49 protein-coding genes (2 of these 49 only partly in view) are annotated in these 57318 nt (G+C 72.3%); 32 read left to right on the top strand and 17 right to left on the bottom strand.

Translation table 11 applies throughout. The features are described 5' to 3' along the window. Together ACGFIB_RS12535 and ACGFIB_RS12540 are read left to right on the top strand one after the other, a co-directional pair. Positions 1–41 carry the 3' portion of a solute symporter family protein gene (locus tag ACGFIB_RS12535; protein ID WP_142570325.1) on the top strand. 1570 nt of this gene lie to the left of the window's left edge, so only the last 41 of its 1611 coding nucleotides appear in the window; its start codon lies beyond the left edge, outside the window; the stop codon is at positions 39–41. A 187-nt stretch (positions 42–228) separates the two neighbouring features. After that, the gene (locus ACGFIB_RS12540; RefSeq protein ID WP_357244152.1) at positions 229–840 is read left to right on the top strand and encodes a TetR/AcrR family transcriptional regulator; all 612 of its coding nucleotides are present in this window, start codon (positions 229–231) and stop codon (positions 838–840) included. 125 nt (positions 841–965) lie between these two features. On the opposite strand, the gene ACGFIB_RS12545 is transcribed toward ACGFIB_RS12540, so the two are convergent. From ACGFIB_RS12545 to ACGFIB_RS12560, 4 genes are all read right to left on the bottom strand, one after another. Next, a complete protein-coding gene (locus ACGFIB_RS12545) occupies positions 966–2657 on the bottom strand; it encodes a wax ester/triacylglycerol synthase family O-acyltransferase (RefSeq protein ID WP_393371146.1) in 1692 nt (563 codons plus the stop codon). Between the two features lie 350 nt (positions 2658–3007). After that, the gene (locus ACGFIB_RS12550; RefSeq protein ID WP_142570332.1) at positions 3008–3823 is read right to left on the bottom strand and encodes an SAM-dependent methyltransferase; all 816 of its coding nucleotides are present in this window, start codon (positions 3821–3823) and stop codon (positions 3008–3010) included. A 264-nt stretch (positions 3824–4087) separates the two neighbouring features. After that, positions 4088–5773 (bottom strand): DNA polymerase/3'-5' exonuclease PolX, encoded by a 1686-nt coding sequence (gene polX / locus ACGFIB_RS12555; RefSeq protein WP_191052191.1) that lies wholly within the window; start codon positions 5771–5773, stop codon positions 4088–4090. A gap of 5 nt (positions 5774–5778) precedes the next feature. Continuing rightward, on the bottom strand, positions 5779–6708 hold the full coding sequence (locus tag ACGFIB_RS12560; RefSeq protein WP_393371151.1) for an alpha/beta hydrolase: 930 nt from the start codon (positions 6706–6708) through the stop codon (positions 5779–5781). A gap of 288 nt (positions 6709–6996) precedes the next feature. Here ACGFIB_RS12560 and ACGFIB_RS12565 point away from each other — a divergent pair, with 288 nt between their 5' ends. Next, positions 6997–7836: an SAM-dependent methyltransferase gene (locus tag ACGFIB_RS12565; RefSeq protein WP_142570339.1), complete on the top strand. Its 840-nt coding sequence runs from the start codon at positions 6997–6999 to the stop codon at positions 7834–7836. A gap of 132 nt (positions 7837–7968) precedes the next feature. On the opposite strand, the gene ACGFIB_RS12570 is transcribed toward ACGFIB_RS12565, so the two are convergent. Further along, complete coding sequence (locus ACGFIB_RS12570) at positions 7969–9471, bottom strand: endo-1,4-beta-xylanase (RefSeq protein ID WP_357244137.1); 1503 nt, start codon at positions 9469–9471, stop codon at positions 7969–7971. A gap of 920 nt (positions 9472–10391) precedes the next feature. On the opposite strand from ACGFIB_RS12570, the gene ACGFIB_RS12575 reads away from it, so the two are divergent. Together ACGFIB_RS12575 and ACGFIB_RS12580 are read left to right on the top strand one after the other, a co-directional pair. Further along, the gene (locus tag ACGFIB_RS12575; protein WP_393371155.1) at positions 10392–10652 is read left to right on the top strand and encodes a hypothetical protein; all 261 of its coding nucleotides are present in this window, start codon (positions 10392–10394) and stop codon (positions 10650–10652) included. Positions 10653–10722: 70 nt separating this feature from the next. Beyond that, positions 10723–11121, top strand: coding sequence for a hypothetical protein (locus ACGFIB_RS12580; RefSeq protein WP_393371158.1), 399 nt, complete (start codon positions 10723–10725; stop codon positions 11119–11121). Positions 11122–11254: 133 nt separating this feature from the next. Here ACGFIB_RS12580 and ACGFIB_RS12585 read toward each other — a convergent pair whose 3' ends face one another. Next, entirely contained in the window at positions 11255–12229 is a 975-nt protein-coding gene (locus ACGFIB_RS12585) for an aldo/keto reductase (protein WP_142570343.1), read from the bottom strand. A gap of 158 nt (positions 12230–12387) precedes the next feature. Further along, positions 12388–13815 (bottom strand): hypothetical protein, encoded by a 1428-nt coding sequence (locus ACGFIB_RS12590; RefSeq protein WP_393371161.1) that lies wholly within the window; start codon positions 13813–13815, stop codon positions 12388–12390. A 244-nt stretch (positions 13816–14059) separates the two neighbouring features. Here ACGFIB_RS12590 and ACGFIB_RS12595 point away from each other — a divergent pair, with 244 nt between their 5' ends. Together ACGFIB_RS12595 and ACGFIB_RS12600 are read left to right on the top strand one after the other, a co-directional pair. Continuing rightward, positions 14060–14437: a cupin domain-containing protein gene (locus ACGFIB_RS12595; protein WP_191052183.1), complete on the top strand. Its 378-nt coding sequence runs from the start codon at positions 14060–14062 to the stop codon at positions 14435–14437. Between the two features lie 93 nt (positions 14438–14530). Further along, positions 14531–15304, top strand: coding sequence for a thioesterase family protein (locus ACGFIB_RS12600; protein ID WP_393371164.1), 774 nt, complete (start codon positions 14531–14533; stop codon positions 15302–15304). Between the two features lie 12 nt (positions 15305–15316). On the opposite strand, the gene ACGFIB_RS12605 is transcribed toward ACGFIB_RS12600, so the two are convergent. Both ACGFIB_RS12605 and ACGFIB_RS12610 read right to left on the bottom strand, forming a co-directional pair. After that, positions 15317–16843 carry a PQQ-dependent sugar dehydrogenase gene (locus ACGFIB_RS12605; RefSeq protein ID WP_393371167.1) on the bottom strand — a complete coding sequence of 509 codons (1527 nt, stop codon included), beginning with the start codon at positions 16841–16843 and terminating at the stop codon, positions 15317–15319. Positions 16844–17183: 340 nt separating this feature from the next. Continuing rightward, positions 17184–19001 (bottom strand): PQQ-dependent sugar dehydrogenase, encoded by a 1818-nt coding sequence (locus ACGFIB_RS12610; protein ID WP_393371170.1) that lies wholly within the window; start codon positions 18999–19001, stop codon positions 17184–17186. A 387-nt stretch (positions 19002–19388) separates the two neighbouring features. Between ACGFIB_RS12610 and ACGFIB_RS12615 the strand changes: the two genes are divergently transcribed. Together ACGFIB_RS12615 and gdhA are read left to right on the top strand one after the other, a co-directional pair. Then, positions 19389–20321: a GNAT family N-acetyltransferase gene (locus ACGFIB_RS12615; RefSeq protein ID WP_393371173.1), complete on the top strand. Its 933-nt coding sequence runs from the start codon at positions 19389–19391 to the stop codon at positions 20319–20321. A gap of 70 nt (positions 20322–20391) precedes the next feature. Continuing rightward, a complete protein-coding gene (gene gdhA, locus ACGFIB_RS12620) occupies positions 20392–21735 on the top strand; it encodes an NADP-specific glutamate dehydrogenase (protein WP_357256618.1) in 1344 nt (447 codons plus the stop codon). 93 nt (positions 21736–21828) lie between these two features. Here the strand turns inward: gdhA and ACGFIB_RS12625 are convergent, their stop codons facing one another. Further along, complete coding sequence (locus ACGFIB_RS12625) at positions 21829–23226, bottom strand: MFS transporter (protein ID WP_393371177.1); 1398 nt, start codon at positions 23224–23226, stop codon at positions 21829–21831. 108 nt (positions 23227–23334) lie between these two features. Between ACGFIB_RS12625 and ACGFIB_RS12630 the strand changes: the two genes are divergently transcribed. From ACGFIB_RS12630 to ACGFIB_RS12650, 5 genes are all read left to right on the top strand, one after another. Further along, positions 23335–24216: a helix-turn-helix transcriptional regulator gene (locus ACGFIB_RS12630; protein ID WP_393371473.1), complete on the top strand. Its 882-nt coding sequence runs from the start codon at positions 23335–23337 to the stop codon at positions 24214–24216. 10 nt (positions 24217–24226) lie between these two features. Beyond that, complete coding sequence (locus ACGFIB_RS12635) at positions 24227–24598, top strand: VOC family protein (protein ID WP_030505192.1); 372 nt, start codon at positions 24227–24229, stop codon at positions 24596–24598. A 34-nt stretch (positions 24599–24632) separates the two neighbouring features. Next, complete coding sequence (locus ACGFIB_RS12640; RefSeq protein WP_357244106.1) at positions 24633–24995, top strand: DUF2203 domain-containing protein; 363 nt, start codon at positions 24633–24635, stop codon at positions 24993–24995. Positions 24996–25347: 352 nt separating this feature from the next. Next, positions 25348–25737, top strand: coding sequence for a hypothetical protein (locus tag ACGFIB_RS12645; RefSeq protein WP_393371180.1), 390 nt, complete (start codon positions 25348–25350; stop codon positions 25735–25737). Position 25738: 1 nt separating this feature from the next. Beyond that, positions 25739–26350: a TetR/AcrR family transcriptional regulator gene (locus ACGFIB_RS12650; protein ID WP_393371183.1), complete on the top strand. Its 612-nt coding sequence runs from the start codon at positions 25739–25741 to the stop codon at positions 26348–26350. Here the strand turns inward: ACGFIB_RS12650 and ACGFIB_RS12655 are convergent. After that, the gene (locus ACGFIB_RS12655; protein WP_357033155.1) at positions 26347–27225 is read right to left on the bottom strand and encodes a sirohydrochlorin chelatase; all 879 of its coding nucleotides are present in this window, start codon (positions 27223–27225) and stop codon (positions 26347–26349) included. The two genes, ACGFIB_RS12650 and ACGFIB_RS12655, sit on opposite strands and share 4 nt — an antisense overlap. A gap of 212 nt (positions 27226–27437) precedes the next feature. Here ACGFIB_RS12655 and ACGFIB_RS12660 point away from each other — a divergent pair, with 212 nt between their 5' ends. From ACGFIB_RS12660 to ACGFIB_RS12710, 11 genes are all read left to right on the top strand, one after another. Further along, positions 27438–28481: a LacI family DNA-binding transcriptional regulator gene (locus tag ACGFIB_RS12660; protein WP_357244100.1), complete on the top strand. Its 1044-nt coding sequence runs from the start codon at positions 27438–27440 to the stop codon at positions 28479–28481. Positions 28482–28579: 98 nt separating this feature from the next. Next, complete coding sequence (locus tag ACGFIB_RS12665) at positions 28580–29407, top strand: carbohydrate ABC transporter permease (RefSeq protein ID WP_229689677.1); 828 nt, start codon at positions 28580–28582, stop codon at positions 29405–29407. Position 29408: 1 nt separating this feature from the next. Beyond that, positions 29409–30227: a carbohydrate ABC transporter permease gene (locus tag ACGFIB_RS12670; protein WP_191052167.1), complete on the top strand. Its 819-nt coding sequence runs from the start codon at positions 29409–29411 to the stop codon at positions 30225–30227. A gap of 108 nt (positions 30228–30335) precedes the next feature. Continuing rightward, positions 30336–31643, top strand: a complete 1308-nt coding sequence (locus tag ACGFIB_RS12675; protein ID WP_142570378.1) for an ABC transporter substrate-binding protein — start codon at positions 30336–30338, stop codon at positions 31641–31643. Continuing rightward, a complete protein-coding gene (locus ACGFIB_RS12680) occupies positions 31640–32650 on the top strand; it encodes an ADP-ribosylglycohydrolase family protein (protein ID WP_393371188.1) in 1011 nt (336 codons plus the stop codon). The genes ACGFIB_RS12675 and ACGFIB_RS12680 overlap by 4 nt, the downstream gene beginning before the upstream one ends. Positions 32651–32701: 51 nt before the next feature. After that, positions 32702–33757, top strand: a complete 1056-nt coding sequence (locus ACGFIB_RS12685; RefSeq protein WP_393371191.1) for an ADP-ribosylglycohydrolase family protein — start codon at positions 32702–32704, stop codon at positions 33755–33757. A gap of 35 nt (positions 33758–33792) precedes the next feature. Next, positions 33793–35013, top strand: coding sequence for an ADP-ribosylglycohydrolase family protein (locus tag ACGFIB_RS12690; protein ID WP_393371194.1), 1221 nt, complete (start codon positions 33793–33795; stop codon positions 35011–35013). 31 nt (positions 35014–35044) lie between these two features. Next, entirely contained in the window at positions 35045–36409 is a 1365-nt protein-coding gene (locus ACGFIB_RS12695) for an ADP-ribosylglycohydrolase family protein (RefSeq protein WP_393371197.1), read from the top strand. Continuing rightward, positions 36406–37302, top strand: coding sequence for a ribokinase (locus ACGFIB_RS12700; protein WP_393371200.1), 897 nt, complete (start codon positions 36406–36408; stop codon positions 37300–37302). The genes ACGFIB_RS12695 and ACGFIB_RS12700 overlap by 4 nt, the downstream gene beginning before the upstream one ends. A gap of 2 nt (positions 37303–37304) precedes the next feature. Beyond that, the gene (locus tag ACGFIB_RS12705; protein WP_393371475.1) at positions 37305–38480 is read left to right on the top strand and encodes a CaiB/BaiF CoA transferase family protein; all 1176 of its coding nucleotides are present in this window, start codon (positions 37305–37307) and stop codon (positions 38478–38480) included. Between the two features lie 168 nt (positions 38481–38648). Next, entirely contained in the window at positions 38649–39428 is a 780-nt protein-coding gene (locus ACGFIB_RS12710; protein ID WP_393371203.1) for an HpcH/HpaI aldolase/citrate lyase family protein, read from the top strand. A 54-nt stretch (positions 39429–39482) separates the two neighbouring features. Here ACGFIB_RS12710 and ACGFIB_RS12715 read toward each other — a convergent pair whose 3' ends face one another. Both ACGFIB_RS12715 and ACGFIB_RS12720 read right to left on the bottom strand, forming a co-directional pair. After that, positions 39483–39818 carry a hypothetical protein gene (locus ACGFIB_RS12715; RefSeq protein WP_393371206.1) on the bottom strand — a complete coding sequence of 112 codons (336 nt, stop codon included), beginning with the start codon at positions 39816–39818 and terminating at the stop codon, positions 39483–39485. A gap of 29 nt (positions 39819–39847) precedes the next feature. Further along, complete coding sequence (locus tag ACGFIB_RS12720; RefSeq protein ID WP_393371209.1) at positions 39848–42700, bottom strand: helix-turn-helix transcriptional regulator; 2853 nt, start codon at positions 42698–42700, stop codon at positions 39848–39850. Between the two features lie 576 nt (positions 42701–43276). On the opposite strand from ACGFIB_RS12720, the gene ACGFIB_RS12725 reads away from it, so the two are divergent. Further along, entirely contained in the window at positions 43277–44857 is a 1581-nt protein-coding gene (locus ACGFIB_RS12725) for a sensor histidine kinase (protein WP_393371212.1), read from the top strand. After that, positions 44854–46239 (top strand): sensor histidine kinase, encoded by a 1386-nt coding sequence (locus ACGFIB_RS12730; protein WP_393371214.1) that lies wholly within the window; start codon positions 44854–44856, stop codon positions 46237–46239. The genes ACGFIB_RS12725 and ACGFIB_RS12730 overlap by 4 nt, the downstream gene beginning before the upstream one ends. 74 nt (positions 46240–46313) lie before the next feature. On the opposite strand, the gene ACGFIB_RS12735 is transcribed toward ACGFIB_RS12730, so the two are convergent. Further along, on the bottom strand, positions 46314–47033 hold the full coding sequence (locus ACGFIB_RS12735; RefSeq protein ID WP_393371217.1) for a TetR/AcrR family transcriptional regulator: 720 nt from the start codon (positions 47031–47033) through the stop codon (positions 46314–46316). 113 nt (positions 47034–47146) lie between these two features. On the opposite strand from ACGFIB_RS12735, the gene ACGFIB_RS12740 reads away from it, so the two are divergent. Continuing rightward, positions 47147–48370, top strand: coding sequence for a saccharopine dehydrogenase family protein (locus ACGFIB_RS12740; protein WP_357244062.1), 1224 nt, complete (start codon positions 47147–47149; stop codon positions 48368–48370). 114 nt (positions 48371–48484) lie between these two features. Here the strand turns inward: ACGFIB_RS12740 and fusA are convergent, their stop codons facing one another. Continuing rightward, positions 48485–50554, bottom strand: coding sequence for an elongation factor G (gene fusA / locus ACGFIB_RS12745; RefSeq protein ID WP_393371221.1), 2070 nt, complete (start codon positions 50552–50554; stop codon positions 48485–48487). A 690-nt stretch (positions 50555–51244) separates the two neighbouring features. Between fusA and ACGFIB_RS12750 the strand changes: the two genes are divergently transcribed. From ACGFIB_RS12750 to ACGFIB_RS12760, 3 genes are all read left to right on the top strand, one after another. Continuing rightward, complete coding sequence (locus ACGFIB_RS12750) at positions 51245–52246, top strand: phosphotransferase enzyme family protein (RefSeq protein ID WP_357244056.1); 1002 nt, start codon at positions 51245–51247, stop codon at positions 52244–52246. A gap of 238 nt (positions 52247–52484) precedes the next feature. Next, positions 52485–53447, top strand: a complete 963-nt coding sequence (locus ACGFIB_RS12755) for a sugar phosphate isomerase/epimerase family protein (protein ID WP_393371225.1) — start codon at positions 52485–52487, stop codon at positions 53445–53447. Positions 53448–53493: 46 nt separating this feature from the next. Beyond that, complete coding sequence (locus ACGFIB_RS12760) at positions 53494–54429, top strand: DUF2332 domain-containing protein (protein ID WP_393371228.1); 936 nt, start codon at positions 53494–53496, stop codon at positions 54427–54429. Between the two features lie 34 nt (positions 54430–54463). Here the strand turns inward: ACGFIB_RS12760 and ACGFIB_RS12765 are convergent, their stop codons facing one another. Further along, positions 54464–55804: a cytochrome P450 gene (locus ACGFIB_RS12765; protein WP_393371231.1), complete on the bottom strand. Its 1341-nt coding sequence runs from the start codon at positions 55802–55804 to the stop codon at positions 54464–54466. Positions 55805–55982: 178 nt separating this feature from the next. Between ACGFIB_RS12765 and ligD the strand changes: the two genes are divergently transcribed. Continuing rightward, positions 55983–57182: a non-homologous end-joining DNA ligase gene (gene ligD, locus ACGFIB_RS12770; protein ID WP_142570413.1), complete on the top strand. Its 1200-nt coding sequence runs from the start codon at positions 55983–55985 to the stop codon at positions 57180–57182. Here the strand turns inward: ligD and ACGFIB_RS12775 are convergent. Continuing rightward, positions 57167–57318 carry the final stretch of a GMC oxidoreductase gene (locus tag ACGFIB_RS12775; protein WP_393371235.1) on the bottom strand. The gene runs 2362 nt beyond the window's last position, so only the last 152 of its 2514 coding nucleotides appear in the window; the start codon falls outside the window, past its right edge; its stop codon occupies positions 57167–57169. The two genes, ligD and ACGFIB_RS12775, sit on opposite strands and share 16 nt — an antisense overlap.

The raw sequence follows: 57318 nt of genomic DNA on the forward strand, positions 1-57318 counted from the left end.
CGCTCACCGGTATCGGCGCCGAGCAGGCCACGGGCCACTGACGCCGGCTCCCGGCCACACGTCGCCGGCCCCCGGCGGTGCCTCCCACCACCGCCGGGGGCCGGCGCACTCTTACGCCCGGCCTCCCGGCACTGCGCCACCCGGCGCGGGGGCTCACGGCGGGGCGTATGCCTGCCCTGTCCCTCGCGTCATGGTGTTGGGGCGCCCACTCTGGTTATGGTTCGGTCCGTGGACAGCCCCCTCCAGACCGCCAAGGCGTGGTCGCGCTCGCGGAGAGGGAAGCAGCCGTCCGACGGCGACGCCCGCACCCGCATCCTGGACGCCGCCGAGGAACTGTTCGCGGGCGGCGGCTACGAGGCCACGCCGACCGCGCGCATCGCCGAACTCGCCGGTGTTCCCAAGGGCCTGGTCTTCCACTACTTCCCCCGCAAGATCGACGTACTGATCTCGCTGGTGGACGAGCGCACCGTGGTGGTCGAAGAGGAGGTCGAGGAGGAGGCCGAGGCGGTCCCCGGCGACGCGGCCGGCGCGCTGTCGCGGCTCGCCCGCAGGCTGCCGCTGCGCGCGTCCCCCGCGATGCGGCGGATCCTGTTCCGGGAGGCCGACACCCACCTGTCCGTGCGTGAGCGCCTGAGCCGCCTCAACGCCGAGATCATCCGCCGGGCCAGGTTCGCCCTGGAGCTCGCCCTGCCGGGCGGGCGCGGTGACGCCGCCCGGCTGGAGGCCGCCGCCGCGACCTTCGCCGCGGTCCTGCTGTATCAGGAGAGCATCTGCCTGCTCACCGGCCATCACATCGACCCCGACGCGGTCGCGGAACTGATCGCCCACGCCCTGCACTGACGAGGGCCGTGCTCCTTCCCGGCGCTTCCCGGCATGACCTTCCGGTGAGCCCAGGCATGACCTCCCGGGGTGCCCCGGCGCGGCCCGCCGCTGCCCGGCACAGCCCGAGCGGCGGCCTGAGGCGGTCAGGCGGACACCATCGTCTCCCGCTCCTCCCGCGGCTGTGCGGGAGGAGCGTCACCCGGCGAGTCCGGGTCATGGGAGTCCGGGGCACGGGAGTCCGGGGCACGGGAGTCCGGGTCGTGAGGGGCCGGCTCAAGCGAGGCAGGGTCGCCGGGGGTCGAGTCGTGAGGGGTCGAGTCGCCGGGGGCCGAGTCGTGCGAGGCCGGGGCGTCCGGGGAGTCGTCGAGCAGGGCCAGGAGTTCGTCCATCGCCTCACGCAGGTGGCCGATCATGCTCCAGACGTCGGGCAACCGGGTCGGGCAGGCGACGACGCCGAAGTCCAGCCGCCCGTCGTACGACGCGCAGGTGATGCTGATCCCCCCGGTGGCGTCGGTGACCACGGACAGCGGGTGGTAGGCGAGCATCCGGGCGCCGCACAGGTACAACGGCACGCGGGGGCCCGGCACGTTCGACACGATGAGGTTGACGCCCGCGCCCGTGACCCCCGCGAGGCGGAACACCATCGGCGTGGCCAGTGCCGCGAAGGCACTCGGCACCATCGCGCACACGTCGTCCAGCCAGGTGCGGTGGGAGACGGCGAAGCGCCGCTTCGCGGCGGCCAGCGCCGAGCGGACGGCGGCCAGGCGCTCCCCGGGGGAAGCGACGTCCGTGGCCAGCGGTGTGATCATCGCCGAGATCCGGTTGCCCACCCGCCCGCCCGCGATGTCCCGGGAGGCCCCGCCCACGTCCGGCGACCGCTGGGAGCGCAGGGCCACCGGCACGGCCGCCACCAGCGGCCGGTCGGGCAGCGCGTCGTGGGCGAGCAGCCAGCGCCGCAGCGCCGAGGCGCACAGCGTCATCACCACGTCGTTCGGGCCCATGCCGAAGGCCCTGGCCACCCTCCTGACCTCCGACAGCGGCACGGAGCCGAGGGCGACCTCCCGCTTTCCGGAGATCGGGCCGTTGAACGGCGTGCGCGGCGCGACCAGCGGCGGCGTCTCGGGCAGCGGCCGCGCGTCTCCCGCGAGCGCGCGGGCGGCCTGGGCCACAAGCCGGGCGTCGGGCAGCGCCGCCATGACCGGGATCGCGTCCAGGTCGGCGGCGGCGCGGGCGAGCGAGCACAGCGTCTCCACCGGTTGGACGATCGTCCGGGTGATCGCTCCGGCGAGCATCGTGAGCAGCCCGGGCGGCTGCGGCGACGCCGGGGCCGGGGGCGCCTCGACCCGGCGCGGCTGCGGCGACGGGTCGAGCAACGCGGTCAGGATCTCCGAGCCCGACACGCCGTCGATCGCACAGTGGTGCACCTTGATGTAGAGGGCGCAGCGGCCGCCGTCCAGTCCGTGCACGAGGTGTGCCTCCCACAGCGGCCGCCCGCGGTCGAGCCGCCGCGCGTGGACGTCCGCCACGTACGCCGCCAGTTCCCGTTCCCCGCCGGGCGCCGGGAGAGTGGTCTCGTGCACGTGCGCGTCGAGGTCGACGTCCGGGTCGTCCAGCCAGTACGGCCGGTCGAGCCCGAAGGGCACGTCGGCCAGCCGCATCCGCAGCGGCGGGGCGAGGTGGAGCCGCTCGCGCAGCAGGGCGAGCAGCGCCTCCTTGGTCAGGTCGCCGGAGGGCGAGGCCGAGGGGTCGAGTATGGCGACACCCGCCACGTGGGTCGCGGTCGTCGCCGACTCCACGCTCAGGAACTGCGCGTCGAGTGCCGTCAACTGGCGCATCTCGTCATCCTCCCGCTCACGCCGCCCGGTCATGCCACCCGGTCATGCCACCCGGTCATGCCACCCGGTCATGCCCCCCGGACATGCCGTTGGTCCGCGGCCGGCCCCGCCGTCCGAGATCCGCAGCCCCGGCGCAGGGCGCCGCACGCCGGGGGCCGTTCACCCGCAGCGATCCCCTGGCGCACGATAGTCACCCGCCTGCGCACCGTGACCATCATCGACGCATCGCGTTACCGCCGCATTTCTCCCACGTGCCGCCGGGGGATGTTCAGGCGCGCCCGTGACCCAGGCGAGACGAACGCGGTCGCGGCCGGCGCCGGGGGGAGCCGGCGTCGCCCGCAGGATGCGGGTCAGGGCTTGCGCGCCACGCCGCCGAAGCAGGCCACCTCGCGGGGCTCGCCCCACGGGTTGTCCTCCGCCCGCCATCGCGACACCGAGACGATGCCGGGGTCGAGCAGCTCCAGGCCGGTGAAGTAGCCCCCGATCTGCTCGGGGCTTCGCGGGGTGTAGGGGGTGGCGCCGCTGGCGGTGTTGTAGCGGCCCAGCGCCTCGACGTACGCCGGGTCGGTGTCGGAGCCGTCGTAGAGCGCGAGATAGCTGCCGGAGGGCAGGGCCGCCAGCAGCCGGCGCACGATCTCCCGGGCCTCGTCGTAGTCCGCCACCAGGCCGAGGATGCCCATCAGCATGAGTGCGGTCGGCCGCGTGAAGTCCAGCGTGCCGGCCGCCTCCCGCAGGATGCGGCCGGGGTCGCGCACGTCGGCCTCGATGTAGTCGGTGGCCCCCTCGGGGGTGCTGGTCAGCAGCGCCTGGGCGTGCACCAGCACCAGGGGGTCGTTGTCGACGTAGACGATCCGGGACGCCGGGGCCAGCCGCTGGGCGACCTCGTGGGTGTTGCCGACGGTGGGCAGGCCCGTGCCGATGTCCAGGAACTGGCGGATTCCGGCCTCGCCGGCGAGATAGCCGACGGTGCGCACGAGCATCTGCCGGGACTGGCGGGCGATGTCCACCATCCCGGGGAAGACGGCGCGGATCCGTTCCCCCGCCTCCCTGTCGACGGGGTAGTGGTCCTTGCCCCCGAGGAAGTAGTTCCAGACGCGAGCCGAGTGCGGCACGCTGCTGTCGATCCTGCGGACGCCGGGGTCGTCGGCGGGAGAAGTGTCGCTCATGGGGGCCCTCGGAGTGGTCGGAACGGAGAGACGACCGCACCCGCGTCAGTGATCTCCGCTCGTTGCCGGGGGATCGCGCGTCGCGGCCCATCCTTTCCGATCAAGCTACGGCACGCAACCACAGGGCGGCGCTTCCCCGGCCGACCGGCCGGGTCGGCCGGGGTGGGCCGGCAGGGGTGGGCCAGGGGTGGGCCGGCAGGGGCGGGCCGACGGCGGTGGGCCGACGGCGGCGCGCCCGATGATCCGCCGGCGGGAGCCGTGCGGTCAGTCCCTGCCCAGATGGGCCAGCAGGCGGTCGAGGGGCCAGGTGTTGACCACGTCGTCCGGGGTGAGCCAGGCCCGCTGCGCGATGCCCACGCCGAACCTCTGGTGGGCCAGATGCGGGACGGCGTGGGAGTCGCTGTCGATGGAGAACTTCACGCCGTGGTGGCGCGCGAGCCGTACGAGGTCGGAGGGCAGGTCGGCCCGATCGGGGTAGGAGTCGATCTCCATGATCGTGCCGGTCCTGGCGGCGGCGCGGAAGACCGCGTCCCAGTCCGCGTCCACCGGCGGCCGCTTGCCGATCTTCCGCGTCGTGGGGTGGCCGATGACGTGGACGTGCGGATTCTCGCAGGCCGTGATGAAACGGCGGGTCATCTCCTCCCGCGACTGGCCGAAGTGCGAGTGCACCGACGCGACGCAGACGTCGAATCCGGCCAGCACCTCGGCCGGCCAGTCCACCGAGCCGTCCGGGGCGATGTTCAGCTCGCTGCCGTGCAGCAGCCGCATATCCGGATATTTCGCCTGCAGTTCGGCGATGCGGGCGCGCTGGGCGAGGGCCTTGTCGAGGGTCATGCGCTGCATGACCAGGTCGGGCGCGTGGTCGGTCACCGCGTAGTAGGAGTAGCCGCGCATCGCGGCGGCGGCCGTCATGTCCTCCAGCGACGCGATGCCGTCGGTGAGGTCGGTGTGGGTGTGCAGGTCGCCCCGCAGGTCGTGCAGCTCGACCAGGCGCGGCAGCTCGCCCCGCAGCGCGGCCGCCACCTCGCCGCCGTCCTCTCGCAGCGCTGGGTGCACCCACGCCATGCCGAGCGCCTGGTAGACCTCCTCCTCGGTCTCCGACGCGATGAGGCGGTCGCCGTCGAACAGGCCGTACTCCGACAGCTTCCAGCCCTTCTTGACCGCCATCTCCCGGATGCGGACGTTGTGCTCCTTGCTGCCGGTGAAGTAGACCATGGCCGCGCCCCACGACTCGGCGGGGATGAGCCGCAGGTCGACCTGCAGGCCGCGGTCGGTCCTGATCGAGGTCTTCCGCTCGCCCTTCGCGACGATCTCGGTGACGTACGGCTGCCGCGCGAACAGCTCCATCAGGCCGGGGTCGCCGACGGCGAGGACGTCGATGTCGCCGATCGTCTCGCTCATGCGGCGCAGCGACCCGGCGACGGCGATCCGGTCGGCGGGCAGCGAGGCGATGACCCGCTCGGCGAGATCCGCCGCGACGCCGAGGTGGACCCGGCCGCCCGACCGCTCCATGTGCTCGATGCCCTTGAGCAGGTTCTCCTCGGTCTTGGCGCCGAAGCCGCGCAGGCCCTTCAAACGGCCGTCCCGGATCGCGCCGGCCAGCGCGGCGGGGGAGTCGATGCCGAGCTCCTGGAACAGGAACAGTGCCTTCTTCGGGCCGAGCGAGGGGATCCGGGTCAGCCTGCGCACCCCCTCGGGCACCTTGCCCCGCAGGTCGTCGAGCTGGCGGAAGCTGCCGCGCTCCAGGAACTCCTCGACCTTCTTGGCGATCGCCTCGCCCACGCCCGGGATCGACCGCACGTCGGTCTCCGCGAGGTCCCCGGGGAAGCCCGCGATCGACTTGGCCGCCTTCTGGTAGCTGCGCACGCGGAAGGCGTCCCCGCCGTTCAGCGCGAAAAGCTCGGCGTACTCCTGCAGCGCCGCGGCTGCCTCGTCATTGGCCCGTCCCATGTCTCTCAGGGTAGGAGAAGCGGCAGCGCGCGTTCGAACGAACGGATCCAGTACGGCCAGGTATGGGTGCCGTTTCCATAGAAATCCGTCGTCACCTTCACCCCCGCCTTCTCCGCGGCCCTGGCGAAGTTCAGGTTCTGCCGGATGATCGAGGCTTCGGTGCGATCGACCGGCCCGTCCCCGTGGTCCAGCGGCCCGGGCTCGCCGTCACCCGCGGACGCGTAGAGGCGCACGCCCTTCAGCCGCCCGGCCAGGTCGGCGGGGTTGTGCTCCGCCCAGGCATCCGGGTCGCCCCACAGATCCTCGGTGTCCACGCCGTTGTCCGCCATGAACGCCCGATATCCGGAGACGTCGTCGCGGGTGTCGAGCACTCCCGAGAACGACGCCGCGGCCTCGAACACACCCGGATGCCGGGCCGCGTAGACGAACGCGCCGAGGCCGCCCATGGAGAAGCCGGCGATCGCGCGGCGCGTGCCGACGCCGTATCGCGGCTCGACCAGGTGCGGCACCTCGGTCAGGTGGAAGGTCTCCCAGGCGGGGCCGTCGCGCCAGTCGGCGTACCAGCCCATCGAACCGCCCTCGGGGACGATGACGACGGCGTCGAGGCCGGCGGTCAGCCGGGCCACCTCGCCCGTCCTGAGCCAGTCCCAGCCGCCGCCGGCGCAGCAGCCGTGCAGCAGGTACAGCGCGCGCCAGCCGGTGGAACCCGGCTTCCAGGCCGCCGGCTTCAGCACCCACACCGAGCGCCTCTCGCCCGTGGCCGGCGAGTCGATGACAAGTTTGTCCGTCCGCCCGTCCACGGCCTCCCGCGAGACGATCGCGGCCGAAGCCGTGGGGCGGACGGGCGACGGCGCCGCGGACTCGGCGGTGCTCTGGCAGCCGCTCGCCATGACGACGAGGACGACGAGGACGAGCCGCGGCAGAATCTTCTTCACGAAAAGGTGGATGTCATATCGATACGCCGCCGTCAATGGCGGAGAGAGTGAATTGCGGCGTTTTAGGCGAATTGGTGCGCGATTCGAGGACGCAGGCCTTGACCGGCCGCAAGCCGGGCCGCGACCGGCCGGTGAGCGAGCCGGATGGCTTGACCGGCTCCCGGCGGGACGAATACCGTCTCCCGAAAAATCACTTAATCGGCCGCGAAAGTTTCCGCGGCGGTGAGACGGGGCGATCGGGTGCCGTTGTCTCCCCTGTCGATCGAGAGACAGCAGTAAGGAGCACTGATGTCAGAGCCGACGGACCGCGAACCGGTCGCCAGGCCCGTTCCGCGAATCAATACCGCGGTTCCGCATCCGGCCCGGATATACGACTACCTGCTGGGCGGCAAGGACAACTTCGCGCCCGACCGTGAGGCGGCCGAACACCTTCTCAGGGTTTCACCGGGCACCCGCGAAGGCGTTCGCGCCCACCGGGCCTTCCTCCGCCGGGCGGTACGTCATCTCGCCGGAGAGGCGGGAATGACGCAGTTCCTCGACATCGGCACGGGCATTCCCACCCAGGGCAACACCCATGAGGTCGCTCAGCAGGTCAACCCCGCGGCCCGGGTGGCCTATGTGGACAACGACCCCATCGTCCTGGTGCACGGCCGAGCTCTGCTGACCGGCAGTGCCGCGGGGATGACCTCGGTGATCGAGGCCGACCTGCGGAAGCCGGAGACGATCCTGTCCCACCCGGAGGTCCGGGCCGTGATCGACTTCGACCGCCCGGTGGCCGTCATCCTGGCGGGCGTCCTGCACTTCATCACCGACGAGGAGGACCCGCACGGCCTGGTCGAGACCTTCAAGGCCGCCGTGCCCTCGGGCAGCCACCTGCTGCTGTCGCATATCACGCTCGACTTCGCTCCCCAGGTGAGCGAGGAGGACTTCACCAAGCCCTACGACAACAGCACCGCGCCCATGGTGCCCCGCACCCTCGACCAGGTGCTGCGGTTCTTCGAGGGCTGGCAGGTGATCGATCCGGGCGTGGTCGAGGTGGTGCGCTGGCGGCCTGACGAGTACAAGGACCGGGAGCGCATTCCGGGAGGTCACGCCTGGGCCTACGGCGCCCTTGCGGAGAAGCCCTGACCCGGGAACGGGAAGAGGGCGTACGGCCCAACGCAAGGCCTCCGGTGCGACGTGCGCACCGGAGGCCTTGCTCGCGACTAGAGCGAGAGGTTCAGCAGGTGGGGCCGGACCGAGTCGCCGGCCCCGCCGGCCTTACTGCGTGAAGGTCCACTTCTGGTTGTTGCCGCCCCAGCAGGAGTACAGCTGGAGCTGGGTGCCGTTGCCGGTGCCCTGTCCGACGGCGTCCAGGCACAGGCCGGACTGGACACCGGTGATGGTGCCGTCGGAGTTGAGGCGCCACTTCTGGTTGTCGCCACCCCAGCAGGAGTAGATCTGGACCTTGGCGCCGTTACCGGTGCCCGCGGCGTCCAGACACTTGTTGCCGTACACCCGGAACTCCTGCGAGGAGGTGTAGCTCCACTGCTGGTTGGTGCCACTGTGGCAGTCCCAGATCTGCAACTGGGTGCCGTCGGTGGTGCTGGAGTTGGGCACGTCCACGCAGCGGCCGGAGGCGACGCTCTTGATCGTCCCGTTGCCGCCGCCACCGGGGGTGGGCGAGGTGCCGGGGCTGGGCGAGGTGCCCGGGCTCGGCGAGGTGCCGGGGCTGGGCGACGTCGTCGGCGTGGCCGCGTTGAGGGCGTTCAGGACCGAGTTGTACGCGGCCTTCTTGTTGCCGTTGCTGTCGAACAGCAGCGGGCTGGTGTTCGCACCGAGCCAGGAGTCGCTGTCACGCACGCCCCACACGGTGATGCCGACGCAGCGCGAGACGGCAAGGCAGTCGTTGACGACGCTGGCGTAGGTCGAGGACGACCCGCCCTGGATGTCCAGCTCGGTGATGGCGACGTCCACGCCGAGGGCGGCGAACTGCGAGATGGTGGTGCGGTAGTTGCTGGGGTAGGGGCTGTTGCCGTTGAAGTGGGACTGAAGGCCGACACAGTCGATGGGCACGCCGCGGGACTTGAAGTCCCGGACCATGTTGTAGACGCCCTGCGTCTTGGCCTGGCTCCAGTTGTCGATGTTGTAGTCGTTGTAGCAGAGCTTGGCGGCCGGGTCGGCGGCCCGCGCGGTGCGGAAGGCGACCTCGATCCAGTCGTTGCCGGTGCGCTGCAGGTTGGAGTCGCGGCGGCCGCCGGAGTTGCCGTCGGCGTACGCCTCGTTGACCACGTCCCAGTAGGGGATCTTGCCCTTGTAGTGGGCCATGACGCCGTTGATGTGGTTGATCATCGCCTGGCGCAGCGAGTTGCCGCTGAGGGACTGCATCCAGCCCGGCTGCTGGGAGTGCCAGGCCAGGGTGTGGCCGCGCATCCGCTTGCCGTTCTGCGTCGCCCAGTTGTAGATCCGGTCGGCGTTGTTGAAGTTGAACTGGCCCTGGTTCGGCTCAGTCGCGTCGATCTTCATCTCGTTCTCGGCCGTGATCATGTTGAACTCACGGTTCGCGATGCCGGTGTAGTTCCCGTCGCCGAGTTTGCCGCTGGCGATGGCGGTGCCGAAGTAGCGGCCGCTTTGCGCGGCGGCCGCGCCGAGCGTGCTCGCTGCGGCGTCGGCGGGGGCCGTCACCGACACCACCGCCGTTGCCGCGGTGAGCACGCCGAGAGCGCCGGCGACCAGAACCCGGCGCAGCCGGGTTCCGGGCGGGGACATGACGTTTTCGCCCATGTCTGAGCCTCCATAACTGAATCACCGAGGGAACACGGAAGTTCCCGTGATATCGACGCCGCGCCTCGTCGCTTGAGAACGCACACCACCAGGGCGTCGTGATCGGCGGCCCCCTGCACGTGCACCACCACCTGGGAGCGGGGGACCGCCTCGGAGGATCAGTGTGGAAACCTTCCCGAAACTTGTCAAGACTTCAACGGAAACTTTCGGGCTACCTGGCCAAGCTGCGTATGCCAAATCGGTTAAGCAGATGGCATCTGCGCTCCGAAACTTTCGGCTACCCGGGGATTGGGCGGGGGAAAGGGATGAAAGTTTCACCACCCGCCTCTCGCCGGTCTCGTGGGACGTCCCGGCAACGCCCCAGTTGGGCTGCACTCGGACCCTGCACGGTGCGGTGCACAAGTATCAAGGCCCTTGACAAGGGATCTCCGCCTCGTATTGGCTCCGCCCCACACCACCTCTCATCACCCCCCATGGAGAGGAGAGCCGATCGGAAGACGCGTTGTGAACGCTCACTCGGCCGTCGACGCCGGCGGATTCCCCGCCATCGCCGGCGGAGTGCACGCCACCGCCGAGCCGCAGCAGGTATCGACGCCGGCTGGGGCCTCGCCGCGATCGGCGAGGGGGAGCCGACGATCGTCGCCCTGGTCGAGGCGCTTCGCGCGGACCGGCTGCTCACCGCCGTGCCCGGCCTGGCCGTGCGTGACGGCAGGGCGCTGAGCACGCCACCGGCCCCGCAGTTACCGCTGGACGCCTTTCCGTCCTTCCCCGACCGGCGCCGCCACTTCGGGCCCATCGAGATCACGAGGGGCTGCGCCTACACGTGCCGCTTCTGTCAGACGCCCCTTCATGTTCGGCCTTCATGTTCGGCGGCAGGTTCCGGCACCGCAGCGTGGACGGCGTGCGCTCACGTCCGCCGGATGGCCGCCCACGGCCTGCGCGACGTCCGTTTCATCACCCCCACCGCCCTCTCGTACGGCACGCAGGGGCCGGAGCCGGCGCTGGACGCCGTGGAGGAACTGCTGGCGGGCGTCAAAGAGGAACTGCCCCCGAACGGGCGGGTGTTCTTCGGCAGCTTCCCCTCCGAGATCCGTCCCAAGCACGTGACGCCGGAGGCGATGCGGCTGCTCAAGCGCTACCGAGTTGCGGGCCGGTGCTCCGGCCTTCGGGCCGGGGGGTGAAGCGCAGTCGGGCTCCGACCGCGTGCTCGCCGCCGCCGGTCGCGGCCACGGCCCGCGTGGGAGGGCCGCCATGGCATCTCACATCATCATCGGCGCCGTGTTCCACCACGATCCGCACCGCGTCGCGCACCGGCGCGCTGCCGGCTTCCGCCCGAACGTCGACTTCGTCTTCGGACTGCCCGGCGAGTCGCCGGACGACCAGGAGGCGTCCCTGCGGCTCGCCGCGGACCTCGCCGATCCCGGGGCGCGCATCCACACCCACACGTTCATGCCGCTGCCCGGCACGCCGTGGCGGGACGCCGAGCCCGCGTTCATCCCGCTGGCCACGATGCGCGAGCTGGACCGGCTCGCGCAGCGCGGCGACGCCTACGGGCACTGGCGCAAGCAGGCCGAGCACGCGGCGCGGCTGGCCGAGACGGCCAAGGCCTACCCGCGCCGTGCCCGCCGCCGCCGCACCACCGACCGCTGACGTCCCCGCCCCGAGCCCCCGCAAGTCCAGCCGCCGCCCCCGACTCCGTGCCTGAGTCGCTGCCCGTATCCGTCCGCCGAGTCCCTGCCCGGATAGGCACTGTCCCGGGCCCGGTGAGCGTGGAGCCTCCCGGTCAGAACTGCTGGGGCCGCGCCCGGTACGGCTCCTCCAGGAAGGCGATCTCCTCCTCGGTGAGCTTCAGCTCGACCGCGGCGAGCGCGTCGTCCACGTGGTGCTCCTTGGTCGCGCCGACGATCGGCGCGGTCACACCCGGGCGGCTGAGCAGCCATGCGAGGGAGAGGGTCGCGGGGGAGACGCCACGCTCCTCGGCGGTGCGGGCCACTCGCTCCAGGATCGCCTCGTCGGCGGGCCCGCCGTACAGCTGCTCCTGCCTGGCTCCGTCGCCGATCTGCCGTACGGTGTCGGCCTGCCTGCCCGCGCGGGCGAGCAGGCCGCGCGCGAGCGGGCTCCACGGGATCAGCCCCACACCCTGGTCGAGGCACAGCGGGATCATCTCCCGCTCCTCCTCGCGGTGCAGCAGGTTGTAATGATCTTGCATGCTGACGAAGCGGGTCCAGCCGTTCTTGTCCGCGACGTGCTGGGCCTTGGCGAACTGCCATGCCCACATGCTGGAGGCGCCGATGTAGCGGGCCTTGCCGGCCCGGACGATGTCGTTGAGCGCCTCCATGGTCTCCTCGATCGGCGTCTCGTCGTCCCATCGGTGGATCTGGTACAGGTCGACGTAGTCGGTGCCGAGGCGGTCGAGGGAGGCGTCGATGGCCGACATGACGTGCTTGCGGGACAGGCCCCAGTCGTTCCTGCCCTCGCCCATCGGGAAGTAGACCTTGGTGGCCAGGACGTAGTCCTCGCGCCGGGGGAAGGCCTTGCGCAGCAGCCGCCCGGTGACCTTCTCGCTGGCGCCTCCCGAGTAGACGTCGGCGGTGTCGAAGAAGGTCACGCCGCCCTCGACCGCCTTACGCACGATGGGCTCGGCCTGGTCCTCGTTCAGGACCCAGCCGCCCCACTTGGCCGGTTCGCCGTAGCTCATCATGCCGAGGCAGATCCTGCTGACCTTGAGGCCGGTGGTGCCAAGTCGTCGATACTCCATAGCAGCACCCTATTTGCCCCATCACTTCCCCGGCGGGACGGGTGTCGCCCGCGCGGGGAGGGGGCGAGTCACCAGCGCAGCGCGGTGACGTCGATTGGCCGGGGTGAGAGCGCGGCTGACCCGAACCACGTGGTGATCACGACAAGATGCGGCGCGCCCTAGTCGATCTTGGCCTTTCTGCTCAGACTCGCGTAGTAGTCCTCGAGCATCGCACGCAGCCCCGGGCGATCGGTGAGCTGGATCGACTGGACGAGGTGGGCCACTTCGGAGCCGTTGAAGGCGCTGTGCCCGCCTTGCCAGAGGCGGTCGGTCAGCTCGAAGAGGACGTTTCTGGCGATGGCGTCCGGGGTGCCTTCCGAGGCCCAGCCGAAGGAGACGGTGACCGTGGTCGCGGTGCGCGTCGTCTCGAAGGTCAGAGGCTGTATGTCGTCGGGTGTCGGCGGCCGCGGGTGCGCGCCGGGATCGTCCTTGGTGCGCTGCTCCGGAGCACGGTTGAGCTCGTCGTCCGGCTTGGGTCCGAGCCTGAGGACGAGGTAGGTGTTCACCACGCTCATCAGGGTTTCGAGCTGGGCGAAGAACTCTCTCAGCAGAGCGGTGAGCAGAGGTCTGGAGTCTGAAGGCACCGGCGGCAGTCCGCGTAGTTCCTCAGCGGTGATCCGCCCGTTCGCGGCCAGGCCGATCAGGTCGTAGACGCGGACCCAGGCGCGGACCACCCGTGAGCACATCAACGCGTGCACCTGCGCCAGCGAGTCGCCGGCGCCGTCCCGCAGGGCCTTGACATCACCGGCGTTGAGCTGTCCCGGCATCCCACCGATCAGGTCGATGACCACCTGCTCGTAGTTGCCCGCATTGAGGAGCGCCAGCTTCGACGGCAGCAAGTAGTGGGCGTGGGCGTTGCGGTAGGCGAAGTCGACGGTGGGCTCCACTGCGATCGTGTGCGAACCCTCGTGCACCAGCGTGGAGGCGGCCTCCACGTCGGACATGAGATGCGGGCGAAACCTGGAGCTCAGGTCGATGCACGCCTCCGCGCCGCTGCCCCGCCCGAGCGCCCCCATCGAGCGGGGCAGCTGCGGGTTGTAGAGCATCCCTTTGCTCTTGCCGTCTGAGCGGGCGTGGATGGCCCGCAGCTGCTGCAGGATCTTCCGGAACCGGGGGGCGGCCGCCGCGGCCTCGTCCCCGAAGCAGGTCCGCAAACTCGCCGTCGCTCGTGGCGAACCAGTCTCGATCGGGAGGACGACATTCGCCTCGATCAGTTTCAGGAGCCCGATGAACCACGGGCTCTCCGCCACCGGTGGAAAATCCTCCTCCGGCTGCTGCGCCTGGTCGGCCGCGGGAGCGGGAAGCTGGTTGAGATCAGTGACGAACTGCGGCAGCTCGGCCGCCCTGCGTCGTCCCGTAGCCTCCTTGGTCTCCCCGGGAGGGACGAGGTTGAGCTTGCTCCACTGGACGACGAGCCGCTGGTAGGAGTCGTCGCGCGTGACCTGCTTCGCGAGGGCGGCACCGATCAGCCGGTGGTAGGAGGCGTAGACGTTGTTCTCGTTTGCCGCGACCTGCTTGAGCAACGCGGGGGTGGGAACGGGGATCATGCTGCCGTTGTAATCCCCCGCGGTCGGTCCCCGATTGCCAGGCGGTTGCAGAAGGTGACATACCGGTGGGCGCTGTTCCTCCCCATGCCCCGACACGTCGCGTTGGCAGGCCGGTCGGCTGGTGTTCCAGTCGTACATCCCTGATTCGAATCCGCAGAAGTGTCAGGTGCCGACGGTCGTCGCTTCGTCATCCTGACACGCAGACAGCCCGCAGGTCCTGACGGCTTCGGTACCGTGCGGGGCTATGGCGGAGAACGTATACGTGGGAAACGCTCATCTGGACTCGGTCGCCGACCGTGGGTGGCTGCTGGGGCATTTCAAACCCGCTGCCGATGTGCGGCACAGCGAGGACGTCGAGATCAAGTGGTACGCGCATCCCCGGGGTGACCGGCGTGCGGAATGGGTCACCGGCGAGAAGCGCACCGCGCTCCTCGTGCTGATCAGCGGCCGTTTCCGCGTCGAACTTCCCGGGCGGAGCGTGCTGTTGGCGAATCAGGGCGATTACGTCGTGTGGGGCCACGGGGTCGATCACTCCTGGCATGCCGAAGAGGAGTCGGTGGTGCTCACCGTCCGGTGGCCGTCGATTCCGGGATATGCGGTCTCCGGCACGGATTCCGCGTAGCGGCCCGGACCGGCCAGGGCCGGCGGGCGGACCCCCGAGTGGCGAGGGCACCGGCCGGACGGGCCCGCGGAGCCGCCTCTAGAATCTTGTTCCATGGCGATGTACGTCCCTCTCGGCGAGGGCCGCTACCGGGCGACGGAGCACACCCAGGGGCCGTGGGATCCGCGGCATCAGCACATGGGGCCGGTCACCGCGCTGCTGGTGCACGAGCTCGCCCGCGTCCCCAGCCGGTTCCCCGGGCTTCCGACGGCCCGGCTGGCGGTGGACGTGTTCGCGCCCGTCCCGGCCGCCGAGGTGGAGGTGCGCACCGAGATGATCAGGGACGGCAGGCGCGTGCAGTGCCTCGGCGCCTCCGTCACCTCCGGCGGGCGCGAGCTGGTCAGGGCGACCGCGTGGCGCATCAGGGAGGCCGGCAGCCCGGCGAGTGAGGCCGCGCCGCCGCCCGCGCCGGTCCCGCCGTCCGCCCCCGGCGACGCGGACTCCTGGATCGCACGGGATTTCGGGTACGGCAGAGCCACGGACTGGCGGTTCGTCAAGGGCTCCCCGGACGAGGCCGGGCCCGCCGTGGCGTGGGGCAGGGCCCGGGTGCCGCTGGTCGAGGGCGAGGAGATCACGCCGCTGGAGCGGCTCGCGATGTTCGCCGACAGCGGCAACGGCATCAGCGGCGTCCTGGACTTCGACGCCTACCTGTTCGCCAACGTGGACCTCACCATCTCGCTGTTCCGCGCTCCTGAAGACGAGTGGGTCTGCCTGGACGCGGCCACGACGATCGGCCCACGGGGACGCGGGCTCACCCGCACCACGCTGTTCGACCGGTCCGGCGAGGTCGGCACGGCCACGCAGACGCTGTTCGTCGGGCCACGCTGATCCAGGCGGGCGTCACGACGCCGTGCAGGTGACGGACGACGGCGTTCCGTTGGCGCCGCCGGACCAACTGCCCGTGAAGCCGGCCGTCGTCGACGCGCCCGGCGCGAGGGCGCCGTTCCAGGATTCGTTGGTGACGGTCACCGTGGATCCCGACTGCGTGTAGTGGCCGCCCCACAGTTGGGTGATGCTCTGGCCGTTGGGGAAGGTGAAGGTGACGGTCCAGGAGGAGATGGCCGCCGTTCCCGAATTGCGCACCGTCAGCGCGCCCTGGAAGCCGCCCGGCCACTGATTGGACATCTGGTACGCCGCGGAGCACGCGCGAGCACCGGTCGACGGCGAGGCGCTGGGGGAGACCGTGGGGCTGGCGGACGGCGACACGCGCGGCGACGCCGAAGGGCTGGGTGACGCCGAGGGGCTGGGTGACGCTGAGGGGCTGGGTGACGCTGAGGGGCTGGGCGACGATCCGCCTGCGGGCGGAACGCGGACGATGCGGTCGTCGGCGGCGACCGGGGTCCCTCTGCCGTCGCGGTTGCTCGTCGTCACCCAGAGCCAGCCGTCCGGGCCCACGGCCGCGGCCCGCAGCCGTCCGTACGTCCCCTGGAACTCGGCCACCGCGTTGCCCGTTCTGCTGCCGGCGCTGACCGGTACGGTCCACAGCCGCTTACCGGCCAGGGCCGTGGCGAAGAGCGTGCTGTTGGCGTACGCGAGACCGCTCGGAGAGGACTCGGAGGTGCTCCAGGTCTGGATGGGATTGGTGAAGCGCGAGTCGCTGCACACGCCCTCACAGGTCGGCCAGCCGTAGTTGCGGCCCGGCTGGATGTAGTTGATCTCGTCCCAGGTGTTCTGGCCGAACTCCGTGGCGTACAGCCTGCCGCTCTCGTCCCAGGCGAGCCCCTGGACGTTGCGGTGGCCGTAGCTGTAAACGCGTGAACCGGAGAACGGGTTGTCCGAAGGGACCGTGCCGTCGGGCCGCATCCGCAGGATCTTGCCGCCGGGGCTGTTCAGGTTCTGGGCGTTGGCGGAGGTCCCGGCGTCTCCCGTGGTCACGTACAGCATGCCGTCCGGGCCGAAGGCGATGCGCCCGCCGTTGTGGAACTGGGCGCGAGGAACGCCGGAAAGGAGCACCTGCTGGGTCTGGGGGGCGCTGAGCCGGAACCGGACCACCCGGTTGTCGGACGCGGAGCTGAAGTAGGCGTAGACCCACTGGTCCTGGGCGTAGGTGGGGGAGACGGCGATGCCGAGCAGGCCGCCCTCGCCCTGCGGTGACACGTTCGGGACGGTGGCCACTCGCGTCGGCGCCGATCCGGGACGCACCTGCGCGATGGCGGCGGTGTCGCGTTCGGAGACGAGGGCGCTGCCGTCCGGAAGGAAGGCGATGCTCCAGGGGACCTGCAGCCCGGTGGTGGCGACCTGTGCGCGAGTGAAGTCGAACCCGCCGGTCGCCGCGCTCGTGGGGAGCGGCTGGGTCACGACGAGCGCGGCGGCGGCGGTCACCGCGCTGAGGGTGCTTGCGAGTGCCGCGGCGAGGCGCTTGGGCATCAGAGACTCCAGGTCGGGACGTCGGGTTCCGGCTCGTGACCCATCGAACGCGTCCGCCGGGCTCCGTGCAATCACCGTCCTGTGAAGTGGGCGATCATTTCCGCGCCACGCTCTCGCCGTTTCCCGCTGACCAGCGTGTTGTGTCCTGTGCCACCGACCGGGCCGGCGGTCAGGGCCGGGAAAATTTCATCGCCAGGGGAAAATATTCCGGCGGCTTCCGCCGACACGGTGACGCCGTGGCGCGGGTGCGGGACCCGTCCTAAGTCCCGCATCCGCGTCTCCCCGGTCTCCCCGGTCTCCCCGGTCTCCCCGCCGGGCGCGGACAGGACGGACAGGTAAATCAGGCGGCCGTGCACGTGGCCACCGGCACCTCGACGGTGCCACCGGACCAGCCGATCGCGAAGTCCATCGTCACCGCCGCGCCCGGCGGCAGCGTGCCGTTCCAGGGCTGGTTGGTGACGGTCACCGTGCCTCCCCGCGGGGTGTAGCCGCCGTTCCCCAACTGCACGTAGCTCAGGCCGTTGGGGACCGTGAAGGTGACGATCCACGAGGAGATGGGCAGCGTTCCCGTGTTCCGCACCGTCAGCTCGCCCCGTGAGGCCGCCGTCCACGAGAGGACGAACCGGATCGTCGCTTCGCACGAGCGGGTACCCGCGGACGGCGACGGACTAGGCGACGGTGACGGGCTGGGCGACGGCGACGGGCTGGGCGACGGTGAGGGACTGGGTGACGGCGATGGTGAAGGGCTGGGCGTGGGGGAGGGGCACGGCGAGGCGCTGGCCGAAGGCGACGGGCTCGGGGAAGGTGACGGGCTGGGTGACGGCGACGGACTTGGTGACGGCGACGGGCTGGGTGATGGCGATGGTGATGGGCTGGGCGAAGAGGAGGCGCCCGGCGACGATGACGGGCTGGGTGACGGCGAGGGGCTGAACGACGGCGAAGGGCTGGGCGACGGCGGCGGTGAGGGGCTGAGCGAGGGGGAGGGGCACGGTGAGGAGCCGCCGGGCGGCGAGGGCGATGGGCTGGGTGACGGTGACAGCGGCGGACCGGCCGACGGTGAGGGCGACGGACTCGCCGGCGGCCACGAGCCGACGGGCGGGATCCGGATGATCCGGTCGTCGCCGAAGACCGGAGTCCCGCCGCTGTCGTAGTTGCTCGTCGTCACCCACAGCCAGCCGTCCGGACCGAGGGCCACGGTGCGCAGCCGTCCGTACCTCCCCTGAAGCTCGGTCACCGGGGTGCCCACGGCGCCGCCCGCGACCGGCAGCGCCCACAGTCGCGTGCCACGCAGGGCCGCGGCGAAGAGCGTCCCGTTGGCGTACGCGAGGCCGCTGGGCGACGCCTCGGCCGGGTGCCAGGTCACGAGCGGGTCGCGCACGCGCGAGTCGCCGCACACGCCCTGGCAGACCGGCCAGCCGTAGTTGCCCCCGGGGACGATGGCGTTCAGTTCGTCCCAGGCGTCCTCGCCGAACTCCGTGGCGTACAGCCGGTCGCCCGCGTCCCAGGCGAGGCCCTGGACGTTGCGGTGGCCGTAGCTGTAGACCGGCGAGCCGGCGAACGGGTTGTCCGGAGGGACCGTGCCGTCGGGCCGCACGCGCAGGATCTTGCCGCCCAGGGTGCCCGGGTTCTGCGCGTTGCCGGGGTTCCCGGCGTCGCCGGTGGAGACGTACAGCATGCCGTCGGGGCCGAACGCGATCCGTCCGCCGTTGCGGGACTGGCCGCGGGGGATGCCGGCGAGGACGACCTGCTGCGCGTCGGGGTAGCCCCACCGGAACCGGACCACGCGGTTGTCGGAGGCGCCGGTGAAGTAGACGTAGATCAACTGGTCCTGCGTGAAGGTGGGGGACAGGGCGATGCCGAGCAGGCCGCCGTCGCCCGCCGTGTAGACGTTCCGGATGGTGGTCACCAGTGCAGGGGTGTATCCCGGATACACCCGCCAGATCTGCGCCGTGGTGCGTTCGGTCACGAGGGCGCTGCGGTCCGGCAGGAAGGCCATTCCCCAGGGTGACCGCAGCCCCGAGACGGCGACCTGCGCCCTGGTGAAGTCGAACCCGCCGGTGGCCGCCGTCGCGGGGGCCGGCCGGGTCACGGCGAGCGCCGCGGCGGCGGTCACGACGCAGAGGACGGCCGCGAGTGCCGCGGAAAGACGCTTGGGCATCACGTGCTCCCGGGAGGGGACGGGGCCGCATACCGGCTCTCCAATCATCGAAAGCGGCCACCGCGCCCGAGGCAAACGGCCCGGCGTGGGCCCGTCCGCCGGCCTGCGCGTTCGTCCGCCGCCGGGGCCGGGGCGAGGAAATTTCAGGCCCGGCGTCGCGGTGGCCTTAGCTGTGGACCGGCGAGCCGGCGAGCGGGTTTGTCCGGAGGGCCCGAGCCCTGGCCCGCACGCGAACCGTCCGCGTTGCGGGTCTGGGCGCGGGGGATGCCCGTGAGGATCGGCCGCCGCGTCCGCGGTGCCCTGCCGGATCGCGGCGAGATGGGCTGCGGTCACCGTGCCAATTCATCGGCAAGTGGCTCACAAGTCGCGATGCGTACAAACTGTGGCGTGAACGACTACGACATCCGGCGGCCGACGCTCGCCGACGCGGCGGCCATCCACGAACTGGTCGCCGAGCACGACATCGAAGTGACCGGCAAGCCCGACTGGACGCTTGACGACATCGCCGACACTCTCGGCGACCTGGACCTGGAGCACGACAGCTGGGTGGTCCGCTCGGGCGGGCGGCTCCTGTGCTGGGGCTACGCCAGGCGCAAGGCGGCGAGCGACAACGTCGACGTCGACGTGCAGGCGCGGGAGCCCGGCGCGGCCGCCCTGATGTGGGACCTGGTGCTCGGCCGGGCCGGCGACCTCGCCCGCGAGGCCGGGCACGACCACGCGGTCGTCGACGTCAGCGTCTACGAGCAGGACACGGTCATGCGCGAGTCGGCCAAGGAGCACGGCTTCGCGCCCGCGACCAGTTTCCACCGCATGCGGACCGACCACGCCGGCGTGCGGCCCCTCTTCCTGCCCGGGGTCACGGTCGAGACCGGCGCACCCGGCGGTGAGGAACCGCGACGCACGGCGCACGCCGTCCAGCAGGAGGCGTTCGCCGAGCACTTCGGGTTCGTGCCGACGGCGTTCGAGGAGTGGGCCGGCGAAATGGAGGCGTCCAGCGCGAACGACTGGACGCAGCTGCTGCTGGCCCGGGTCCACGGCGAGCCCGCGGCCATGCTGCTCGGCACCAACCATTTCGTGCCCGACGAGAACTGCGGCTACGTCCGCACACTGGCGGTGCGGCCCGCATTCCGCGGGTACGGTCTCGGCCGGCTTTTGCTCACGCGGGCCTTCGAGGCCGACGAGCGGCGCGGGCGGGTGGGCACGATCCTGCACGTGGACAGCAACAACACCACTCCCGCACTCGGCCTCTACCGGTCGGTCGGCATGCGCCCGGTGCTCGTCATCGACGTCTGGCGGGCCCTTGTGCGTTCCACGCGTTGAGCCGTGGGTGTTCACAACTCGGATATCTCTACTGTGAAATGGGGAGGAACCAGACACTGAGGAGTGGTTGATGCTGCACGAGAGGCTCGAGGCGGTCTACGACAACGTCCTGCGCCGCAATGCGGGTGAGACCGAGTTTCACCAGGCCGTACGGGAGGTGCTGGAAAGCATCGGGCCGGTGCTCGGCAAGCACCCCGAGTACGCCGAGCAGAAGATCATCGAGCGGATCTTCGAGCCCGAACGGCAGATCATCTTCCGAGTGCCCTGGGAGGACGACCGGGGAGAGGTGCACATCAACCGCGGCTTCCGGGTCGAGTTCAACAGCGCGCTCGGGCCGTACAAGGGCGGGCTGCGCTTCCACCCCTCCGTCTACCTTGGCATCGTCAAGTTCCTGGCGGTCGAGCAGATCTTCAAGAACAGCCTGACCGGCCTGCCGATAGGCGCGGGCAAGGGCGGTGCGGACTTCGACCCGAAGGGCCGCTCCGACCGGGAGGTCATGCGCTTCTGCCAGAGCTTCATGACCGAGCTGTATCGGCACCTGGGTGAGCACACCGACGTGCCCGCGGGGGACATCGGCGTCGGGGGACGGGAGATCGGCTACCTGTTCGGCCAGTACAAGCGCATCACCAACCGGTACGAGTCCGGCGTCATCACCGGCAAGGGACTGACCTATGGCGGCGCCCAGGTCCGCACCGAGGCCACCGGCTACGGCTGTGCGTTCTTCGTCGAGGAGATGCTCAAGGCGAGGGGCACGTCGTTCGACGGCAGGCGCGTGGTCGTCTCGGGCTCGGGCAACGTCGCCGTCTACGCCATAGAGAAGGTGAGCGAGCTGGGCGGCGTCGTCGTCGCCTGCTCCGACTCCTCCGGCTATGTGGTGGACGAGAAGGGCATCGACCTCGACCTCCTCAAGCAGGTCAAGGAGGTCGAGCGGCGCCGTCTCAGCGTCTACGCCGATCGCCGCGGCGCCGGGGCGGCGTACGTCGCCGGGCGCAGCGTGTGGGAGGTGCCCTGCGAGGTGGCGCTCCCCTCGGCCACGCAGAACGAGATCACCGGCAAGGACGCCGAGGCACTCGTGCGAGGCGGGTGCGTCGCGGTCGGCGAGGGCGCCAACATGCCCACCATGCCCGAGGGCATCCGGGTGTTCCGCGAGGCGGGGGTGGCCTTCGGCCCCGGAAAGGCCGCGAACGCGGGCGGCGTGGCCACCAGCGCCCTGGAGATGCAGCAGAACGCCAGCCGCGACTCGTGGACGTTCGAGTTCTCCGAGCGGCGGCTCCAGGAGATCATGAGCGACATCCACGCCCGCTGCCTGGAGACCGCCGACGCGTACGGCATGCCGGGCGACTACGTGGCCGGCGCGAACATCGACGGCTTCAGGAGGGTGGCGGACGCGATGCTCGCACTCGGCCTCATCTGAGCGCCCGCCCGGGTGCTCATCCGGTGCTCGTCCGGGCTCATCCGGTGCTCGTCCGGGCTCATCCGGTGCTCGGGCGGGCGCTTGTGCGGGGGCTCATCCCGGGTTCCGGCGGGTGCGCAGGAGAGGCAGCGCGCACCCGCCCGCGGCCAGCGAGACCGCGGCCAGCCACAGCGACGTCACCGTGGCGGCGTGCGTGGACGGGGCGAGGCTGAGGAACAGCGTGCCGAAGGCGGCCACGCCGACGACCTGGCCGAGCTGGAGCATCATCGCCAGCAGGCCGCTGGCGTCGGCCGCCTCAGCGGGCGCGACCCGGGCCAGCGCCACCGCCATGAGCGGGCTGAAGGTGCCCGCCATGCCGGCTCCGATGGCCGCGAAGCTGATCTCCAGCAGCGGCTCGCCGTGGCCGCCGCCGGACAGCGCCGCCGCCAGGGCCAGCTCGCCCGCGCAGGTGACGACGGCGGACACGACGATCATCGGCCGGTGCAGGCGGGCCGGCAGCCGCTTCCAGTTGAGGCTGGTCAGCCCGAACGCGGCGGCCGCGGGGATGAACAGGCAGCCCGCGCGCAGGGCGCTGTCGCCGAGGTCGCCCTGCAGGTGGAGGGCCATGGCGAACAGCCAGCCGCCGTACGCCGCCATCACGAGGAAGATGCCCGCCGCGGCGACGGCCACCCCGGGAGCGCGCAGCAGGCGGCCGGGGACGAGCGGATGCGCCGCACGCCGCTCCACGAGCAGGAACGCGCAGAGCGCGAGAACCGACAGGCCCATCGCGACCCACCCCCACAGCGGCCAGTCCTCCTCGTGCCCGAGCACGAGCGGCACGACCAGCAGGCAGACCGCGAGCGACAGGGTGACCAGGCCGGGCACGTCGAAACCCTGCTCACGCCGCACGTGCGCGGCGGGCAGCCTCCGGGCTCCGACGGCCAGCAGGGCGAGCCCGATCGGCACGTTGACCAGGAAGACCGGCCGCCAGGCCGTGCCGAACAGGTCGGCGGTCACCAGCAGCCCGCCGAGCACCTGGCCGACGACCGCGCCGGCCGAGATGACCGTGGCGTAGACGCCGAGCGCCCGCCCCCGCGAGGCGCCGTCGAAGGTGACCTGGATCAGGCTGAGCACCTGGGGCACCATCAGGGCGGCTCCCGCGCCCTGCACCAGCCGGAAGGCGATCAGCACGCCGGTCGACGGGGCGAGCCCGCACATCAGCGACGCGGCCGTGAACACCGCGAGCCCGGTGAGGAACAGCCGCCGGTAGCCGAACAGCCCCCCGAGGCGCGCCCCGGTGATCAGCAGCATGGCGTACGCGACGGTGTAGCCGGAGATGACGAGTTGCAGCCCCGAGCCGGTGGCCCCGAGATCGGTGCGCATCGTGGGCGCGGCGACGTTGACGATGGTGGCGTCGAGGACGGCCATGAACTGCCCCGCCAGGATGACGGTGAGCAGCAGAGTCTGCGAGGTTCGCCGCGCGGCCGGCGCGCGGGTGGTGACAGTGGTCATGACCGCAACGATGCGGCCGCCGCGATACCGGTAACGAGAGCCTGCGGATACTGGTACTGACACCACCTGGCAACGCGGTCGCGCACCGGCCAGGATGGGGAGGTGACGATGGGGATTGGCACCAAGAACACCAGGCGTGAGGAGCTCGCGGCCTTCCTGCGCAGCAGGCGCGAGCGGATCCGGCCCGAGGACGTCGGTCTGCCGCCCGGGCTGCGCCGCCGTACGCCGGGCCTGCGGCGGGAGGAGGTCGCCCAGCTCGCGGGCGTGGGCGTGACCTGGTACACCTGGCTGGAGCAGGGCCGCCCCATCAACGCGTCGGTGCAGGTGCTCGACGCCGTCGCCCGCACGCTGCGGCTGGACGCCGCCGAGCGGGAGCACCTCTACCGGCTGGCGGACCTGCCGGAGATCGCCGACCCGGCGGGCGACGGGGAGGGCCTCGACGCCGAGGTGTACACGATCCTGCGCCGGCTCGATCCACTGCCCGCATGCGTCTACAACGGGCGTTACGACCTGCTCGCCGGGAACGCCGCGTACGGCACGATCTTCGCGTCCGTGGTCGACCGGCCACGGCTGGAGCGCAACGTCCTGTGGCGGGTGTTCACCATGCCGGACTGCTGCTGCCCGCTCGTGAACAGGGACGAGGAGCTCCCGCAGATGGTCGCGACGCTGCGGGCGACCTTCGGCAGGCACGTGGGAGAGCCGGCGTGGACGAGCTTCGTCTCCCGGCTGTCGGCGGCCAGCCCGGAGTTCGCCCGGATGTGGGCGATGCACGAGGTGGCCAGGCCGGGCGTCCGGGTGAAGCTGTTCAGGCACTCGGCGGTGGGCCTGATCCGCCTGACGTCCACCAGCATGGCGCTGGCGGCGCCGCCGGAGGCCCGCGTCGTGGTCTACACGCCGATGGACGACGAGAGCAGGCAGCGCATCGATTGGCTGGCGGCCCATCCGGAGGTCGTCCACTGCCCGCTGCATGTGGAGCCCGTCCGCGGGTAAAGCCGCAGTCATGGCCTGCCGAATCAGTGAACTCATCGTCGACTGCCACGACCCCGAGCGACTCGCCGCCTTCTGGTGCGAGGTGCTGGGCTTCGAGGTGATCGAGCGCAAGGACGGCTGGGTGGAGATCGGGCCGCCCGGCACCGGCTTCGGCGGCCTGCAGCCGACGCTCATCTTCGAGCCGGTGCCCGAGCCCAAGCGGGACAAGCTGCGCCTGCACATCGACGTCAACCCCACCGACCGCGACCAGGAGGCCGAGCTGGAGCGTCTGCTCAAGCTCGGCGCCGTGCCGGCCGACGTGGGCCAGACCGGCGAGGAGGACTGGCACGTGCTCGCCGACCCGGAGGGCAACGAGTTCTGCCTGCTGCGCCGCCGCCTGTGAGTCTCGCGCAGGCCCATGCGGTAGCGTCCGGAGGGTGGCGAGGATCTTCACGGTCGACGAGGCCAGATCGCTGATGCCGGCTGTGCTGGAGCACGCCCGCGCATTCGTCGCCGTGCGCGCCGACCTGGCCGAGCTCACCCACGACCTGCGGCAGGCGGGCGCCTCACCCCTCGGCGGCCTGCCGGAGGCCAAGGGTCTGGAGGCGCGCATGGACGAGATTCTGAGCTGGTTCGACGCCGAGGACATCGAGGTCAAGGGCGTCGCCCCGCTGCTCGTGGACTTCCCCGCCGTGCTCGGCGAGGTGTCCGTACGGCTGTGCTGGCTGGAGGGGGAGACCGCCCTCGGCTGGTATCACCGCAGCGACCTCGGCTTTCCGGGCCGCCGCGCCCTGCCATAACTCGCGGCTGCCGCCGCGCCCTGCCATAACTCGCGGCTGCCGCCGCGCCCCTGCCGTGACTCGCGGCTGCCGCCGCGCCCCTGCCGTAACTCGCGGCTGCCGCCGCGCTTTTCCCTGACGACGCGCCTGCCCTGACGTGGCGGCTACGTCCGCGCCTGCCCCGGATCTCGGCCGCCTCCATCGAGGATTCACCGCCGCGGAAACGGCGGCCGCCCTGGCGACGACGCCTGGCACCGAGCTGACCGGTGCCCGGATTCTCGTGCGGAGCTGACCGCCGGTTCCGTACGTCATCGCGGGTCTGGGAGCACCTCAGGGCTTGCGCGAAGTTATCCACGCGGATAACTTTACTCGCATGGATAACAAACCGATGTGGCCCGTCGTGCGGGCGCTGTTCGTCGCCGTCCTCGTCATCTCCATCGCCGCACTCGGTGTGGCCGCCGTCGTCGGCGGCAACTGGGTGGTGTGGCTGCGCGGGGCGGCCGTGGCCGCGGCGTCCGTCTGGCTCGTCGCCCTGACCGGGCAGGCCGCGCGTGGCAAGAGGGCCGCGTACGTACGCATCCGCTTCGTCAGCATCGCCGCGCCCATCGGCATCGTGCTCATCCTGCTCGCGCCCGACAGCGGTTATCCGATGTGGATGAAGGCGGAGCAGGGAGTCGTCGGCGTCCTGGTCGCCGCCGTCGCGCTGATCGTCAACCGGCGCGCGATGCGTGCGGCGTATCCGAAGGGTGGCAAGCTGAGGTGACATGAGAAGCGTTGGGACTCGTCAGGCGGCCACCGAGGCGCGCAGAGCTCAGATCGCCTCGGCCGCGATCGCCGTGCTCGCCGAGCGCGGCTACGCGGAGACCACGTTCGAGGCCATCTGCGAGCATGCCGGGCTCAGCAGCAAAAGGCTGATCACCTACCACTTCTCCAGCAAGGACCGGCTGTTCGAGGCCGTCGTCCAGCAGGTAGTCGCCGACGCCGCGGCCTTCATGCGACCGGCGCTGCAGGCCGCGCACGGAGCCCGCGCCCAACTGGAGGCGTTCATCAGGTCGAACATCGCCTTCGTCGCCCGCCATCCCGGGCACGTGCGCGCGGTGCAGCAGATCGCCTTCAACAAGGCCCCTGCCGGAGGCGCGGAACGGGACGCCGCGATCGCCAGGCTCGTGGCCCTGTTCGCGGACGGGCAACGTACGGGGGCCTTCCGGAGCTTCGACTGCACGGTGATGGGAGCGGCGCTGCGCGCGTCCATCGACACGATGGCCGAGCGGGTCGTCGACGGTTCCGATCCCGGCGTCTGCGCGGACGAACTCGTCGAGCTGTTCGACCGCGCGACCCGCGCCGAGCAGTCCGCCGGCGCGGGCGACCGGGATTAGTCCGACAGGTCGTCGAAGCCGTCGAACTCGCCGAAGGCGGCGCCGTACCGCACGCACACCATGCGGGCCACGGACTCGTGCGCGCCGAGGGGTTCGGCGCATCCGGCGCCGATCGACTCGGCGGCCGTCGTGATCCGCGCGAGGTCGGTCTCGGGTCCGATGACGTACGGCACCATGGCCAGCCGGTTGGCGCCGATGTTGCGCAGGCGCTCGGCGGCGTCGCGCACGCTCGGCTGACCGTCCAGCGCGGCGGGGACGACGGGGAGCGTCAGGCGGGCGGCCAGCAGGACGGCCGTGGCGTCGGCGCCCCGGGCGGCCTCGTCGCCCCCAGCGGTCGCGACGATGATCCCGTCGACCGGCGAGGAGACGTTGAACAGGCGCATGCGGTCGGCGCGGGCCAGGCCCGCCTCGGCCAGGCGCACGTGCAGGGCCTCGGCCAGCAGCGGATGCGGACCGAGCGGCTCGGTGACCCGGACCGCGGCCTCGCTCTGCGTCACGGCGTCCCGTACGGCGCGCAGCACGCGCGGATGGGGCCCGGTGACGAGCGGGACGACCACCGCGGCCGGTCCGTCCGCGGGACGCTGGGCGGCGATGGACGCGAACTCCTTGGTGAGGTCGGCGCCGCCGTCGGCCAGCGAGACGATGCGAAGGTCGATCTGCGGGTTGTCGAACCTGACGATGGAGGCGACCTCCATGGCCACCACGTCATCGCTCGGGCCCACCGGATCCCCGGCCTTGCCCGGCACCGCCAGAACCAGGGCGGGCGCGTCGGGCGGCAGGTCGGCGGGGAGCGGCCGTCGGTGCCGGCCGGTTCCGGGCCGAGGAGAGCGCTCTCTGGTGGGGAGCTTCGGAGGATCCTCGTGACCTTCGTTCACACCGGCGGATTCTAGGGCGAATCTGGTCGAAGAGCAGAACCAACGCGCGGCTTGTTGCGGCTTGGTGATCTAGACGGTTTACCTGTTCGTTACTTGACGCTCCCCAGGGGACCCGCTTTGATATGGACTCATCCGGCCGTAAACGTTTACGGATTGTCGCAGATTACCGGCTGGTAAACGATTACAGGACACTCTCTTCCAAGTGAGGTGCCGTGACCGAGGGTCCCACGATCACTACGATCGCGCAACGCGCCGGAGTGTCGATCGCCTCGGTGTCACGGGTGCTCAACGGGCTGCCGACCCGCGAGGACACCGTGCGGCGCGTCATGCGCGCGGCCGACGAACTCGGCTACGTCCCCAATTCGGTCGCCCGCTCGCTCCGCAACCGCCGCACCGACCAGATCGCCTTCGCGATGGCCGACATCGGCAACCCGGTCTACGTGGCCATGGTGCGCGAGGTCCAGCCGCTGCTGAAGGAGGCCGGCTACCGGCTCCTGATCCACTCCACCGACGGCGACGCCGAGGACGAGCTCGGCGTGCTGCGCGGGCTGCGCGAGCGCTACGTGGACGGCCTGATCATCAGCCCGCTGCGCGGCGTCACCGAGGAGCACGTCGAGGCCATCGTCGCCGCCCGCGCCCCCGTCGTCGTCATCGGCTCGCTGCCCGAGGACATGCCGGAGGGCGCGCTGGTGGACAACGTGCGGACCGACTCCAGAACCGGCGTGCGGCTCGCGCTGGATCACCTGCACGCCATCGGAAGGCGGCGCATCGGCTTCCTCAACGGACCGCTGGGCACCGTTCCCGGCGCCGCCCGCGCCGCCGCCTACCGGGAGGCGCTGGAGGCGCTGGACCTGCCGTACGACGAGGACCTCGTCGAGGTGGGCGACTTCTACCGCGACAGCGGCGCGCGTGCCGCGCGGGCGCTGCTGGCGCGCGCGCCCGGCGTGGACGCGCTGATGTGCGCCAACGACCTCATCGCGCTGGGCGCGCTCGACGTGCTGCGCGAGCAGGGCAGGGACGTCCCCGGCGACGTGGCGGTGGTGGGCATGGACGACACTGACCTCGCCTCCGTGACCTGGCCGACGCTGACCAGCGTCTCGCTCGGGTCGGCCGAGCGCGGCCGGGCGGCGGCCGGGCTGCTGCTCGACCGGCTGCAGAACGGCCCGCGCGAGCCGCGGGTGGTGGTCGTGCGGCCGAGCCTCACGATCCGCGGCTCGACCACTCTGCCCGAGGCGTCGCCGGGAGGTGCCCGGTGACCGCGCTCGCCGAGCGGCCGTACGGCCGTTCGGGAGGCGGGCCCCGTCGTGGGCCCCGTCGTGGGCCCCGTCGTAGTCCATGGTCCGGGGGCGGGCTCGTGCTGCTGCTCCCGGCGCTCGTGCCGGTGCTGGTCTTCAGCGTGGGCCCGCTGGTCTACGGCATCCTGCTGGCCTTCACCGACGCGCGGTCCGGCCGCAATGCCGAGACCTCGTTCGTCGGCCTGGAGAACTTCGCCGAGCTGCTGTCGGACGGCGACTTCTGGGAGTCGTTCCGGATCGGCATGATCTGGGGCCTGTCGGTGACCGTGCTGCAGTTCCTCGCCTCGCTGGGGCTCGCGCTGCTGCTGAACCAGGACCTGCGCCTGCGGGGCGTCGCCCGGGTGCTGGCGGTCGTGCCGTGGGCCATGCCGCCCGTGGTGGTCGGCCTGATGTGGCGGCTGGTCTACCACCCGGACGCGGGACTGCTCAACGGACTGTTCGGCTCGGACGTCGACTGGCTGCACGATTTCTCCCTCGCGCTGCCCGCGGTCATCGTCGTCGGGGTCTGGACCGGCATGCCGCAGACCACGGTCGTGCTGCTCGCCGGCCTGCAGAGCGTGCCGAGGGAGCTCTACGAGGCGGTCAGCGTCGACGGCGCGGGCGCCTGGCGGCGGTTCTGGAACGTCACGCTGCCGCAGCTGCGGCCCGTCGTCGTGGCCATCACCTCGCTCGACTTCGTGTGGAACATCAACCAGTTCAGCCTGGTCTACGTGCTCACCCAGGGCGGGCCGGGCGGGCGGACGAGGCTGCCCATGCTGTTCGCCTACGAGGAGGGGTTCCGCTACGGCTTCTTCGGGTACGCCGCGACGCTCGGCGTGGCGATCACGATCGTCGTGCTGGCCGTGCTGGGCCTGTACCTGTGGCGGCAGGCGCGGGAGGGAGACTGACATGACCCGCGCGCTGAAATACCTCGCCCTGCTGGGATACCTCGTGTTCCTGGCGTTCCCGCTGCTGTGGCTGCTGTCCACGGCGCTGAAGACGCCGCAGGAGATGGCCGCCCTCGACCCCACCTGGATTCCGCGCCGGCCCACGCTGGCCAACTTCGCCGACGCCTTCGCCGAGCAGGACCTGGTCGGCGCCGGGCTGCGCAGCCTCGTCGTTGCGGTCGCCACCGCCCTGATCACGGTGGCGCTCGCGCTGCCCGCGGCGTACGCGCTGGCCCGGTTCCGCGGCGTGGCCGGGAAGATCGCGATCGGCTGGGTGCTGGTCAGCCAGGTCTTCCCGGTCGTCCTGATCATCATCCCGCTGTTCATGGTGCTGCGGCGGCTCGAACTGGTGAACACCCTCGCCGGGCTCACGGTCGTGCACGTCACGTTCGTCATGCCGTTCGCGCTGTGGATGCTGCGCGGGTATGTGCGGGCGGTGCCGCGCGAGCTGGAGGAGGCGGCGGCCGTGGACGGCGCGGGCCGGCTGCGCGCACTGGCCGCCGTCGTCGCACCGCTGCTCGCGCCCGGCGTGGTCGCGACGCTGCTGTTCAGCTTCATCTCGTCCTGGAACGAGTTCATGTTCGCCCTCGTGATCCTCAAGGATCCCGGGGTGGAGACCCTTCCGCTGACGCTGGTGCGCTTCGTCGGCCCGGAGGGGGTCGCCCGGCTCGGGCCGCTGGCGGCGGCGTCGCTGCTCGCGACCGTGCCGAGCCTCGTCTTCTTCGCCACCATCCAGCGGCGCCTGCGGTCCGGCCTGATGGCCGGGGCCGTCAAGGGCTGACCCGCATGGCGACACCTGATAGGAGATCTCAATGAGCGAGCGTAGCGAGCTGATCGGGAAACACAGCGGTCGACGAATGTCGCTCCGAGCCGAAGGCGAGGAGGCGGCATGAAGAGATTGAGTGCCGCGCTGGCCGTGGCGGCGGTCGCGCTCGCCGCCGGGTGCGGGAGCGGCGGCGGCGACGGCGGCGGTGACGCGGCGTCCGGAGAGCCGGTGAAGCTGCGCTTCCTCAGCCTGGCCTGGCAGAAGGAGTCGATCGAGGCCAACAAGCAGATCGTCGCCGACTGGAACACGGCCAATCCGAAGATCCAGGTCGAGTACGTCCAGGGGAGCTGGGACAACGTCAACGACCAGCTCGTGACGTCGTTCGAGGCCGGCGATCCGCCGGACGTCATCCACGACGACTCCCCGGCGCTGTCGAGCTTCGCCTCGCGGGGCTTCCTGCTCGACCTCACCGGCAAGATCCCCGCCGAGCTGAACGGCGACATCCCGCAGGCCGCGTGGGACACGGTCACCTTCTCCGACGGCAAGAGCGGCCAGGGCGTCTACGGCGTGCCGTTCCTCCAGGAGTCGCAGGTGCTCATCGCCAACAAGAAGCTGCTCGACGGCGCCGGCGTGCGCGTGCCCACCCCGGACTCCCCGTGGACGTGGGACGAGTTCGCCGACGCGGCCGGGAAGCTCACCAAGAAGGGCGCGTACGGCGTGGCCTGGCCGATGAAGTCGCCGGTCAACAAGGTGCTGAACCTGGCGCTCAACTTCGGCGGCACCTTCTTCGACACCCAGGGAGGCAAGACCACGGTGAAGGTCGGGCCGCAGGAGCGCGAGGTGCTCCAGCGCATTCACGACCAGCTCTACACCGACAGGTCGGCCGACCCGTCCGCGCTCGGCATGGGCACCGCCGACCCGCTGCCGGGCTTCTTCGCCGGCAAGTACGCGATCGTCCCGGCCGGGGTCTACCTGCGCCAGCAGGTCGCCGAGCAGGCGCCGAGCGGGTTCGAGTGGGTCACGCTGCCCCCGCTGAAGGGACAGACCTCCCAGCAGGGCGCGGTCTCCCAGACGCTGTCGGTCGCCGCCGACAGCAAGCACCCCGACGAGGCGCTGAAGTTCATCGCGTACTTCCTGAACGGCCCGAACCAGGCGAAACTGGCCAAGGGTGACTGGCTGCTGCCCACCAGCACGACCGCCGCGAAGGATCCCGCGCTCACCACGAAGGAGAACGGGTGGGACGTCGCCACCGCCTCGGCGAAGGACCTCGTCGTCGCGCCGTTCCTCAAGGTGAACGGGTTCGACGAGTGGAAGAGCAAGGTGGCCACGCCGGCGATGCAGGAGTACTTCGCCGACAAGATCAGCCTGGACGAGCTGGCCAAGCGACTCGTCGAGGACGGGAACAAGGTGCTGGAGCGGTACAGCCGTTGATCTCCGTACGTGACCGCGCCCGGGGCTGTTTGCTCGGACTCGCCGCCGGCGACGCCCTGGGCGCCCCCGCGGAGAACCTCGCTCCTGAGGAGATCGCGGCCCGGTGGGGCGTGCTGACCGAGATCGAGCGCGGCGGCACCGACGACACCGAATACACGATCTTCGCCGCCACCGTGCTCCTGCGCCACGGCCACGCGCTCACCTCCGAGGACGTGGCGCGGGCCTGGCGCGAGGAGATCGTGGCGCGACTCGACGGGCCGATGCGCGGCGCCGGGTTCTCCGAGCTCGGCACCGTCGAGGCTCTGCGCCGCGGCCTGGAGCCGCCGCTGACCGGCCGGTGGCACGCCCACGGCTGGTCCGACGGCCTGGCCATGCGGGCCGCGCCGTACGGAATCTTCGCGGCGGGCGACCCGGACGAGGCGGCGCGGCTGGTGGAGGCCGACGGGCGGGTGAGCCATACGGGCGAGGGGATACTCGGCGGCCGGGCGGTGGCCGCGGCGGTCGCGGTCGCGATGACCGGCGCCCCGCCCGGCGAGGTGGCCGGTGCGGCCCTGCGGGCGGTCCCGGAGGACTCCTGGACGGCCCGCAACCTCCGTGCCGCGCTCGACGTCGTGGCCCGCACGCCCCGCCCCCTCCGGGGACGTGCTCTGCCCGATTCCTTTGGGCGTGCGCTGCACGATTCCCTTGGGCGTGCGCTGCACGACACGGTCGTGGTCAGGCACTACCCGTGGACGGACCTGGCGCCCGAGGCGGTCGCCCTCGCGTTCGCCGCCTACGTGGCGGGTGACGGGGAGGTCGAGGCGTCGGTCGTCATCGCGGCCAACCTCGGCAGGGACGCCGACACCACCGCCGCCGTCGCCGGGGCTCTCGCGGGGGCCGGCCGGGGCGAGGCGGCGGTGCCCGCGCGCTGGGCCGAGCGCATCGGCCCGGTGGCGGGCCGGTGCCTGCCCGTGGTCGCCGGACGCGACGTCCGCGACGTCGCCGACGAGATCGTGAAGGGACTGTAGGACCACATGCCATCGGGGCACAGGCAGGACGGGCGGGACAGGCTCGATCGCGTGCGGGGGGCCTTCGCCGGTCTCGCCGCCGGCGACGCGGCCGGGTGGCCGGCCGCCCGGCACCGGTCCGCGCTGCTGGCCGGCTGGGCCAGGCGGCTGCACCGGGAGCTCGACGCGTTCGCCGAGGAGCGTCAGGTCACCACGCTGCCGGTGCCGTTCGCGCTGAACCAGCCGGTGGCGCCGCTGGCGGTCGGCCCGTCGGACGACGCCGAGTGGCTGGCCTGGACGGCCCTGACCATCAGGGAGAACCGGGCGGAGGCGTTCGGCCGCCTCGCGGGCCGCGACGACGTCCGGGCGCGCATCTCGGTGTGGGCGGCGCTCGACAACCTGGCGGCGGGCAAGCTCCCGCCCGCCAGCGGGCACGACAACCCCCACCACTTCGACGACGCCGCGGCCGTGCGGGCCGTCGCCTTCGGCGCGGCCGGGCTGGACCCGCTGGAGGACGCGTGCGTCACCAACGCGGAGGACGGCGTGCTCGGCGCGGTCGCGACGGCCAGGGCGGTCGCGGCGCTGACGGACGGCGCTCCGATGGCCGAGGCGGTGGAGGCGGCGCTCGGCGCGCTGCCGCCGGACACGGCCATCGGGCACGCGGCGCGCGAGGCGCTCGCGGCGGCGCGGGCGGCGGGCTCGCCCTTCGCCGCCGTGCCGGCGCTGGACGCCGCCGTGCTCGACCACGTCTACAGCTACGGCGTGGCCGCCGCGCAGACGGTGCCGATCGCGCTGGCCCTCGCGGATACCGCCGTCACCTCCGCCCGACGGACGCCCGGCGCGGAGGGGTTCGGTGCGGAGCGGCCCGGCGTGGAGGAGTTCGGTGCGGAGCGGCCCGGTGTGGAGAGGGTCGGCGCGGAGGCGTTCGGCGCGGGCGTCTCGGCCGCGGCCTGCCTGGCGCCGGTCGCCGACTCCGCGCCGGCGCTCACGGGCGCGCTGCTCGGCTGCGCCGCGGGCTACGACGCGCTGCCCGCCGCCTGGCGCGAGCGGGTCCGCACCCTGGCCGGTTGCTGCCTGCCGGAGCTCGCGGGAGCCGACCTGCTGGACATCGCCGGGCGACTCGCATGACGCCCGGCACATCTCGGGACAAGGGGGAGGACTGGATGACGCCGCAGGAGGGCCCGCCGGTCGATGCGCCGGCCGATGCGCCGGTCGATGTGCTGGCCGATGTGCTGGCCGACAAGGCGGTCGGATGTGTGGCGGGCGCCGCGGTGGGCGACGCGCTCGGCGGAGCCACCGAGGGCTGGACGCCCGAGCAGATCCAGGAGCGCTACGGCGGCCGGGTCCGCGGCATCGTCCCGCCCTTCAACGAGGACTGGCGCAACGCCCGCCCGATCGCGCCCTACCACAAGGGAGACGGCCACGTCACCGACGACACGTTGATGACGCACGCCCTCATCCGGGTGTACGAGCGGGTCGGCGGCCACCTCGACGCCTACGCCGCCGCCGAGCACCTGGTCCCCGAGATGATGGGGGACAAGCGGTGGATCCCCGAGCTGGAGGCCGAGGCGCTGCCGCTCCACCGGGTGTTCCTCGCCGAGAAGTGGCTCGTGCTGCGGCTGCACTACGGCCACGCCGACCCCCGCGAGGCCGGCGTCGGCAACATCGTCAACTGCGGCGCCGCGATGTACATGGCCCCGGTCGGCGTCGTCAACGCCGGCGACCCCGACGGCGCGTACGCCGAGGCGATCGACCTGGCCGGGGCGCACCAGTCGAGCTACGGCCGCGAGGCGGCCGGGGTGCTCGCGGCGGCGGTCGCCGAGGCGATGCGGCCGGGCGCGACCCCCGACTCGGTTGTCGCCACCTGCCTGCGGCTCGCCCGCGACGGCACCCGGGCCGCCATCGACGCGGTCTGCTCGGTCGCCCGCGGCCTCGGCCACTGGGACGGCTCGTTCGAGGCCCTTCGGGCCGCCGTCCGGCCGTACGACACGGTGGCCGACACCTACCGCGACCAGGGTCTCGGGGCGCGGCGGCCGAGCCGGCTGCACAGCATCGAGGAGCTGCCGCTCGCGCTCGCGTTCCTGGTGATGGCCGAGGGCGACTACCGCGAGACCGTGCTCGGCGGCGTCAACTACGGGCGCGACGCCGACTCGATCGCCTCGATGGGCGGCGCCGTCGCCGGGGCGCTCGGCGGGCGGGCCGCCGTCCCCGCCGACTGGCTGGAACAGGTCGCGACGGCCAGCCGCACGGACCTGGTCGGGCCGGGGCTGACGCTCGCGGCCGTGGCACGGCGGGTCCACCGGGCCGACGCGGAGCGCCGCCGCGCGCACGAGGCCGCCTTCGACGCCCTGCTCGCGCCGCGCGGAGAAGGGGACGCCCGATGACCCCGGTGGCGCGAAGCGGAGGAGACGCGCGGTGATCCGGCTGACGTGGGTGCAGCCGGAGGACCTCGTCGGCCACGAGCTGCGGCAGGCGGCCGAGGACGGGCGGGGGGCGCTCCCGGAGGTGGCGGCCGTCGGCGACCGCTGGCACGCCGCCGGGGGACACGACGCGCCGCCCAGGGCGGGCGCCTCCCCGGGGCCCGCGCCCGAGGAGCTGCGCGCCCTGGCCGAGGGACTGCTCGACGAACTCGCGGCGATCCCCTCGCCGCTGCCCGAGCCCTCGGAGCTCGACGAGATCGTCGCGAGCTGCCCTGACTGGCCCGCCCTGCGTCCGCAGGCCCGCCCGCTGATCCGTCCGGAGGCGGGCCGCGTACGGGGAGCGTGGTGGGGCCGGGCGGCCGGCTGCCTCCTGGGCAAGCCGGTGGAGAAGATCCCTCGCGAGGGGATCAGGGCCATCGCCGAGGCGACCGGCAACTGGCCGATCCGCGGCTGGTTCACCGCGAAGGGGCTGCCGCCCGAGATCGCGGAGCGGTGGCCGTGGAACCGCCGCAGCGCGGGCACCAGCCTCGCCGAGAACATCGACGGCGTGCCCGAGGACGACGACCTCAACTACGCGCTGCTCGCGCTCGCCGTGCTCGAACGGCACGGGCGCGACTTCACGACCGAGGACGTCGCGCGGACCTGGCTCGACGCGCTGCCCGCCGGGCGGGTCTTCACCGCCGAGCGGGCGGCCTACCGCAACCTGCTGACGGGTCTCGAACCTCCCGCGACCGCCGTCCACCGCAACCCGTTCCGCGAGTGGATCGGCGCGCTGATCAGGGCCGACGTGTACGGCTGGGCCAACCCGGGCGACCCGGCGACGGCCGCGGCCTGGGCGTGGCGGGACGCCCGGCTCAGCCACACGGCCAACGGGATCTACGGCGCGATGTTCGCCGCCGCCATGTGCGCGCAGGCGCTCGTGGCCGGGGGCGCGGGCGAGGTGATCGAGGCCGGGCTGTCGGTCGTGCCGCCCGGCTCGCGCCTGGCCGGAGCCGTACGGCAGGCCGTCGCGGACGCCGCGGCGGAGCCGGACTTCGAGCGGGTCGCGGACCGGCTGCACGCGCGGCACGGGCATCTCCACTGGGTGCACACGGTCAACAACGCGGCGTTGCTGGCGGCGGCCCTCGTCCACGGCGCCGGGGACTTCGCCGCGACCGTCGGCGCCGCCGTGGCCGGGGGCTGGGACACCGACTCGGCCGCCGCCACGGCCGGGTCGATCGCCGGGGCGCTGGCGGGCGGCGTCCCCGAGCGGTGGACGACCCGGGACCGGCTGGCCAGCAGCCTGCCCGGCTTCGACGGCGTCAGCATCGAGTCGCTCGCCGCCCGCACGCTCGCGCTCGGTGAGGAGGACCGACGGTGATCTCGGTGTTCGGCAGCGCCAACATGGACCTGGTGGCGTACGTCGCCCAGGCTCCCAGGCCGGGGGAGACCGTCACGGGCCGGGAGTTCCGTACGATTCCTGGCGGCAAGGGGGCCAACCAGGCGATCGCCGCGGCCCGCGCGGGAGCCGGCGTGGCCTTCCTCGGGGCGGTGGGGGACGACGCGTTCGGGCCGGGGCTGCGGGCCGCGCTCGCCGAGGCGGGCGTGGACACCGCCGGGCTGCGGGTCGTGCCCGGCCCTTCGGGCGTCGCGCACATCGTCGTAGAGGACGGCGGCGACAACTCGATCATCGTGGTGCCCGGCGCGAACGGCGCGGTCACCGGCCCCGCCGGGCGGGACGCGGAAACCATCGCCCGGTCCGACGCGCTGCTGCTGCAACTGGAGCTGCCGATGGACGCCGTCGTCGCCGCGGCACACGTTCCGCGTGGCGTGTCGTCCCGTGCCGAGGTGATCCTGACCCCGGCCCCGGCGGCGCCGCTGCCCGCCGAACTGCTGGAGGCCGTCGACCTCATCGTGCCCAACGAGCACGAGGCGGCGGCACTCACCGGCCGCGACGATCCCCGGGACGCGCTGGAGGCGCTGCTCGGCCTCGTCCCCGAGGCCGTCGTCACCCTGGGGGCCCGGGGCGCCCTGTACGGCTCGCGCGACGGCACCCGCCTGCACGAGGCCGCCGTATCGGTGCGGGCGGTGGACACCACGGCGGCGGGGGACACCTTCGCGGGGGCGCTGGCCGTGGCCAGGACCGAGGGGGCCGGCCCGGCGCGGGCGCTGCGCTTCGCCTCGGCCGCGGCGGCGCTGTCGGTGCAGCGGGAGGGCGCCAGCACCTCCATGCCGCACCGCCACGAGATCGACCGTCTTCTGGAGGGGCTGTGACCATGGAGGGCGGGCGGAGCGGGCCGCTCGACGGCGTACGGGTGATCGACGCCGCCACCCTGTTCGCCGGGCCGACCGCGGCGATGCTGCTCGGCGACTACGGCGCGGACGTCGTCAAGGTGGAGCACCCGCGCCGGCCGGACCCCTCGCGCGGGCACGGGCCCGAGGGGCTCTGGTGGAAGATGCTCGGCCGCAACAAGCGGACGATGACGCTCGACCTGTCCACCGCGGAGGGCCAGGACCTGATGGTCCGGCTCGTCGAGGACGCCGACGTGCTCATCGAGAACTTCCGCCCCGGCACGCTGGAGCGCTGGAACCTGTCCTGGGACCGGCTCAGCGAGGTCAACCCCCGCCTGGTGCTCGCCCGGGTCACCGGGTTCGGCCAGTTCGGCCCGTACGCCGGGCGGCCCGGCTTCGGCACCCTCGCCGAGGCGATGAGCGGGTTCGCCGCGATGACGGGGGAGCCCGGCGGGCCGCCCACGCTGCCGCCGTTCGGGCTGGCGGACGGCATCTGCGCGCTGGCCACCGCGTTCGCCGTGATGACCGCCCTGCGGTCGGGACGCGGGCAGGTCGTCGACCTGTCGATCATCGAGCCGATCCTGACCGTGCTCGGCGCCCAGCCGACCGTCTACGACCGTCTCGGCGTCGTGCCCCCGCGTACGGGCAACCGCTCGGTCAACAACGCGCCGCGCAACACCTACAGGTGCCGCGACGGGTCCTGGGTCGCGGTCTCCACCTCGGCGCAGAGCATCGCCGAACGGGTGATGCGCCTGGTCGGACGGCCCGACCTGGTGGACGAGCCGTGGTTCGCCACCGGCGCGGGCCGGGTGGCGCACGCGGACGAGCTCGACGCGGCGGTGGCGGCGTGGGTCGGCGCGCGAACCCGGGAGGAGGTGCTGCGGGCGTTCGAGGAGGCGGACGCCGCGGTGGCGCCGATCTACGACGTGCGCGACGTGCTGGCCGACCCGCAGCTGGGCGCGCTCGACGCCGTGACCACCGTGGAGGACCCCGAGCTGGGCCCGCTGCGCATGCAGAACGTGATGTTCCGGCTGTCGCGGACCCCGGGACGGATCCGGTGGACCGGCCGTCCGCACGGCGCCGACACCGACGAGATCCTGCGCGGTCTCGGCCTGACCGGCGCGGAGATCGAGGCGCTGCGCACCAAGGGAGTGGTGTGACATGTCACACGGTGATCGGGCATGAGCGGCGATCTTCCGGAAAGGGGCACGGAGGATTCGCGAGGAGTTGACGCCGTGCCTTCTTCCGCACCTTCCGCGGGGCCTCCTTCCGGCCCTGCTGCGGGGCCTTCTACGGGCTCTGCTGCCGGCCCCCTGACCTGGTTGTACGTGCCCGCCGACCGCCCGGACCGGATCGCCAAGGCCCTCGGCGGCGAGGCGGACATGGTGATCGTGGACCTGGAGGACGCGGTGGCCCCGGAGAACAAGGGCGTCGCCCGGGCCGGGGTCGTCGCCCTGCTGGCCACGCCGCAGCCCCGCGTGGAGGTCCGCGTCAACGACGTCCGCACGCCGTACGGCCAGGCCGACCTGCACGCGCTCGCAACGCTGCTGCACGGGGGCGGCGGCCTCCGCGTCCCCAAGGTGGAGTCGGCCGACGAGATCCGCTGGATCGCCGACGCGGTGCCGGGCGTGCCGCTGCGCCCGATCATCGAGTCGGCCCTCGGGCTGGAGCGCGCCTTCGAGATCGCCACCGCCTCACCGGCCGTCGCCGGCATCGGCCTGGGCGAGGCCGACCTGCGCGCCGACCTCGGCGTGACCGACGAGGCGGGCCTGACCTGGGCGCGTTCCCGCATCGTGGTCGCGGCGCGGGCGGCGGGGCTGCCGGCCCCGGCCCAGTCCGTGTATACGAACGTCCGCGACCTCGACGGCCTGGCCGCGTCCTGCGCCGCGGGCCGGGCCATGGGCTTCCGCGGCCGGGCGGCCATCCACCCCGTCCAGCTTCCGGTGATCGCGGCGGCCTACCGCCCGGCCAGGGAGGAGATCGTGGCCGCCCGGGAGGTCGTCTCCGCCGCCGGCCAGGGCGCGGTCGCCCTCGCCGACGGCCGCTTCGTCGACGAAGCGGTCGTCCGCCAGGCCCGCCGCCTCCTCACCGACGCCGGCGATCACTGAGGCGGGCGACCACTGACGCCGGCGATCATAAAGGCGGGCGACCGCTGAGGCGCTTCACGTCGCACGCCGCGCGACGAACACGAACTCACGACCCGGGCGATCGGGGGCGTCCCGCACCTCCAGCACGCGATAGCCGTTCGCGACCAGGCTCGTCTCCACCTCGTCACGGTCGCGGAACCGCAGGGTCGAGTCCGACGTGACGACCGCGCCGTCCGCCAGGAACGTGTAGGTGTAGCGGAAGGACACCAGCGGCAGGCTCACATCGGTGACCTCGCGGCGCTGCTCCACGAGCCCGGCCTCCGGGAGGTCGAGGACGACCGGACCGGTGTCCGAAGCCCACTCCTGCCACGCCCGCGACCCTATCCACCCCACCCCTTCGGTCGGCGGCATCGTCATGCTGGTGGGGAGCCGACAGCCGGCTACGACTCCCGGTCGGGGCGCTCTTCGGCGAAGATGCGGGCGAGTTCGGCCCGGGACGCGATGTCGAGCTTGGCGAAGATCCGGCGCAGATGGGTCGAGACCGTGTGCGGAGACAGGAACATCTGCGCGGCGGCCTGGCGATTGGTCAGTCCTCGGGCGATCAGCTCCGCCACCGCGCGTTCCGTGTCGGTGAGGCTGTCCCAGCCGAATTCCTGCTGGTGTGACTGGGCCCAGTGCCGGCGCCGGACGCCCAGTGCGCGCAGGCGCGCTCGCGCGCGGGCCGCGTCCCTGAGGGCGCCGATCTGCTGGTAGCCGTCGTGCGCCTGGTCGAGGCTGCTGATGGCCCGCTCGCGGTCGGCGCAGGCGCCGGACGTCGTGAGCAGGACCCCGAGGTCCTCGGCGGCCGAGGCGCGCTCCCACAGTTGCGGGTGGTTGGCGGCGGCGAAGGCGAGGTCGCCGGGGTCGGCGTGGAGAAGGCCGCGAGCGTGCGCGGCGGCGGCGGCGAAGATGGGGTAGGCGGGGTTTCTCCGTGCGAGGTGGCCGGCCGTGTCGACGGTGGTCTGCGCGTACGTCCGGTTTCCCGAGGCCAGCGCGAGCCGGGTCATCCAGGCCGCCGCGAGGGGCGCCGTGACGAGCATCCATCGCTGTTTCTCCGCGTCGGTGTAGGTGGGGCCGAGGATGTCCATCGCTCGTTCGCGATCGCCCTGGGCCTCGGCGACGACGGCCTCCACCCACTCGGACGCCGATCCGAAGAGCATTCCGGCGGCTCCGGGCTCGCGCGCGTACCTCCTGATGTTCCGGCCCGCGGCGTTCATGTCGCCGCGCCGCACGGCGATGTACGCGAGTATCGACAACCCCACGCGGATGAACCCGTGCGTGCCCATGTCGTCCGCGATCCTCATTCCGGCCTCGGCCTCGGCGGCGGCGTCGTCGAGCCGGGCGGCGGCCAGTTTCACGCGGGCGCGGAAGAGCGCGGGCTGCGCGGCCAGCACGGTGACGCCGAGGGACTCGATCTCCTCCTCGGCCGCCCGGATGGCCAGGTCGGCCGCGTCGAACTGACACAGGCACCGGTGAAGATGACCCAGCAGCAGCCATGCGTACGGCCGCTGGACGGCCTCGACGGTGCCGCTGTTCCCGATCCGCATGGCCTCGTGCAGATGCGTGAACGAGTCGTCGAACCGTCCGTAGATCATGGCGCACCGGGAGAGCATCAGCAGGGCGCCCATCACGGCCGTGTCGGAATGCCCGTCGCGATCGGCGAGGACGGCCTCCGCTCGCCGTCGTCCCTCCCTCAGGTCGTTCAGGGAGATGAGCCCCCAGAACACCGTCCACTCGGCGACGTCGCGAAGGTCGCGGGAGACGTCCTCCCGGCTGAGCAGGCTTTCGGCCTGGGACACGGCGTCGGCCGGCCGGCCGCTCAGAAGCAGGATGTACGCCAGCGCGCAGCGCAGGCGATGCGCCAACGCGGGGGGAGCCCTGCTGAGCGCGGGACGAGCGAGATCGGCGGCCTCGCACAGCCGCCCGACGGCCGTCAGGGCGTCCACCGCGATGGCGGCCCGACCCACCCAGTCGGGATCGGCGGCGTCGGTCAGCTCCAGCGCCCGGACGGCGAGATCGGCGGCGGTCTGCGGCGAGGACCGCAGCACCTCCCGCGCCGCCCGGTCCAGCGCGCGCAGGGCGCACATGTCACCGTGGCCGGCGCTGTGGATGAGGTGCGCGGCGGCGGGAATGGTCGATCCGCCGCGTTTGAGCAGCATCTCCCCTGCCTCGCGGTGCAGGGCCCGCCGGACGGCGCTGGACAGGGTCTCCGTCACCGCCTCCCACAGGAGTTCGTGCCGGAAGGCCAGTTCGTGCCCGGCGGATTCGACGATGCCCGCCGACATCGCCTCCTCCAGCATGGGCAGCAGATCGCCCGTCGTTTCGCCGAGCATCTCGGCCAGGTCCTTCACCGAGAACGAACGGCCCAGGACCCCGGCGACCTGGAGCATGTGCCTGGTCGGTCCGGACAGCTCCTCCAGGCGCTCCCGGGTGACCGCCTGAGCCGGCGGCAGCCGCGTCGACACCAACGACGCGCGGCCGTCGGCGATCCGGAACCCCCCCTCGTGCTTGAGCTTCTCGATGAGGTCGACGAGCAGGAAGGGGTTGGCATCCGCTATGTCGGCCAGTGCCAGCACGTCCGGCTCGGGCGCCGCCCCGAGGATGTCGGTGACCACCTCGGCCACCGCCGCGCCGTCCAGAGCCTTCAGCCGGATCCGCGTCGCCCCCTCGCGCTCCAGCGTGTTGAACATGCGGTCCAGGCGGAGGGCGTCGCCGCCGCCGGTCGTACGGGCCAGCATCCAGATGAGCGGGGTGGAGGCGAAGTCCACGGTCAGCGACCGCAGCGCCAGCAGAGTCATGGGGTCGGCCCAGTGCACGTCGTCCAAGGTGAGCAGCACGGGCCCGTGCGCCACCAGCGTCTCCAGCGGTCCCTGCAGACGCTCGAGCAACAGCAACCGCTGGTCGACCGGACCGGGCACACCGTTGTCGCCGGTGCGGAGAGGACAGCCCGACTCCTCGAGCGCCGAGATCAGCGGGGCCAGCGGCATCAGCTGGGCCAGCTCGTCCGCGACGCCGCGGACCACCCGGAACCCCCACCTGGTCGCGGTGGCGGCGGCCACGTCGAGCATGCGGCTCTTGCCGACGCCCGGCCGGCCCTCGACCAGCACGACCCCGCCCCTGCCCACACGCGCCGCCCGGAGCAGGCCGGCGACGAGCTCCCACTCCCGGGCGCGGCCGCGCCAACCAGGCCAGGAAGTCTCCCGGGAACCGGGTCCCTCCGCCGCATCCAGGACATTCCGGGATACGTCCCCCATAAATCCATGAGACACCCGGCGCACACGGCCCCGCAACAGGCCCGCGCGGTGCGCCCGTCCATCGCCTCGCGATCACGGCGCGACCTGAACCGTTGATCGCAGGGCCGCGAGCAGGAGCGCAACGCTACACATATGTGCGATACGGCCTGCTTCTCCGCCGTTCAGAATCGTATCCGTCAACTCATTCCTTGATTTTGAGCTGACGTGAAAGGACCCCACGACTGAGCGGTGCCGGGAAACGTGCGCAGCGGACCACGCGCCCACGCCTCCCCGGCCCTCTCAGGAGCCTGGCATCCCTCGAATTCCTATTTCGAAAGGATGGCGATGGTGGACCTGACGGATAAGTTGCTGATACTCGTGTGGCCTCTGTTCGCGCTGCTCACGTCGGTAGCCGCCGCCAAGGGCCTCGCACACGTGCTGACCGGCAGGTCGTCGAGCGTCACCTGGCACGCACTTCTGACGAGCGACAGGACAGACCGCGCGAAAGCCTCTCGCGTGGAGGGCGGCGAACACGGACCCGGGCGGCGGGTCCCTCGCCGCCCCCCGAAAGCCGACCGGCCGCAGCACCGGCCCTCCGTGACCGGCTCCACCGGCCACGCCTCCGCCGAGCACGCGCACGAGACCTCCGGCCCCGCCGGCGCGTCGTCACCCGGCTCGATGAGGCGTGAGAACGGACACCGGCGTCCGGACCGGCGGCGGCCGGGCCTGTGGTGGCCGGGTCTGCGGGGGCCGGGCCTGTGGGCGCGCCTGGCGCCCCGCTCGATCCGAGGGCAGATGACCCTGCTGGTCACCATCATGACCGTCTTCACCCTCCTCCCGGAGGGAGGGGGGATGTACCTTCTGGCCAGAGCCGGGACCGTCGGACGGCGATGGGATCCCTGCGGCATCGCTGTCACGGGCGCCGAGAGTCGCCAGCCGGCGCACGGCCATGTGCGACATGCGGTGCAAGAGGGTGCGGTGCGGCAGGGTGCGCAACAGGGCGCGGTGCAACAGGGCGCGGTGCGACGGGGTGCCGGCGGCGTCCGCCGGGTCGCCGGTCTGCTGGCGGCCGGCCCCGCGGGGTCCTCACCGCCCGCCGCCTGGGGAACGCCGCCCCGGACCTTTTCAGGGGACCTCGAGCCGCGCACGGGCGCCCCGCAGCCCACGCCGGCGTGTAGCGCCGGCTTCCCCGCCGGGTCCCGGGGGGTCGTCGAGGCGGGGCAGCCGCTGCTGGGCCTCACGCCGCCCGGCTCACTCCCGTTGCTGGTGGCTCTGGAGACCGCCGAGCTGATCGCCCTGAACGCCTGGGTCACCTGGAAGGTGAGCAAACGGCTGCTCCGCCCCCTGGATGCGGTGGGCGCCGAACTCTCCCGGATCGACTTCGGCCACCTGGCCGCCGGTATCTCGGTGCCGAGGAGGGCGCAGGAGATCACCCGGTTGGGCCGTACGATCAACCAGGCTCTGGGGCGCGTGCATAAGGCCAAGGAAGAACTTGAGGAGCTCGCCCGCCGCCAACGGCGGTTCGCGTCGGACGTCGCCCACGAACTGCGCACTCCCATCGCGGGGCTGCGGGTGCAACTGGAAGCGGCACAGCAGGATCCCGGCGAGGTGCCGCTGCCGGAGCTGCTCGAGACGTTGCTGGATCAGGTGGACCGGCTTCAGACGATCACCGAGGACATCCTGTCCATCGCTCGCATGCCCCACTGCCCACCCGCCGAGTGGCGGCAGCTCGACCTCGCGGCCCTGGTCAAGGCCGAGGTCGCGCGACGTGCGGATCGGCACCCGGTGCGGCTCCGCATCACCCACGGGGCCACCGTCACCGCCGTGCCGTCCCAGATCAGCCGGCTGCTCGCCAACCTGCTGAACAACGCGCAGCGGCACTCCAGACGTGTGGTGTGCGTCGAGGTGCAGGCCGAGCCCACCGCGGTCGAGCTCGCGGTCAGCGACGACGGGCCGGGGATCGCCGAGGCCGACCGCGAGCAGGTGTTCCAACGCTTCACCCGGTTGGACGACGCCCGCCGGCTCGACCGCCACGGCACCGGACTGGGCCTGGCCATCGCCCGCGACATCGCCCAGGCGCATCAGGGCACCCTCCGCGTCGAAGAAAGCACAGCCGGCGGGGCGCGGTTCGTCCTGCGGCTGCCCCGAGTCCGGCCGACTGGGACGGGATCCTCATGAAGCTTGAAAACTGTTCGATCCGCGCCCGGCTGGCGCTGTTCGTCAGCATCGCGGTCAGCGTCCTCTGTATCGCGTTCTCCATCGTCCTGTTGTTCGCCCTCAACAAGATGGCCACTCAGAACCTCACCAAAGAGGTGACGGCGGTCGGCGAGTTGACCGCGTACGGCGTCGACCACGGCCAGCTCGTCAATCCGCTGCCGCCGATCCCGCAGAACCTGATCCGCCCGGTCCAGGTGGTCGACCCGCAGGGACATGTGGTCGCCGCGACCAGGGATTTGCAGCACCGGCCGCTCATGGCGCATTTCACGCCGAAAAGCCCCAGGCGGGTGGCGAGCGCCGTGGTCTGCAATTCCGTCTTTCCATCCGGCGGCTGCCACATCGTCGTCGCGCAACAGGTGTATCGCAACGGCGACTGGACCGTGTACAGCGCCGCACCGACGCTGCCGTTCTTCGTCTATCCGGGTATGGCGGCCCTTCTGGTCACGGGAACGGTCCTCTTCACAGGGGCGGTCGCCTACGGGGCGCGGCACACCGTCGCCAAATCGCTCAAACCGGTGGACGCCATCCGGGCCCAGCTCGACCACATCCGGAGCACCAACCTGGGCCGCCGGGTTCCCGTCCCCAAGGTCAAGGACGAGATCTACCGGCTGGCCTGGAGCGTGAACGAGACGCTGGACCGCCTGGAGCACATGCTCGAACAGCAGCGGCGCTTCTGCGCCGACGCGTCCCACGAGCTTCGCACCCCGATCACCGCCATCCGCGTCCAATTGGAGGACGCCCTCCGGGCGGCCGAAGGCGTCGACCTGAGCAAGCTGTGCGACGACGTCCTTCCGAGCGTGGAGCGTCTCCAGTCGATCACGACCGGTCTGCTGACGCTCACCCGGTTCGACGCCGGCGCCCCGTGTCCGCGACAGCCGGTCGACCTGGCCGAGCTCATCGCCCTGGAGCTGAGGAGCCACCAGGTGAGCAGGAGGGTCGTCCTCCAGCTGACACCCGGGGTGGTCGTCAACGGCGATCGGGCGCAGCTGCGGCAGTTGGTCTGCAACCTGATCCAGAACGCCCAGCGACACGCGTCCTCCACCGTCACGGTCACGCTCCGGTGCGAGGACGGCGACGCGCGCTCCACGAAGGGCGTCGCGGCACTGGAGGTCCTCGACGACGGCGCCGGGATCGCCGTCGACCAGCGCGAGACGGTGTTCCAGCGCTTCACGCGGCTGGACAGCGCACGCAGCAGGGACGCCGGAGGAATCGGCCTCGGCCTCCCCATCGCCCGGCTGATCGCCGAACGCCACGAGGGCACCCTGACCATAACGGACAGCGATCGAGGCGCCCGCTTCGTCGTCCGCCTCCCACTGGACCCTCAGCCCGGGGACTGGCAGTGAAGATGGAGACGGACGCCCCGGCCACCTGACGCGGCCGCGCCTCGCCGCTCCGGCCGCTCCGGCCGTGCCCGCCTTCATCCGTCGCCGGCGGAGCCGTTCCTCTCGCGGTCCCGCGCGGCGCCGGCGAGCAGCATGTCCAGCGCGGCGGGGTAGGCGCTGTCGTTCATGTCGGCCACCAGCAGGGGCGCGACCGCCGCGATGTTGGGGTGGCCGGCGGGGGACAGGCGGGCGTAGGTCGCCTGCCACATCTCCTCGTCCGCCCTGCGCGCCTGCTCCGGCAGCGCGAGGGACGCCGCGTCCAGCGCGGCGAAGGCCAGCGTCATGTCGATGAAGGCGTGATAGACGCGGACCGCCGCACGGTCGGGGAAACCGGCGCCGCGCAGCCGCCCGAGGATCGCCTCGTCGGCGGCGATCTCGTGGGACTTGCCGCTGATGCGGCTGGCGGTCAGCACCGCGGCCTGGGGGTGTTCGAGGTAGGCGGCGTGGATGCGCAGGCCCAGCTCGCGGAGGTCGGCGCGCCAGTCGCCGGTGGCGTGCCAGCCGTTCATGGCCCGGCCGATGAGCATGTCGCCGATGGCCAGGGTCAGGTCGTCGATGCCCGCGAAGTAGCGGTAGAGCGTGCTGGGGTCGGCGCCGAGCGCGATGCCGAGCCGCCGTACGGACAGCCCGGCGGCGCCGTGCTCACGCAGCATGCGCAGCGCGGTCCGCACGATCAGGTCCTCGGAGAGAACGACCCCGTTCTTCGTCGGGCGGCGCCGCCGGCGCGCCGACTCGGAAACCACCGGCTTGGGCATTGTGCTCTCCTCTCCGGCCGCCACCTTATGCCAACACCATTGACGTTCTGCACGGCGGTGACATTGGATCGGGTGCATCAAAGGGGTCTTTGTCCTCAAAAGGGAGCTTTGTCATGCGTGTTCTGCTCGTCGGCGCGGGAGGGGTGGGCACCGCGATCACCCGCATCGCGGCCCGCCGGTCCTTCTTCGCGCACATGGTCGTCGCCGACTACGACCTGTCCCGGGCCGAGGCGGCCGTCGGCGCGCTGGGGGAGGCGGGCGCCCGCTTCACCGCCCGGCGGGTGGACGCGGGCGACGAGGCCGCGGTGGCGGCACTGCTGGCCGAGCACCGCTGCGACGTCCTGCTCAACGCCACCGACCCGCGGTTCGTGATGCCGCTGTTCCGGGCGGCGCTGTCGGCCGGCGTGCACTACCTGGACATGGCGATGTCGCTGTCGCGGCCGCATCCGCAGCGCCCGCACGAGGCGTGCGGGGTCAAGCTGGGGGACGCCCAGTTCGAGATGGCCGCCGAGTGGGAGAAGGCGGGACGGCTCGCGCTGGTCGGCATCGGGGTGGAGCCGGGGCTGTCGGACGTCTTCGCCCGATACGCCGCCGACGAACTGTTCGACCACATCGAGGAGATCGGCATCCGCGACGGCGCCGACCTCACCGTCGACGGGTACGACTTCGCGCCCTCGTTCAGCATCTGGACCACCATCGAGGAGTGCCTCAACCCGCCGGTCGTCTACGAGGCCGGCCGGGGCTGGTTCACCACCCCGCCCTTCAGCGAGCCGGAGGTGTTCGACTTCCCCGAGGGCATCGGCCCGGTCGAGTGCGTCAACGTCGAGCACGAAGAGGTCCTGCTCGTGCCCCGCTGGATCGACGCCGAGCGGGTGACCTTCAAATATGGGCTGGGCGAGCGTTTCATCGGCACGCTGCGGACCCTGCATCTGCTGGGGCTGGACCGCACCGAGCCGGTCGAGGTCGTCGCCGAGGGCGGCGCCGTCGTCAAGGTGTCCCCGCGCGACGCGGTCGCGGCGTGCCTGCCCGACCCGGCGACCCTCGGGAATCGCATGCACGGCAAGACGTGCGCCGGCACCTGGGTCAAGGGCACCAAGGACGGCAGCCCGCGCGAGGTCTACCTCTACCACGTGGTCGACAACCAGTGGTCCATGCGCGAGTACGGCTCCCAGGCGGTGGTGTGGCAGACCGCGGTCAACCCGGTGGCGGCGCTCGAACTGATGGCCGCCGGCGCCTGGTCCGGCACCGGGGTCCTGGGCCCCGAAGCCCTGCCGCCCCGGCCGTTCCTCGACCTGCTCACCGCGTACGGCACCCCGTGGGGCCTGCGGGAGCAGTAGGCGGCCACCACGGCTGGACGGGAACGGCCCCCGCCCAGGACGAGGCACGGCCCTGCCCGCGACGAGGCACGGCCCCGCCCGCGCCGAGGCACGGACGGGACCGCGGCGAGGCGCCTATCGCGTGAGGTCCGCGGCGGAACCGGTCACCTGGGCGTAGCCCGCGGGGCGGCTGGTGAAGTCGCCCCTGCCCTGGGTCCGGCCGCGCAGCCGGGTCGCGTACCCGAACAGCTCGGCCAGCGGCACGGTCGCGGTGACCACGACGGCGCCCGCCCGCGCCTCCGAACCGCCGACCCGGCCGCGCCTGGCCGCGAGGTCGCCCAGAACTCCGCCGACGGCCTCCTCGGGCACTGTCACCGTGACCTCGGCCAGCGGCTCCAGCAGAGCCATCTCACCGGCACGCAGTGCCTCCCGCAGCGCGAGCCGCCCGGCCGTGCGGAACGCCATCTCCGAGGAGTCCTTCGGGTGGGTCGCGCCGTCGGTCAGCGTGACCCGAAGGCCGGTCACCGGATGGCCACCGAGCGGGCCCTCGGCGAGGGCGTCCCGGCAGCCGGCCTCCACCGCGCCGACGTACTCGCGCGGCACCCGGCCGCCGGTGACCGTGGACCGGAACACGAAGCCGGCGTCGTGCTCCAGCGGTTCCACGTCGAGCACGACGTGGGCGAACTGCCCGGCGCCGCCGTCCTGCTTGACGTGCCGGTACAGCAGCCCGGACACCCCGCGGACGACCGTCTCCCGGTAGGCGACCCGGGGCCGTCCGACGGCGACGTCGAGCCCGTGGGCACGGCGGAGTTTGTCCACCGCGACCTCCAGGTGCAGCTCGCCCATCCCCGACAGCAGCGTCTGGCCGGTCTCGGGATCGGCGCGGACCGACAGCGACGGGTCCTCGTCGGTCATCCGGGCCAGCGCGGTCGCGAGCCGCCCGGCGTCCCCGCTGCCGCGCGACTCGACGGCCACGGAGACCACCGGCGAGGCCGTGACCGGCGGCTCGAGCACAAGCGGCGCCCCGGGGGCGCACAGGGTTGCTCCGGCGCGGGCCGCCTTGACCCCGGCGACCGCGACGATGTCCCCGGCCGTGGCCCGGTCCGTCTCGGTGTGCCGGTCGGCCTGCACCCGGAGGATGCGTCCCATCCGCTCGGTGCGCCGGGCGCCGGCGTCCAGCACGACGTCTCCCCTTCTGATCGTTCCCGAGTACACCCGCAGGTAGGTCAGCCGTCCGGTGGGGGCGGCGTGCACCTTGAAGACCAGCGCGGCGAACGGCGCCGCCGGGTCGGCGGGCCGCTCCTGCCCTGATCCCTCCCACTCGGCGCGTACGGGCGGCACGTCGGGCGGCGCGGGCAGGTAGTCGACGACGGCGTCCAGCAGCGGTTCGACGCCGCGGTTGCGGTACGCCGACCCGCACAGCACCACCACCGCCTCGCCACGCAGGGTCAGGTTCCGCAGGGCGGCGGTCAGGGTCGGCGCCGAGATCTCCGGCCGGGCGCAGAACTCCTCCAGCGCCGCCGGATGAAGCTCGGCCGCCGTCTCCTCCAGCAGGCGGCGGCGTCGGCGGGCCTCGTCCCCGAGGGCTTCCGGCACCGGGCCCTCCGTGACCGTGTCACGGCCGGCATCCCAGACCAGCGACCGCATCCGCAGCAGGTCCACCACGCCGGTGAACCCGTCCTCCCGCCCGATGGGCAGCTGGACGACCAGCGGGATGACCCGCAGCCGCTCGCGGATCGACTCGACCGCCGCGTCGAGGTCGGCCCCGGCGCGGTCCATCTTGTTGACGAACGCGATGCGCGGCACGCCGTACCGGTCGGCCTGCCGCCACACCGACTCGCTCTGCGGCTCCACGCCGGCGACGGCGTCGAACACCGCGACCGCGCCGTCGAGCACCCGCAGCGACCGCTCCACCTCGTCGGAGAAGTCCACGTGACCCGGGGTGTCGATCAGGTTGATCCGGTGGCCGTCCCACAGGCAGCTCACGGCCGCGGCGAAGATGGTGATCCCCCGGTCGCGCTCCAGGGGGTCGAAATCGGTGACGGTGGTCCCCTCGTGCACCTCGCCGCGCCGGTGGACGGCGCCGGTGAGGTAGAGGATCCGTTCGGTGACGGTGGTCTTGCCCGCGTCGACGTGGGCGAGGATGCCCAGGTTGCGGATGCCGGTCAGCGGGACGGGGTGATTGCGGTTCAGGTCGGCGCGCATGGCCATGCCCTTCGGAGGGTTCCTACGGTGGCGGGGCGCGATTGGCCTGACGAGAAGAACCGGCCGGATCCAGGCCGGGCGCGGCCCCCGGGCGGACACCGTTCGAGGACGCCAGGGCGACCAGCGACCAGCGACCGGCGAGCGGCGGGCGGTGTGCCGAGCGGCGCACGCGGGTTCGGCGTGCGGGCCCATTGGAGGGGCCGCATGCTGTCTCACGTGCGGTTTCACGTGCGCCTTCGAACATGGCGCCGGAGCGGCGTCAACGCCGCCGGTGAAACGGCTTCAGTGCCCGCCTTGCCCTTACCAGGGGGGCGAAGTTCGTCAGGAACGTCCGATGGCGGCCGCGCGGCCGGCATCGGAGAGCGACGTAGACACCAGGATCACCTCGTGCCGTGACCGGAGGACGACGACCGCGATGCGCTGATGCACGGTCAACTCCCCTCTCTTCGGCCGAGGCGCGCCGCGGCGTGGCGGCGCGCGTGATCAGTGGCGAGTGTACGGAAACCGGCTCGTGTCCGGAAAGGGGTTTTCCGCTTCGCCGGGCCCGCCCCCGCACGCGGCCTGCACGCGGTCCCACACGCCGCGGGTCCACACGCCGCGGGTCCACACACGGAGCGCCCCGGCGGGCGATGCGGGAAACGCGGCAGGGAGGATCTGACGGAGACTTCCACAGGATCTTTAGGAGAACGCATGCAGGTCCACGACCTGTCCGGTGGCGGCGACGTCCTCGCCCGCGTCGAGGGGGTCGCCCGCCGTGCCCTTCGACGCTACGACGTTTCCCCCGACGCCTCCGTGACGTTGCTCAACGTCTCGGAGAACGCGACCTTCATGGTCGGCGACGGCGGATGCCGGATGATCCTGCGGGTCCACCGGCTCGGCTACCACCCGCTGGAGGCCATCGTCAGCGAGCTCGCCTGGCTCGACGCGCTGCGCGACGAGGCCGGGATCGTCACGCCGCGCGTGCTGCCCGCCCGCGACGGGTCGCGCGTCGTCGCCGTGCGGGAACCGGGATCCGAACCCCGTCACTGCGTGATGTTCGAGTTCCTGCCCGGCGCCGAGCCGGCCGAGGACCGGCTGGTGGAGGACTTCGAACGGCTGGGCGCGCTGACCGCCCGCATGCACCGCCACGCCCGCGCCTGGGCGAGGCCGGCGTCCTTCACCCGCTTCCACTGGGACCTGGACGCCGCCTTCGGCCCGCGGGCGCGGTGGGGCAGGTGGCAGGACGGCGTCGGCGTGGACCGGGAGGCGCACGCCGTGCTCGCCCGGCTGGAGGCCGAGCTGCGCCGCAGGCTGGAGCGATTCGGTAAGGGCCCCGACCGGTACGGGCTCATCCACGCCGACCTGCGCCTGGCCAACCTCCTCGTGGACGGCCGGGCGGGAACCAGCGTCATCGACTTCGACGACTGCGGCTTCGGCTGGTACCTCTACGACTTCGGCGCCGCCGTCAGCTTCATCGAGCACCGGCCGGAGGTGCCGCACATGGCGGAGTCGTGGGCGCGCGGCTACCGGTCCCTGCTCGACCTCCCGAAGGAGGACGAGGCCGAGATCTGGACGTTCATCTTGTTCCGCCGCCTCCTCCTCGTCGCGTGGATCGGCTCCCATTCGGCCGCCGACATCGCCGGGGAGCTCGGCGCCGGCTACACCCGGGGCAGTTGCGAGCTGGCCGAGCGCTATCTCGGCGGCTCGCTCTGAGGAGTCTTCCTCGCAGGTCGTGGACCCGGCCGGGTCCTGCCCGAAGCGCGGGATGCGATGATCGGGGTGTGATTCAATCGGGCCGACCCATGCTCTGCCATGGTTCGTCCCCGTGCGGCGGAAAGGGTGAGCAGGTGTCCCGCGACCCGGATGGCGAAAGCGCGGTCGAGGCGGTGCGGCGGGAGGTCCTTCGGCTCATCACGAGCGGCCGGTTCGCGGGCTTCCCGGAGGTGACGGGGTGACGGGGCACGCGGCTCCCTGGGCGGTGCGGGTGGCGAGCGCGCCCGTCAGCTTCGGCGTCTACCGCGCCGACGGCGCGCCGCTGGGGCCCGACGAGATGCTCGCGACGATGCGCGAGGCCGGATACCACGGCACCGACTCCGGGCCGATCGGATACCTGGGCACGGCGCCGGCCCTGCCCGAGCGGCTCGCGGCGCATGGTCTCGGGCTCTCCGGCGGCTGGGTGGACCTGCGCTACGACGACCCGGACGGCTTCCGCGAGGATCTGGCCGCCCTCGACGCCGCCCTCGACGTGTTCACCGCCGTCGGCGACGCGGAGGCCGGGGCGGCCGATCCGCGCTTCGCGCCGCGGCCGACTCTCGCCTGCCCGGACCGGCCCGAGCGGTTCGCCCGTCCTGGCATGCCGGCCGATCTGAGGCTCTCCCTGTCCGACGACGACTGGCAGGCGTACGCGGGGCGGATCGGCGAGGCCGCGGCCCGCTGCCGTGACCGCGGCCTGGAGCCCGTCTTCCACCACCACCTGGGCACCGACGTGGAGACGCCCGAGGAGATCGAGCGGCTGCTCGGCTCGACGGACGTCTCGCTGTGCCTGGACACCGGCCACCTGTGGCTGGCGGGGGGCAACCCCGTGGCGGTCATCCGCGACTGGTCCTCGCGGATCCGGCAGGTGCACGTCAAGGACGCCTCCCGGGACGTCCTCGCCCGGATCCGCGGGGTCGGCGGCGACCTGTGGGACCTGGTCGTGGCGGGCGGTTTCCCGCCGCTCGGGCAGGGTGATCTGGACCTGCCCGCCGTGCTGGCCGAGCTGCGGCGGTCGGGTTACGAGGGCTGGATCGTGATCGAGCAGGACGTTCCGGTCTTCCGCGCCTCGGACACCGAGGCACTCGCGCGGGCGGTCGCCGACCAGCGGGCCAACCGCACCGCCTTCGGCGAGGCACTCCGCGCCGCCGGCCTCGCCTGATCCCGCCGGGCGCGCGCCACGGGCGGGATCAGGCGACGATGGCGGTATGACGACCGCAGCTGATTACGCCGAGTTCGCCGCACGGGAGGCGCACGGCGTGTCCCCGGCGTACGAGCGCCTGGCGCTCGCGGTCTCCCGCGACCAAGAGATGCTCGCGCTGCTCGGCACGCTCCCGCCGGCGAAGCGGCAGCCGAACCTGCTGTTCGGCGTCGTACGGTTCCTCGGCGGCCCGGTCGAGGACCCCGCAGCGTTCCGTGACTTCACCATGGGGAACCGGCCGGCGGTCGAAGCGGAGATGCGCACCCGGGCCACGCAGACGAACGAGGCCGGGCGGTGCGCGGTGCTGCTGCCGGTGCTCGCCGCGCTGCCCCAGCCGCTCGCGCTGCTGGAGGTCGGGGCCTCTGCCGGATTGTGCCTCTACCCCGACCGGTACGCCTACCGCTACGGCGACCACCCGGTCGGCTCCGGCGAACCGGTCCTGGACTGCGCCGTGACCGGGGTGGCGCCGCCGGCCCGCCTACCCGAGGTGGTGTGGCGGGCCGGTCTTGATCTGAACCCGCTCGACGTGACGAGTTCCGCCGACGTCGCGTGGCTCGACGCCCTCGTTTGGCCGGAGCACGAGCGGCGGCGGGCCCGGCTGAGGGCGGCCGCGGCCGTCGCCGCGACCGAGCCGCCGCTGCTCGTGCGCGGCGACCTGGCGGACGATCTGCCGGACCTGGCCGCGAAGGCCCCGGCAGGCGCCACGCTCGTCGTGTTCCACACCTCGGTGCTGTACCAGGTGCCGGCGCCGCGGCGGGAGGCGTTCGCCGAGATGGTCCGCGGGCTGCCGGGGCACTGGATCGCGAACGAGACCCCCGATGTGCTGCCCTACCCCGGCCTGCCGGAGCCGCCCGGCGCGGCACTGCACAACGTCCTCGCGCTGGACGGGACGCCGCTCGCCTGGACCCTGTCGCATGGGCAGGCGATGACCTGGTTCGCGTGACCTCGCCGCGTCACTGGCCGCGTCACTGGCCGCGTCACTGGCCGCGGCGCAGTCCGCGCAGGAACGTGACGAGACCGGACCTCGGGCGCACGTCGCCGCCGTCCTGCACAGCCGGCGCTGACGGCTCGCCGCGGGTCTCTCGCGCGGGCCGGAGCGTGCCGGAGAACCTCGTGCTGACCTCGTACGTCACGGGTAGGGAGCGCAGCGCGCGGACGAAGGGGGAGGGACGCCACGGAAGCCGGTCCACCGGAAGCGTCGGGGTCAGCACCGAGAACCGGTCGAGCAGGCGGCGCACCGCGATGGTGGACATCTGCGTGGCCAGCCGCTGGCTCGGGCACCTGTGCGGGCCCGCGCCCCACGCGAGGTGGGCGCGGGTGCTGCGGATGTTGTCGCTGGTGAACGCTCCGGCGAACCGCGGGTCGGCGTGTGCTCCCGCGATCGACAGCATCACCGGGTCGCCGGCCGCGATCGTGAAGCGGCCGAGCTTCACGTCCATCCTGGCGTAGCGGAGGGTCAGGTTGGCCAGCGCCGGGTTGGCCAGGGCGACGCGGTTGACCACCTCCTCGATCGCGCCGACCGACAGGCTCTCCCTGAGCCGGGGATTGGTGATCGCCTCGAGGATGACGTTGCAGATCAGGCTGCCGGTGAAGTCCAGGAATCCGGACAGCATCATCAACTCGCGGGCGAGTTCCTCGTTGGTGAGATCCGGCTTGGCCTCGATCATGTACGACGGCAGGTCGTCGCCGTGCCGCTGCCGTTTGGCCGTCGCCAGGTCGAGGAGGGCGGCGTGCAACCGCTGGTACGCCCCGGCGGAGTCGGAGCCGTCCAGCAGGCGCCACTGGTCCTCCAGCAGGTCCTCGCCCCGCTCGATGGTGACGCCGAGCAGGTGGTTGGCGACGAGCAGGGGGAACGGCCGGCTGTACTGCCCGGCGAGATCGGCCCGGCCGGTGGGCCCGGCCTCCGCCATCACGTCCACGAGATCGTCGCAGTGCCTCACCATGGCCCGTTCCAGCCGCTGCGCCTGCTCGCCGCCGGGATCCTGGAACGGCCGGAGCCCCGCGATCCAGGCGCCGCGCAGACCCCGGTGCCTGTCCCCGTCGTGGAAACCGGAGTTGTCGGCCTGCAGGAGGGCGAGCAGCGGCCAGTCGGCGGGAACGCCTCCTTCCGCGTACGTCCGCCAGTGGTGCACGCGCTTGCTCCACGCGTCGCGCGCGTTCTGCATGATGTGCAGCACCTCGTCGTAGCCGAGCACGAACCACACCGGCACACCGAGGACGTCGACCGGGGCCACCGGGCCATACCTGGCGCGCAGGCGCTCGTAGACGAGCGTGGGATCGGCTTCGTAGTCTCCGGTGAGCAGGGACTCCAATGGCAACGAGATGAGCCCTTCAACGGCCGACGCGGACCATCTTTCGGAGACCAAGGGCTGCGCCTGCCTTTCCTGCCATATATGGGGTACGGGCGGTGATCTTAGAGTGTCCGCCCGCGAATGTCAGCGCCTCGGCCGCATCGCTGCTCAGGGTGGGGGCGGACCGGCGACGTAGTGTGGCGGCATGACGCTGGAGCTCGACGGCAGGATCGTGAAGATCACGAATCCGGACCGCGTGGTCTTCCCGCGGACCGGGCACACCAAGCTCGACCTGATCTCCTACTACCGGGTGGTCGCGGAGGGGGCGGTGCGCGGCGTGGCCGACCGGCCGGTGATACTCAAGCGCTTCGTGCACGGCGTCGACCGGGAGGCCTTCTTCCAGAAGCGGGCGCCCGCCAAGCGACCCGAGTGGGTGGAGGTCGTCGAGCTGAGCTACCCCTCCGGCCGAACGGCGGACGAGGTGGTGATCCGCGACCTCGCCCACCTGCTGTGGACGGTGAACCTGGGCTGCGTGGACCTCAACCCCCATTCCGTGCGGGCCCACGACCTCGACCATCCCGACGAGCTGCGGATCGACCTCGATCCCGTGCCCGGCGTCGGCTGGGAGCAGATCGTGCGGGTCGCCCTGGTCGCCAGGGACGTGCTGGAGGAGCACGGCCTGACCACCTGGCCCAAGACGTCGGGCTCGCGCGGATTCCACGTCTACGCCCGCATCGAGCCGCACTGGACCTTCCCCGAGGTGCGGCGGGCCGCCGAGGCCGTGGCCAGGGAGGTCGAGCGCCGGGAGCCGGACGTCGCCACCAGCCGGTGGTGGAAGGAGGAACGGCAGGGCGTCTTCGTGGACTACAACCAGAACGCCCGCGACCACACCGTCGCCTCCGCCTACTCCGTACGGCCGACCGGCCTCGTCTCGGCCCCGCTGGCCTGGGACGAGGTGCCCGGGTGCCGGCCGGAGGACTTCACGCTCGCGTCGATGCCCGACCGCTTCGCCGAGGCGGGCGACCCGTGGGCCGGCATGGACGAGCGGGCGGGGTCGCTGGACGCCCTGCTGGAGCTGGCCGAGGCCCAGGGGCCGCGGCCGGACAGGCCCGCGGACCCGCCGCGGCAGGGGCGGCGTCAGTCCGTCATGCCGCTCGTCGAGATCGCCAGGGCCGCCACGCGGGACGAGGCGATGGCCGGGCTCGAACGATGGAAGGCCCGTCATCCCGAGGTGGCCCGCCTCCTGCAGCCGGCCGACGTCCTGGTCGACTCGATGCGCGGGCGCAGCTCGACCTGGACGAGGATCAGGGTGAACCTCCGGCACGTCCCCGAGCCCGACCGCCCCGGCCAGGAACCACTGGAGGTCGACTACGACCCCTACGGCAGAGATCAGCCGGGGCCGTAGACCTCCCACAGCTCGCCGAGGAAGAACCGGCAGAAGCGGGTCACGGCCCCCGTGCCGTCCGGCCCGGCCGTGCGGAAGGTCGTGAGCATCCGCACGAGGTCGGACGGCAGGATGCGCAGCGTCCCCGCGGCGACCA

It is taken from the genome of Microbispora bryophytorum (assembly GCF_043197435.1).
Classification (GTDB): Bacteria; Actinomycetota; Actinomycetes; order Streptosporangiales; family Streptosporangiaceae; genus Microbispora; species Microbispora bryophytorum.

Coding starts and splice junctions, on each gene's coding strand:
- ACGFIB_RS12545 (WP_393371146.1), bottom strand. CDS start 2,657: ATGCGCCAGTTGACGGCACTCGACGCGCAGTTCCTGAGCGTGGAGTCG.
- ACGFIB_RS12550 (WP_142570332.1), bottom strand. CDS start 3,823: ATGAGCGACACTTCTCCCGCCGACGACCCCGGCGTCCGCAGGATCGAC.
- polX (WP_191052191.1), bottom strand. CDS start 5,773: ATGGGACGGGCCAATGACGAGGCAGCCGCGGCGCTGCAGGAGTACGCC.
- ACGFIB_RS12565 (WP_142570339.1), top strand. CDS start 6,997: ATGTCAGAGCCGACGGACCGCGAACCGGTCGCCAGGCCCGTTCCGCGA.
- ACGFIB_RS12570 (WP_357244137.1), bottom strand. CDS start 9,471: ATGGGCGAAAACGTCATGTCCCCGCCCGGAACCCGGCTGCGCCGGGTT.
- ACGFIB_RS12575 (WP_393371155.1), top strand. CDS start 10,392: ATGGCCGCCCACGGCCTGCGCGACGTCCGTTTCATCACCCCCACCGCC.
- ACGFIB_RS12580 (WP_393371158.1), top strand. CDS start 10,723: ATGGCATCTCACATCATCATCGGCGCCGTGTTCCACCACGATCCGCAC.
- ACGFIB_RS12585 (WP_142570343.1), bottom strand. CDS start 12,229: ATGGAGTATCGACGACTTGGCACCACCGGCCTCAAGGTCAGCAGGATC.
- ACGFIB_RS12590 (WP_393371161.1), bottom strand. CDS start 13,815: ATGATCCCCGTTCCCACCCCCGCGTTGCTCAAGCAGGTCGCGGCAAAC.
- ACGFIB_RS12595 (WP_191052183.1), top strand. CDS start 14,060: ATGGCGGAGAACGTATACGTGGGAAACGCTCATCTGGACTCGGTCGCC.
- ACGFIB_RS12600 (WP_393371164.1), top strand. CDS start 14,531: ATGGCGATGTACGTCCCTCTCGGCGAGGGCCGCTACCGGGCGACGGAG.
- ACGFIB_RS12605 (WP_393371167.1), bottom strand. CDS start 16,843: ATGCCCAAGCGCCTCGCCGCGGCACTCGCAAGCACCCTCAGCGCGGTG.
- ACGFIB_RS12610 (WP_393371170.1), bottom strand. CDS start 19,001: ATGCCCAAGCGTCTTTCCGCGGCACTCGCGGCCGTCCTCTGCGTCGTG.
- gdhA (WP_357256618.1), top strand. CDS start 20,392: ATGCTGCACGAGAGGCTCGAGGCGGTCTACGACAACGTCCTGCGCCGC.
- ACGFIB_RS12625 (WP_393371177.1), bottom strand. CDS start 23,226: ATGACCACTGTCACCACCCGCGCGCCGGCCGCGCGGCGAACCTCGCAG.
- ACGFIB_RS12630 (WP_393371473.1), top strand. CDS start 23,335: ATGGGGATTGGCACCAAGAACACCAGGCGTGAGGAGCTCGCGGCCTTC.
- ACGFIB_RS12635 (WP_030505192.1), top strand. CDS start 24,227: ATGGCCTGCCGAATCAGTGAACTCATCGTCGACTGCCACGACCCCGAG.
- ACGFIB_RS12645 (WP_393371180.1), top strand. CDS start 25,348: ATGGATAACAAACCGATGTGGCCCGTCGTGCGGGCGCTGTTCGTCGCC.
- ACGFIB_RS12650 (WP_393371183.1), top strand. CDS start 25,739: ATGAGAAGCGTTGGGACTCGTCAGGCGGCCACCGAGGCGCGCAGAGCT.
- ACGFIB_RS12670 (WP_191052167.1), top strand. CDS start 29,409: ATGACCCGCGCGCTGAAATACCTCGCCCTGCTGGGATACCTCGTGTTC.
- ACGFIB_RS12675 (WP_142570378.1), top strand. CDS start 30,336: ATGAAGAGATTGAGTGCCGCGCTGGCCGTGGCGGCGGTCGCGCTCGCC.
- ACGFIB_RS12690 (WP_393371194.1), top strand. CDS start 33,793: ATGACGCCGCAGGAGGGCCCGCCGGTCGATGCGCCGGCCGATGCGCCG.
- ACGFIB_RS12705 (WP_393371475.1), top strand. CDS start 37,305: ATGGAGGGCGGGCGGAGCGGGCCGCTCGACGGCGTACGGGTGATCGAC.
- ACGFIB_RS12715 (WP_393371206.1), bottom strand. CDS start 39,818: ATGCCGCCGACCGAAGGGGTGGGGTGGATAGGGTCGCGGGCGTGGCAG.
- ACGFIB_RS12720 (WP_393371209.1), bottom strand. CDS start 42,700: ATGGGGGACGTATCCCGGAATGTCCTGGATGCGGCGGAGGGACCCGGT.
- ACGFIB_RS12730 (WP_393371214.1), top strand. CDS start 44,854: ATGAAGCTTGAAAACTGTTCGATCCGCGCCCGGCTGGCGCTGTTCGTC.
- ACGFIB_RS12735 (WP_393371217.1), bottom strand. CDS start 47,033: ATGCCCAAGCCGGTGGTTTCCGAGTCGGCGCGCCGGCGGCGCCGCCCG.
- ACGFIB_RS12740 (WP_357244062.1), top strand. CDS start 47,147: ATGCGTGTTCTGCTCGTCGGCGCGGGAGGGGTGGGCACCGCGATCACC.
- fusA (WP_393371221.1), bottom strand. CDS start 50,554: ATGCGCGCCGACCTGAACCGCAATCACCCCGTCCCGCTGACCGGCATC.
- ACGFIB_RS12750 (WP_357244056.1), top strand. CDS start 51,245: ATGCAGGTCCACGACCTGTCCGGTGGCGGCGACGTCCTCGCCCGCGTC.
- ACGFIB_RS12760 (WP_393371228.1), top strand. CDS start 53,494: ATGACGACCGCAGCTGATTACGCCGAGTTCGCCGCACGGGAGGCGCAC.
- ligD (WP_142570413.1), top strand. CDS start 55,983: ATGACGCTGGAGCTCGACGGCAGGATCGTGAAGATCACGAATCCGGAC.